Annotated in this window: 40 protein-coding genes; 13 read left to right on the top strand and 27 right to left on the bottom strand. The window is 73.2% G+C overall.

Translation table 11 applies throughout. The annotated features are described in order from the left end of the window. Positions 1 to 203: 203 nt before the first annotated feature. The 3 genes from AC6H2I_RS27030 to AC6H2I_RS27020 form a co-directional block, all read right to left on the bottom strand. On the bottom strand, positions 204 to 599 hold the full coding sequence (locus AC6H2I_RS27030; RefSeq protein WP_497503882.1) for a hypothetical protein: 396 nt from the start codon (positions 597 to 599) through the stop codon (positions 204 to 206). Between the two features lie 510 nt (positions 600 to 1,109). Next, on the bottom strand, positions 1,110 to 2,429 hold the full coding sequence (locus tag AC6H2I_RS27025) for a DEAD/DEAH box helicase (RefSeq protein ID WP_497503881.1): 1,320 nt from the start codon (positions 2,427 to 2,429) through the stop codon (positions 1,110 to 1,112). Between the two features lie 273 nt (positions 2,430 to 2,702). Further along, positions 2,703 to 3,329, bottom strand: coding sequence for a DsbA family protein (locus tag AC6H2I_RS27020; RefSeq protein ID WP_497503880.1), 627 nt, complete (start codon positions 3,327 to 3,329; stop codon positions 2,703 to 2,705). Between the two features lie 200 nt (positions 3,330 to 3,529). Here AC6H2I_RS27020 and AC6H2I_RS27015 point away from each other — a divergent pair, with 200 nt between their 5' ends. The 3 genes from AC6H2I_RS27015 to AC6H2I_RS27005 all read left to right on the top strand — a co-directional run bounded on the left by AC6H2I_RS27015 (position 3,530) and on the right by AC6H2I_RS27005 (position 5,480). Continuing rightward, positions 3,530 to 3,736, top strand: coding sequence for a hypothetical protein (locus tag AC6H2I_RS27015; protein WP_497503879.1), 207 nt, complete (start codon positions 3,530 to 3,532; stop codon positions 3,734 to 3,736). Between the two features lie 154 nt (positions 3,737 to 3,890). After that, a complete protein-coding gene (locus AC6H2I_RS27010) occupies positions 3,891 to 4,562 on the top strand; it encodes a MarR family winged helix-turn-helix transcriptional regulator (protein WP_497503878.1) in 672 nt (223 codons plus the stop codon). Positions 4,563 to 4,637: 75 nt separating this feature from the next. Next, the gene (locus tag AC6H2I_RS27005) at positions 4,638 to 5,480 is read left to right on the top strand and encodes a DUF2189 domain-containing protein (protein ID WP_497503877.1); all 843 of its coding nucleotides are present in this window, start codon (positions 4,638 to 4,640) and stop codon (positions 5,478 to 5,480) included. 43 nt (positions 5,481 to 5,523) lie between these two features. On the opposite strand, the gene AC6H2I_RS27000 is transcribed toward AC6H2I_RS27005, so the two are convergent. The 5 genes from AC6H2I_RS27000 to AC6H2I_RS26980 all read right to left on the bottom strand — a co-directional run bounded on the left by AC6H2I_RS27000 (position 5,524) and on the right by AC6H2I_RS26980 (position 12,524). Then, a complete protein-coding gene (locus AC6H2I_RS27000; protein WP_497503876.1) occupies positions 5,524 to 7,200 on the bottom strand; it encodes a methyl-accepting chemotaxis protein in 1,677 nt (558 codons plus the stop codon). A 52-nt stretch (positions 7,201 to 7,252) separates the two neighbouring features. Further along, on the bottom strand, positions 7,253 to 7,831 hold the full coding sequence (locus AC6H2I_RS26995; RefSeq protein ID WP_497503875.1) for a histidine phosphatase family protein: 579 nt from the start codon (positions 7,829 to 7,831) through the stop codon (positions 7,253 to 7,255). A 5-nt stretch (positions 7,832 to 7,836) separates the two neighbouring features. Then, positions 7,837 to 8,997, bottom strand: coding sequence for an alpha/beta fold hydrolase (locus AC6H2I_RS26990; protein WP_497503874.1), 1,161 nt, complete (start codon positions 8,995 to 8,997; stop codon positions 7,837 to 7,839). A gap of 68 nt (positions 8,998 to 9,065) precedes the next feature. Further along, positions 9,066 to 10,775: an MFS transporter gene (locus tag AC6H2I_RS26985; protein ID WP_497503873.1), complete on the bottom strand. Its 1,710-nt coding sequence runs from the start codon at positions 10,773 to 10,775 to the stop codon at positions 9,066 to 9,068. Between the two features lie 360 nt (positions 10,776 to 11,135). Further along, entirely contained in the window at positions 11,136 to 12,524 is a 1,389-nt protein-coding gene (locus AC6H2I_RS26980; RefSeq protein ID WP_497503872.1) for a DUF6880 family protein, read from the bottom strand. A gap of 223 nt (positions 12,525 to 12,747) precedes the next feature. Between AC6H2I_RS26980 and AC6H2I_RS26975 the strand changes: the two genes are divergently transcribed. Further along, positions 12,748 to 13,710, top strand: a complete 963-nt coding sequence (locus tag AC6H2I_RS26975; RefSeq protein WP_497503871.1) for a calcium/sodium antiporter — start codon at positions 12,748 to 12,750, stop codon at positions 13,708 to 13,710. Between the two features lie 16 nt (positions 13,711 to 13,726). Here AC6H2I_RS26975 and AC6H2I_RS26970 read toward each other — a convergent pair whose 3' ends face one another. From AC6H2I_RS26970 to AC6H2I_RS26950, 5 genes are all read right to left on the bottom strand, one after another. Further along, complete coding sequence (locus tag AC6H2I_RS26970) at positions 13,727 to 14,806, bottom strand: NAD(P)/FAD-dependent oxidoreductase (protein ID WP_497503870.1); 1,080 nt, start codon at positions 14,804 to 14,806, stop codon at positions 13,727 to 13,729. After that, entirely contained in the window at positions 14,803 to 15,516 is a 714-nt protein-coding gene (locus AC6H2I_RS26965) for a methyltransferase domain-containing protein (protein ID WP_497503869.1), read from the bottom strand. The genes AC6H2I_RS26970 and AC6H2I_RS26965 overlap by 4 nt, the downstream gene beginning before the upstream one ends. Positions 15,517 to 15,529: 13 nt before the next feature. Beyond that, positions 15,530 to 16,606, bottom strand: coding sequence for a type III polyketide synthase (locus AC6H2I_RS26960; protein WP_497503868.1), 1,077 nt, complete (start codon positions 16,604 to 16,606; stop codon positions 15,530 to 15,532). A 58-nt stretch (positions 16,607 to 16,664) separates the two neighbouring features. Further along, complete coding sequence (locus AC6H2I_RS26955) at positions 16,665 to 17,060, bottom strand: DUF1622 domain-containing protein (protein WP_497503867.1); 396 nt, start codon at positions 17,058 to 17,060, stop codon at positions 16,665 to 16,667. Between the two features lie 77 nt (positions 17,061 to 17,137). Next, positions 17,138 to 18,412 carry an Hsp70 family protein gene (locus AC6H2I_RS26950; protein WP_497503866.1) on the bottom strand — a complete coding sequence of 425 codons (1,275 nt, stop codon included), beginning with the start codon at positions 18,410 to 18,412 and terminating at the stop codon, positions 17,138 to 17,140. 195 nt (positions 18,413 to 18,607) lie between these two features. Here AC6H2I_RS26950 and AC6H2I_RS26945 point away from each other — a divergent pair, with 195 nt between their 5' ends. Continuing rightward, positions 18,608 to 19,762 (top strand): efflux RND transporter periplasmic adaptor subunit, encoded by a 1,155-nt coding sequence (locus AC6H2I_RS26945; protein ID WP_497503865.1) that lies wholly within the window; start codon positions 18,608 to 18,610, stop codon positions 19,760 to 19,762. After that, complete coding sequence (locus tag AC6H2I_RS26940; protein ID WP_497503864.1) at positions 19,759 to 22,854, top strand: efflux RND transporter permease subunit; 3,096 nt, start codon at positions 19,759 to 19,761, stop codon at positions 22,852 to 22,854. Before AC6H2I_RS26945 ends, AC6H2I_RS26940 begins: the two co-directional genes overlap by 4 nt. 52 nt (positions 22,855 to 22,906) lie before the next feature. Here AC6H2I_RS26940 and AC6H2I_RS26935 read toward each other — a convergent pair whose 3' ends face one another. From AC6H2I_RS26935 to AC6H2I_RS26915, 5 genes are all read right to left on the bottom strand, one after another. Then, on the bottom strand, positions 22,907 to 23,284 hold the full coding sequence (locus AC6H2I_RS26935) for an RcnB family protein (RefSeq protein ID WP_497503863.1): 378 nt from the start codon (positions 23,282 to 23,284) through the stop codon (positions 22,907 to 22,909). Positions 23,285 to 23,411: 127 nt separating this feature from the next. Further along, positions 23,412 to 24,530 (bottom strand): ABC transporter permease, encoded by a 1,119-nt coding sequence (locus tag AC6H2I_RS26930; RefSeq protein ID WP_497503862.1) that lies wholly within the window; start codon positions 24,528 to 24,530, stop codon positions 23,412 to 23,414. Between the two features lie 7 nt (positions 24,531 to 24,537). Further along, complete coding sequence (locus AC6H2I_RS26925) at positions 24,538 to 25,686, bottom strand: ABC transporter permease (protein WP_497503861.1); 1,149 nt, start codon at positions 25,684 to 25,686, stop codon at positions 24,538 to 24,540. After that, positions 25,683 to 27,479, bottom strand: coding sequence for an ATP-binding cassette domain-containing protein (locus AC6H2I_RS26920; RefSeq protein WP_497503860.1), 1,797 nt, complete (start codon positions 27,477 to 27,479; stop codon positions 25,683 to 25,685). Before AC6H2I_RS26920 ends, AC6H2I_RS26925 begins: the two co-directional genes overlap by 4 nt. Beyond that, complete coding sequence (locus AC6H2I_RS26915) at positions 27,476 to 28,501, bottom strand: HlyD family secretion protein (RefSeq protein ID WP_497503859.1); 1,026 nt, start codon at positions 28,499 to 28,501, stop codon at positions 27,476 to 27,478. The genes AC6H2I_RS26920 and AC6H2I_RS26915 overlap by 4 nt, the downstream gene beginning before the upstream one ends. A gap of 131 nt (positions 28,502 to 28,632) precedes the next feature. Between AC6H2I_RS26915 and AC6H2I_RS26910 the strand changes: the two genes are divergently transcribed. Then, positions 28,633 to 29,355, top strand: a complete 723-nt coding sequence (locus tag AC6H2I_RS26910; RefSeq protein ID WP_497503858.1) for a TetR/AcrR family transcriptional regulator — start codon at positions 28,633 to 28,635, stop codon at positions 29,353 to 29,355. Between the two features lie 32 nt (positions 29,356 to 29,387). Here AC6H2I_RS26910 and AC6H2I_RS26905 read toward each other — a convergent pair whose 3' ends face one another. Together AC6H2I_RS26905 and AC6H2I_RS26900 are read right to left on the bottom strand one after the other, a co-directional pair. Beyond that, positions 29,388 to 30,035 (bottom strand): ChrR family anti-sigma-E factor, encoded by a 648-nt coding sequence (locus AC6H2I_RS26905; protein WP_497503857.1) that lies wholly within the window; start codon positions 30,033 to 30,035, stop codon positions 29,388 to 29,390. Beyond that, a complete protein-coding gene (locus AC6H2I_RS26900; RefSeq protein ID WP_497503856.1) occupies positions 30,032 to 30,595 on the bottom strand; it encodes a sigma-70 family RNA polymerase sigma factor in 564 nt (187 codons plus the stop codon). The genes AC6H2I_RS26905 and AC6H2I_RS26900 overlap by 4 nt, the downstream gene beginning before the upstream one ends. Before the next feature lie 231 nt (positions 30,596 to 30,826). Between AC6H2I_RS26900 and AC6H2I_RS26895 the strand changes: the two genes are divergently transcribed. After that, positions 30,827 to 31,744 (top strand): alpha/beta hydrolase, encoded by a 918-nt coding sequence (locus AC6H2I_RS26895; protein ID WP_497503855.1) that lies wholly within the window; start codon positions 30,827 to 30,829, stop codon positions 31,742 to 31,744. Positions 31,745 to 31,750: 6 nt separating this feature from the next. Here AC6H2I_RS26895 and AC6H2I_RS26890 read toward each other — a convergent pair whose 3' ends face one another. After that, entirely contained in the window at positions 31,751 to 32,911 is a 1,161-nt protein-coding gene (locus tag AC6H2I_RS26890; protein WP_497503854.1) for a thiolase family protein, read from the bottom strand. Positions 32,912 to 33,074: 163 nt separating this feature from the next. On the opposite strand from AC6H2I_RS26890, the gene AC6H2I_RS26885 reads away from it, so the two are divergent. Continuing rightward, positions 33,075 to 34,571, top strand: a complete 1,497-nt coding sequence (locus AC6H2I_RS26885; protein ID WP_497503852.1) for a CoA-acylating methylmalonate-semialdehyde dehydrogenase — start codon at positions 33,075 to 33,077, stop codon at positions 34,569 to 34,571. 10 nt (positions 34,572 to 34,581) lie between these two features. Here AC6H2I_RS26885 and AC6H2I_RS26880 read toward each other — a convergent pair whose 3' ends face one another. From AC6H2I_RS26880 to AC6H2I_RS26860, 5 genes are all read right to left on the bottom strand, one after another. Next, positions 34,582 to 35,259: an MlaA family lipoprotein gene (locus AC6H2I_RS26880; protein ID WP_497503851.1), complete on the bottom strand. Its 678-nt coding sequence runs from the start codon at positions 35,257 to 35,259 to the stop codon at positions 34,582 to 34,584. A 33-nt stretch (positions 35,260 to 35,292) separates the two neighbouring features. Beyond that, entirely contained in the window at positions 35,293 to 36,183 is an 891-nt protein-coding gene (sigJ, locus tag AC6H2I_RS26875; RefSeq protein ID WP_497503850.1) for an RNA polymerase sigma factor SigJ, read from the bottom strand. After that, a complete protein-coding gene (locus tag AC6H2I_RS26870; protein WP_497503849.1) occupies positions 36,180 to 36,626 on the bottom strand; it encodes a carboxymuconolactone decarboxylase family protein in 447 nt (148 codons plus the stop codon). The genes sigJ and AC6H2I_RS26870 overlap by 4 nt, the downstream gene beginning before the upstream one ends. Positions 36,627 to 36,712: 86 nt before the next feature. Next, positions 36,713 to 37,579 carry an LOG family protein gene (locus AC6H2I_RS26865; RefSeq protein WP_497503848.1) on the bottom strand — a complete coding sequence of 289 codons (867 nt, stop codon included), beginning with the start codon at positions 37,577 to 37,579 and terminating at the stop codon, positions 36,713 to 36,715. A gap of 110 nt (positions 37,580 to 37,689) precedes the next feature. After that, positions 37,690 to 39,273 carry a gamma-glutamyltransferase family protein gene (locus tag AC6H2I_RS26860; RefSeq protein WP_497503847.1) on the bottom strand — a complete coding sequence of 528 codons (1,584 nt, stop codon included), beginning with the start codon at positions 39,271 to 39,273 and terminating at the stop codon, positions 37,690 to 37,692. A gap of 305 nt (positions 39,274 to 39,578) precedes the next feature. Here AC6H2I_RS26860 and AC6H2I_RS26855 point away from each other — a divergent pair, with 305 nt between their 5' ends. After that, positions 39,579 to 41,753 carry a malate synthase G gene (locus tag AC6H2I_RS26855; protein ID WP_497503846.1) on the top strand — a complete coding sequence of 725 codons (2,175 nt, stop codon included), beginning with the start codon at positions 39,579 to 39,581 and terminating at the stop codon, positions 41,751 to 41,753. A 180-nt stretch (positions 41,754 to 41,933) separates the two neighbouring features. Then, positions 41,934 to 44,654, top strand: coding sequence for an EAL domain-containing protein (locus tag AC6H2I_RS26850; RefSeq protein ID WP_497503845.1), 2,721 nt, complete (start codon positions 41,934 to 41,936; stop codon positions 44,652 to 44,654). A gap of 31 nt (positions 44,655 to 44,685) precedes the next feature. Here the strand turns inward: AC6H2I_RS26850 and dusA are convergent, their stop codons facing one another. Then, positions 44,686 to 45,672, bottom strand: coding sequence for a tRNA dihydrouridine(20/20a) synthase DusA (dusA, locus tag AC6H2I_RS26845; protein WP_497503844.1), 987 nt, complete (start codon positions 45,670 to 45,672; stop codon positions 44,686 to 44,688). A gap of 116 nt (positions 45,673 to 45,788) precedes the next feature. Between dusA and AC6H2I_RS26840 the strand changes: the two genes are divergently transcribed. Beyond that, on the top strand, positions 45,789 to 46,313 hold the full coding sequence (locus tag AC6H2I_RS26840; RefSeq protein ID WP_497503843.1) for a hypothetical protein: 525 nt from the start codon (positions 45,789 to 45,791) through the stop codon (positions 46,311 to 46,313). Between the two features lie 193 nt (positions 46,314 to 46,506). Further along, on the top strand, positions 46,507 to 51,306 hold the full coding sequence (locus AC6H2I_RS26835; protein WP_497503842.1) for a chemotaxis protein CheB: 4,800 nt from the start codon (positions 46,507 to 46,509) through the stop codon (positions 51,304 to 51,306). Positions 51,307 to 51,611: the final 305 nt, after the last annotated feature.

Below are 51,611 nucleotides of genomic sequence, written 5' to 3'. Positions count from 1 at the left end.
AAGAAACCTGGAACCCCGTGCCGGCGGAGGCGCCGGCAGGGGAGGCGCGCTTATAGGAGATCCGCGCCGCCCCTGTCCAGCCCTTTTCCGCCCGCCGCGCGACCGGCGCTCCGTGTACGTGGCCGCCGAGACCGGAGGCCGGGGCCGGGGCCAGACGCGCCAGGGGGAGCGGGGTCATGGGGCCGGACGATGTTCGGCCCGGGTCATGCGGTGCGGCGGAACAGCGCCTCGGCGGCCGCGAAGGGGTCGGTCTCGGGGCGCGCCAGGGGCGGCGGGGCCCCGGTCACGCGCGCCATCTCCTCGGCCAGGCGGCCGAGCGTCGCGGCGCGGTCGGAGGCCACGCCGTGGCGCAGGCCCAGCAGGTAGTTGCGCACGGCCTGGCGGAGCGCCTCGGCTCCGGCCAGGCCCTTCACCTTGCCGGCGGCCGCGGCGAAATACTTGCGCTCCTCGATGTCGGCGCTGACGCAGGTCTCCACCGCCCGGGTCACGGCCTCGCCGTGGCGGGGGTGGGCGAGCAGGTCGAGCGCCTGGGCGATCGGGTCCGTGGCGCCGCGAGGCTGCCGGCGGCGTCCGGACCGGTCGTCGGTGCGGAGATCCATGATGTCTCTGTCGTGGTTGTGTCGCGATAGGCGCCCAGGAAGAGGTCTCCCAGGGCCCGTCTGAGCAATATGGTAATGCGCGAACGCTGACGATGTTCCCTACGCAGGCGAATCATACGGCAGCGTTGGCAGAGCGCCAGCAGGTGGCCGGGGGTCAGGCCGGCGGCGGCCGCGTCCGCGTCCGCCATCCCGCGGTGGCAGGCGGCCAGCACGACACGGGTCGTGCGCACCGCCGCGTAGTCGACGATGTCGGGCCAGGCCGCTGGGCCGCCGCCACCATCGCGCCAGGTGTCGGTCCCCGCGTCGTACCAGCGGCCGTCCGGCAGGCAGCGCACGTGCTGCCCGTGCGGACGGCCGCAGGCCTCGCACCGCCCCCCCGCCCGCACGAAGCGGACGAACCGGCTCAGATCGGGCCAGTCGGAGGAAGCGCACCGGATGTAGCCGTCGTGGATCGCCATGAACCGAGATATAGCGCAAATCCCGGTTCAGGTGAATCCATCAAATCGGCCGTCAGCGGTCGCGCGCGTACGCCGCCGTGCGGGCCGGCCGGGCGCCGCCGTCGCGGCCCTTGCCGGGGCCGGCGAAGGGACGGTTGCCCCGGGCCGGGGCGCCACCGGGCCGCCGGACGGGACCGGCCGCGGGCCGCGGGCCGCGGGGTGCGGCGTCGACCCGGGTGGTCGGCTCCAGCCCCGGCACCCGGTGCACCGGAACGCGGTCGCCGATCAGGCGCTCGATGCCGCGCAGCACGCCGTGGTCGCCCCGGGTCGCGAAGGAGATGGCGATGCCCTCGGCGCCGGCCCGGCCGGTGCGGCCGATGCGGTGGACGTAGTCCTCCGGGTTGCGCGGCAGGTCGAAGTTGATGACGTGGGTGATGTCGCGCACGTCGATGCCGCGGGCGGCCACGTCGGTGGCGACCAGCAGGCGGACGCGGCCGTCGCGCAGGCGGCCCAGGGTGCGGGTGCGGGCCTCCTGGCGCATGTCGCCGTGCAGGGCGGCGGCGGCGTGGCCGTCGGCCGCCAGGGACTCGGCCAGCTCGTCGGCGTCGCGCTTGGTGGCGGCGAAGACGATGGCCTTGCCCACCTCGTCGAGGCCGGCGATGTGGGCGAGCAGGCGCCGCTTGTGCTGGAGGTCGTCGGCGAACAGCAGGCGCTGCTCGATCTTCGGCGCGCTGGCCGGGGTGCTCTCCACCGCGATGCGGGCGGGATCCTGCAGCAGGCCGCGGGCGATGCCCTCCATCCGGCGGTCCAGCGTGGCCGTGAACAGCAGGGTCTGGCGCGCCGCCGGGCAGGCGGCGGCGATCGCCTGGATGTCATCGGCGAAGCCGAGGTCGAGCATGCGGTCCGCCTCGTCGAGGATCAGCGTCTGGACGTCGCCCAGGCGCGCCGTGCCGCGGCGCACGTGGTCGAGCAGCCGGCCCGGGGTGGCGACGATGACGTCGTTGCGCCGCGACAGGTCGCGCAGCTGCTGGCGGTAGGGGACGCCGCCCAGGATGTCGGCGACGAACAGGCGGCGGAACTTGACGTAGGTGCGGGCCGCCTGGGTCACCTGGCGGGCCAGCTCCCGGGTCGGGGCCAGCACCAGGACGCGCGGGCCGAAGGGCCGCGGCAGGGCGGCGGCCACGGAGTCGTCGTCGGCCGCCATCAGGCGGTGCAGCGACGGCAGCAGGAAGGCGCCGGTCTTGCCGGTGCCGGTGTCGGCGGTGGCCAGCACGTCGCGGCCGGTGAGCGCCACGGGAATGGCGGCGGCCTGGACGGGCGTCGGCACGGTGTGGCCGGCGAGGTCGAGGGCACGCAGGAGGTCGGAATGAATCGCGAGATCGGAAAAGGACAAGTGGGGTATCCCAAGGCAAAGTCGACGGACCGCGGCCCGTCGTGAAGCCGCGGATCGGTCAGTGAAACCCTTGCCGGAGGAGAGGAGGCGCGTGGGCGCCGGAACCCGAAGTTCCGGCTGTCGGATACCCGGAGGCCTGGGTGGCCGCCGGCCGAGCTGTCGAACCTCGCTCGGACGACGACACGCCTCCGACGAAAGCGTGTCTCATATAGGCTGGTGCGTCGCACAACGCCAGCTTTCTTTGCGAGGCGGCGCGGTTTGTGGTCCGGCCGCTCAGCCCAGCCAGCGTTCCAGCACCGGCAGGATGCGCTCGGCCGGCTGGTACCCGCGGGTCACCGCGCTGTACGCGGCGCTGCCGCCGTCCCCCGCCAGAAGCGTCGGAAAGCCGGTGATGCCCGAGCGCTGGGCGATGCCGTAGTCGCGCCAGGTCTCCTCCTTCGCCTCCGCGCTGGCGAACGCCGCAAGGAAGGCGTCGCGCGCGGCCGGCTCCGGGGCCACCAGGTCGGCGAGCACGCCGGCGTCGGTGACGTCGCGGTTGCCGGCGTAGAACGCGTGCTGGATGCGGGTCAGGGCGTCGAGCGCGGCGTCGGCGCCGGCGCGGCGCGCCACCACCACGGCGCGCGCCGCCGGATCGGTGTCGTAGACGAACCCCTCGCGGTCGAAAAAGGCGAGGTCGAACGGCTGGCCCGAGGCCTCGTGGACGTGCTCCCAATGGCCGCGGGTGGTGGCCTTGGCGGCGCCGTCCATCGGGCGGTCGGTGCCGGGCCGCAGCCCGCCCATCAGCGGGCGCACCGGCAGCGCCGCGCCGAAGCGGGCGCGGATCGCCGCGACCACCGGCGCGAACCCCCAGCACCACGAGCACATGGGGTCGGCGACGTAGACCAGATGCGGTTGGTGCATGGCGGACCCTCCGGGCGGTGCCCCCCACCCTACCCCGGCGCCGTTCCGCCGCCAACGGTCCGTTCGGCCATCTGTTGGCCCGTCACCCAATTGTATTTGGTATACCAGGTACCGTATATCCGCGTTTGAGTCCGGGCCGGGCCGCCTCTACATTGGCATCACGACACAGCAACAACGCACCTCACCGAAGGAGAGACGCCATGACCTTCGCCGCCGCCCTCGAGCTCATGATCCCGCTCGCCGCCGTCGCCAGCCTCGCCGCCGTGGTTGCGGAGATCCTGGTGAAGGACCCCAAGGCCCTGCGCGAGATCGCCACCGACGTGCGCGCGATGGCCCAGCCGACCCCGGCGGCCGATGCGACCGGCCCGGCCAACACCAACGCCGGCCGTCCGGCCCGCGCCGCCTGAGCACGCCTGCGAACGCCGTCCCGCGGGCGCCGCGGCGCCCGACCCGCCGCACCGCCTTGGCCAGTGCCTTGGCCGGCCGGCCGCCGGCGAACCTGTTTCCGTCGCCGCGATTCCGCTAAGCTCCCACGGTCGAGAGGGCGAAGCGGGGACGGACATGGAGCGGCGGTCGGCGGACGTGTTGGACGGGACGACGTCCTTCCACCTCAAACGGTACTGGCCCTTCCGCCTGCACGAGCTGGCGACCACCGTCAGCCACACCGTGGCGAAGGTCTACGCCGACCGGTTCGAGCTGACCATTCCCGAATGGCGCATCGTCGCCGTTCTCGGCGGGCTTGACGCCGCCCAGACGCTGAGCGCCACCGCCATCGCCACCTTGACGGCGATGGACCGGGTGCAGGTCAGCCGCGCGATGGCGCGCATGCTCGACACCGGCCTGATCGTCCGCGCCACGGGGCGCGAGGACCGCCGCACCGCCCAGGTCAGCCTGACCGACAAGGGGCGCGGCATCTACCGGCGCATCGTGCCCCTCGCCCGCACCTTCGAACACCACCTGCTGGCGGTGCTGGAGCCCGGCGAGAGCGCCGAGCTCGACCGTCTGCTGACCAAGCTGGAATCCCGCGCGCTCGACCTGGCCGCCCGCCCCCGGGCCCGCGACGGCACCCTGTTCGACGCCGATGGCGCCGCCCACGATGGCGCCGACGGCGCCGCCCACGATGGCGCCGATGGCGCCGCCCACGATGGCGCCGACGGCGCCGCCCACGATGGCGCCGCCCACGATGGCGGCGCGCCCGCCGACGGCCGCGACCCGCCGACCACCACGACGTAAGGCGGGGCTTTCAGACCGCCACCCGGACTGTCATACTCGCCAACAGCTGGCGGGACGGATGGACGGAGGTCGATGATGGCGCGCGTGGAGCCCATGGACGTGGAGTCGATGGACGGAGCGGCGGCGGGTGCGGACGCCACCGCCGCCGGCACGGGGTTTCCCTACACCGACCGGGTGCGCACGGTGACGCCGGCGCAGGTGGTGGGATGGCTGGTGGCGGGCGGGCGCGACATGCGCGCGGCCGGTCCCCTGAGCCTGGCCTATGGCGCCTTCTTCGTCCTCGCGGGGTTCGCCCTCACCGGCGGCCTGGCGCTGCTCGGCATGGGGTATCTCATCGCCCCGCTGATCGGCGGGTTCCTTCTGGTGGCGCCGCTGCTGGCGCTCGGCCTCTACCGCATTTCCAAGGACGTCGAGGAGGGACGGCGGCCCAGCCTGGCGGCCGCGGTGCTCGCGTGGCGGGCCAACCCCTACCACATCCTGACGGCCGGCCTGGTGCTGATGCTGTACGTGATGATCTGGACCCGGCTCAACGTCGTCGCCTTCGCGCTGTTCTTCCCCCACGAGGCGATCAACGTGGAGCGCGTGCTGGCGGCGCTGCTGACGGTGGACGGGCTGGTGTTCGTGGGCTTCGTGACGGCCCTGGGCTTCGCCTTCGCGGCCTTCGCCTTCGTCACCAACGTCATCGCCCTGCCGATGATGCTCGACCGCCCGGTCGACATCTTCGCCGCGGCCCTGGCGTCGGCGGTCGCGGTGGCGCGCAACCCGCGGGCGATCGCCCTGTGGGGCGGGCTGATCGTGCTGGTGATCGGGGTCGGCTTCGCCACCGCCTTCCTCGGCCTGATCGTCGCCCTGCCCCTGGTCGGCCACGCGAGCTGGCACGCCTACCGCGCCCTCCTGGCCCCCGACGACGCGGCGTAAGGCGCCCCGGCCCCCCAACGCGGGGAGCCGGGGCGCCCGGCCGTCAGGCGGCGCTCACCTCGGCGACGAAGCGGCGAACCTCCTCGCGCAGGCGCTCGGACTGCCGGGAGACGCTTTCCGCCCCGTCGGTCACGTCGCGCATGCGGTTGCCGGTGGTGCTGACCGTGGACGACAGGGATTCCACGCTGCTGGTGACCTGGCGGGAGTTGTCGGCCGCGGTGCGGGCGTTGGCGAAGATGTCGTGGGACGCCGCCTCCTGCTGCTGCACGGCCGCGGCCACCGCCCCGTTGAGGCCGCTGAGGTCCTTGATCAGGGTGGCGATGCCCTCGATCGCACCGATCGCGTTGCCGGTGGCGACACGGATCGCGCCGACCTGGTTCTGGATGTCCTCGGTCGCCTTGGCGGTCTGGTTGGCCAGGCTCTTGACCTCCGCCGCCACCACCGCGAAGCCCTTGCCGGCCTCGCCGGCGCGCGCCGCCTCGATGGTGGCGTTGAGCGCCAGCAGGTTGGTCTGACCGGCGATGGAGTTGATCAGCTCGACCACCGCGCCGATCTGCTCGGCCGCGGACGCCAGCCCGGTGACGATGCCGGCCGTGTTGGAGGTCTCGGTCACCGCCCGGCTGGCGGTCTGGGCCGCGCCCTCGACCTGGCGGCTGATGGAGGCGATGGAGCTGCGCAGCTCCTCCGACGCGCGGGCCGCCGATTCCACGCTCTCCGACGCGCTCGACGCGGCGCCGGCGGCGGCCTCGGCCTGGCCGGTGGCGCTGGCCGATTCGGTGGCCAGGGCGGCGGAGCGTTCGTGCAGGCTGGTGGCGGCGCTGGAGAGGCTGGCCACCACCTCGTCCATGGCGCGGGCGAAGTGTTCGGCGCGCTCCGAGAGCTGCTCGCGGTGCTGGTCGCGCGACGCGCGCTCGTCGTCCAGGCGCTGCGCGGTGGCGCGGGCCGAGGTCAGGGTGTCGACGAGGCCGGCGACGGTGCGGGCGATCTCGCCGATCTCGTCGCTGCGCCCGACATGGGTCACCTGGACCGCGAGGTCGCCGTCGTCGATCCGGCCCAGCACGTCGCGGATCTCCTGGAGGGGCCGCGACAGGCTGCGGGCGACCCACAGGCCGACGCCGACGCTGACGCCCAGCAGGAGCAGCATCAGCGCGACCTCGCGCACCGCGCGCTCGGCGAAGGCGGCGTCGATGTCGTCGGTGTAGACGCCGGTGCCGATCATCCACTGCCAGGGCTGGTATCCCATGGCGTAGGCGATCTTGGGCGACGGTGCGGCGTCGTCGGCGCGCTTGTGGCGGTAGGCGACGAAGCCGCCGTCCTTCATGGCGGCCTCGATCATCAGCACGTTGAAGGCCACCCCGTCGGGGTCCTTCAGGTTCAAGAGGTCCTTGCCCTCGACCTGCGGGCGCAGGCCGTGCACCAGGCTGATGCCCTTGTAGTCGTAGACGAAGAAATACTCGCTGCCGCTGTAGCGCATGGCGCGCACGGCGCTGCGGGCGGCGGTCTGCGCCTCCTCGCGGGTCATGGTGCCCTGGCGCTCCTGCTCGCCGTACTGGGCGATCACCGAATAGGCCGCCTCCACCATGTCCTTGACCTTCGCCTTGCGCTGCTCCGTCAGGTTGCCGTGCAGGCCCGACAGGTTGATGGCGGTCACGGACACGGCGCTCACCAGCGCCACGCCGAACACCAGCAGCAGCAGCCGCATTCCGATCTTGAGCTTCATCGCTCCTACGCTCCTCGTCGTATCGCGCGCCCAACGGCGCGGTGTTGCTGATTCAAGATTCGCGCTCGCAGCGCCACCGGGCTTCGCCGCTGGCGGTCACGGCCCGTTCGAAGCCGACCACCTCGCAGTTCTCCAGCTCGACGCCGGGCCGTCCGGCCAGCCGGTGCAGCAGCACCCGGCCGACGCCCTTGCTGGCGACCAGCAGGGGCCAGCGCCCCAGCAGGTCCTCCAGGTCCGCCAGCCCGGCGAGCACCCGGCTGGCGAAATCCTCCTCGCTCTCGCCGCCGGGCGGCGTGCGTCCCTCGGCGATCCAGCCCCGGGTCTCGGCCACGGGCAGGCCGTTCCACGCCCCCAGCCGCCGCTCGCGCAGCCACTCCCGTCCCAGGAGCGGCACGTCCAGCGCCTCGGCGAACAGCGCCCCGGTCACCGCCGTGCGCTCCAGCGGCCCGGCGACCACCACGCCGCAGCGTGGGAGCGCCGCGGCGAAGCGCGCCGCCGCGGCCCGGGCGTCGGCGAGACCGCGCCCGGTCAGCGGCACGTCGCGGTCGCCGCCGCAGCGCACGCCCAGCAGGTTGTCGCGGGTCTGGCCATGGCGCACGAGGTGGAAGCCGTGGCCGGCGGTGGCGGTCATGGTCGTCATCGCGGGCGGAACAGCACGCGCTCGGGCGCCGGCGTCCAGCCCACCGTGCTGTCGCGCGGGAAGGCGTCGGGGGCTTGCAGCCAGCGGTGCAGCGCGGCGATGTGCAGGGGGTCGCTGAGCGTCGGCGTGTGGCCGACCTGGGGCACCTGCATCAGCGACACGCCGGCGCGGGCGAGCATGCGCTCCACCGTGGACTCCAGCAGCGCGTCGGTCAGCAGGCCGCGCACCACCAGCACCGGGCACTCGATGCGCTGCCAGTCGTCCCACTGGTCGTGGTCCCGGGCGGCGGCGTCGCGGTAGTTCTGCAGGGCCCGGATGTCGTGGCGGTAGACGCGGCCGCCGTTCTCCTCCGACCAGCGGGTCTGGTGGAAGCTGTTGTGCAGCAGCACGGTGTCGTCGACCGGCCCGTCGTTCTTCTGCGCCGCGCCCATGCGGTGGCAGAGCTGGGCGGGGCGGCGGAAGACGTAGTGGCGGGCCACCGATTCGGCGCGCCGCCGCCGCCGCTCCTCGGGGATGAAGGGGCCGACGTCGTTGAGGATCAGGCGGTCGATCAGCTCCGGCGCCTGGGCGGCGACGCTCATGGCGACGCAGCCGCCGAGCGACGACCCGACCAGGGTGACCCGGCTCAGCCGCTTGTGGCGGATCAGGGCCAGCACCTGGGCGACGTTGCCGTCCATGTTGTAGTCGGACTGCTCGGCCAGCCAGCCGCTGCGCCCGCGGCCGGCCCAGTCCAGGCAGAGCACGTGGTAGTCCCGGGCCAGCGCGCGGGCGAGGTAGTCGAAGCGGCGCGCCGCGTTGGCGATGCCGCCCAGGCACAGCAGGGTCGGTCGCAGCGGGTTGCCCCACTCCGTGTAGGCGAGGCGGATGGTGTAGTCGGCGCGCAGCCGCTCGACCGTGCCGGCCTGCAGCGCGGCGGGGTGGGTGTATTCGAAATGGCGCAGCACGTGGCCGGCGCCGATCAGCGGTTCGATCACCCGCATGATCTTGTCGTAGTCCTTCCACGTCATGGCGTCGGCCGACCCGATCCCCAGGGCGTGCAGCATGGCGGCCAACGCGCGCTGCGGATCGGTGGCGGTCGCGTCGAACGGGCGCTGGGCCGAGACCATCAGCGCTTCCCGGGCGGCGGGCTCGACGAACGGCTGGTCGAACATCGGCATCCTCGCTTCCTTGGTGGACGGGCGGCGGATCGCGGCTGGGGTGGCGGCGCGGGCCGTCCGGGCGGCGGTCACGGCGCGGCCTCGCCATGGGAGCGGAGCACGGCCCCGGCGGGGCCGTTGGCTGACGGGGTGGCTGACGGGGCGGCTGCCGGACCGGTTGATGGGGCAAGGGCGGGCGCGCCGTCCGGGGGCGGCGCGGCGGTGGTGAGGAAGACGGCGCAGAACGCCAGCCCGGCGGCGACCGCGATGCCCCCCAGCCCGGCCGACGCCGCGCCGTGGCCGTAGCGGTCGGCCAGCGCCGCGGCGAGCACCGGGCCGAGCACGGCGCCGCCGCGCTCGAGGAGGCGGTAGACGGCGAACACCGTGGTGGTGCCGAGCGCCCGGGTTTCGGCGCGGCAGACCTCGGGCACCAGGGCGAGCTGGGTGGCGTTGTTGAGGGCGTGGCCGACGCCGAGCGCCAGCACGCCGAGCGCGACCGCCGGCACCCCCGGCGCCACCAGCGTCGCCAGCGCCCCGGCCCCGGCCACCAGCCCGCCGGCCCCGGCGAACAGGGCGTGGCGGCCGCTGCGGTCGGCGGCCCGCGACAGCAGCGGACCGAGGACCACGATGGCCAGCCCGTACCCCATCATGATGCGGCCGATGCCGGCCGGCGATTCGCCCAGGGCGTGCAAGGCCACCGGCACGAGATAGAAGAGATAGCCGGTCAGCATCAGCTTGGTGGGAATCGAGGAGAACAGCAGCAACGCCGCGAATCGCGGGTTGGCCAGCACCGTCGTCCACGCCCGCCAGCGCGCCGGGCGTGGCGCGACCGCCGCGGGCGCGTCGTGCGGCAGCAGCCGGGCGGCGGCGCCGGCGGCGGCCAGCGCCAGCAGCGCCGAAAGGCCGAAGGTCGCGCGGAACCCGATGTGGTCGGCCAGCACCCCGCCGATGGCGGTGCCGCACAGCCCGGCGACGATCACCGCGGCCACGAACTGGGCCATGCCGCGGGCCCGCTCGCCGGGCCCGGTGTGGCGGGCGACGAAGCCCTGGGCGCCGATGAACATGACGGCGTAGCCGATGGCGCAGGCGCCGCGCCACAGCAGCACGTCGCCCAGCGTCTGGGCGAGCGCCGTGCCGACGAAGCCGGCGACCGCCGGCAGCGTGCCCAGCAGCAGCGTGCGGCGGCTGCCGAACCGGTCGGCCCAGGCCCCGGCGAAGGGGGTGAAGACGGCGACCAGCAGCATGAACAGGGCGATCGGCAGGCCCATCGCCAGGGTGGCGGAGACGCCCGGGATCGGCGTGTAGAGGTCCTGCACGTAGAGCGGCAGGAAGGAGCGCGACAGCTCCTCCGCCAGCATGAAGAGGAAGAGCACGAAGCGGATGCCGCCGAGATCCGGCGCGCTCCGGAGACCGCTGGCCGGCGGTCTCCGGGCGGCACGGGGCGAGCCCGACAGGCGCAGCGCCTCGTGCACCGCCAGCATCGACACGACGAGAACGACGCCCGCGTCGGGCAGCATGGCGTGGACCGGCGCCGCGCCGGGAACGGCGGCGAACACCGCCAGCGCCGCGGCCGACATGGGCGCCGCCACCAGGGTCGCCAGCGCCGCGCCGCGCAACGGGGTGCGCGCGGCGGCGGCGACGGCACCGGGCGCCGCCCACGCCACCAGCAGCAGCCCGCCCGCCAGCGCGGCGGCAACCAGGGCGAGGTGCGCCCGAACCGCCGCGAGCGTCCCGTCGTCGGCGCCGGTGTATTGATTAAAAGTTGTAACAAACTTCGCGTAGTCGAGGTATGCGACCAAGGCAATCCCCGAGATGGCCAGAATCAACAGAGTCGAACTTGCGATTGTTTTTCGGATAATGAGCAAAAATCGACTCCGCGTCGGCATATCTAATCACACCGTGCGATCAAACCTAGTTCGCAATTCCGAAGATTCGGTAAATGCGAAGGTAATGATCATATCACGGGGAAATACGGCCCTGCATACGGCAGTATGTGAATTTTTGAGTGCAGTTTTATTTGATCGACGGAAAAAGCATTGGTGCACAAAGCAACAAATTGGCGCGGCGCGCCCGGCGTGCGCAATGAATCGCATGCGTCAGCGTTCGGCGTCGCGCAGCCGCAAAACCACAAGGAAACGTTGTTGTTGGCGTGCGGCGGCTCAGCGCCAGTCGAGCCCGGCGCTCCGCATGCGCTCCCAGAAGGCGCGCTTCTGGCGGTGGTGCGCGGCGATCTCCCGGCGGTACGCCGCCGCCGTGGGATGGCCCTCCCAGTCCGCGACGGCCTCCGCCAGGGTGTCGGCGGCGGCGAGGTCCCGCACCGCGAAGGGGTGGTCCGCCGGCTGGTCGGTGTCCAGCACGTGCTCGGCCAGGCGGCGGTGGATCAGCACGGCGGCCAGCGGGTGGTGCGCGGCCAGCCGCTCGGCGATCGGGCGCACCACGCGGTAGAGCTGGGGGTTGATCTCGGCGAGGCGCTGGCGGACCAGGGTGGCGGCGGCACCGGGGTCGAGGGCGCACAGCCGCTCCAGGGCGCGGTGGACGTCGCCGTGGCGCTGGGCGACGGCCACCGCGTCGGCACGGGCGGCCGGCCGCTCGGCCTCGGGCAGGGCCTCCAGGAGGTCGTCGAGGATGGTCGGCGACAGGGTCCGGGCGAAATGCTCCCGCCGCAGCGCCTGGGCGGCGTCGCGCCGGCCGAGGCGGTCGAGGATGTCGATGCGCAGGCGGTCCAGCTCGTCGCGGCGCCATTGCGGGGCGGCGACCCCCTGGGCGCGCTCCAGCGCCTCCTCCAGGCGGCCGGCGGCGATCAGGCGTTCGCAGATCTCCTTGACCGCGCCGTCCTCGGTTCCGGCCATCTCGTGCAGGGCGATGTAGCCGTCGAGGTCGCCGCGGGCGTCGGCGATCTCGGTCAGGGCGCGCAGCAGCTCCGCGTCCCGGGCGCTGGCGGAATCGCTGGAGGGCGCCGCCAGCCGGTTGCGGATCATGCCTTCCAGCGCGTCCAGCCCGGCCGGGCCCAGCGCCTCGCCGACGGCGGGGACGATGTCGTCGCGCACGCCGTGGTCGTTCCCGGCGAACAGGTCGAAGGCGGTCTCCGCCAGGCGCCGCGGGTCGCGCCGCGGCAGCGCCAGCCACGCCCGCCCGCAATCGGCGATGGCCGCGCGGAAGACGTCGGCGATGGCGCCGTCGCCGTCGTCGCAGCGCGCGAACACTCCGGAATCGAGGCGCAGGAGGCGTTCCAGCAGCGCCGCCGCCGCCTCCGGCGCGCGCGGCAGCAGGTCGCGGGCGATGGCGAGGCGCAGCCGCTCCAGATCGCGCGCAAGCACCGCCGTCGCGTCATCGCCGAGGGGGGCGTCGCCGGCGGCCACCGCGTCGAGGGCGTCGCCGAGCGCCGCCGCCAGGCGCTCGGCCGGGCCGGTGGCCAGCAGCGCCAGGCGCAGGTCCTCGCGCAGCGACGGGTCGCGCGCGGCCTGCGCGGCGATCATCTCGGCCAGCCTGGGCGCGCCCAGGGCGATGAGGGCGTCGACCGGCAGGTCGGCGTCGGGACGGTCGGTCATGGCGCTCATCGTGCAACCTAAGCTTCACATGTCCGCCGCAGCGGCGGGCCGGGGGATGACGTGCGGTTTTACCGCGGCCGGGGGGGAATTGCCACCCTGGCAATTCCGGCTCCGCCGCTCAACCCGGGACCGTTTTGCGCCGGGCGCCGGGCGGTTTGCCTCTTGTCCGGCGGCCGGCCGTTCACACCTGAGGAAACGGTCCAACGATCATGAGGGGGAACCGGTGACCGTCGTTGAGCTCGTGGCCGGCCTGGTGCTGCTTCTGGTGGGCGGCGAGGCCCTGGTGCGGGGGAGCGTGGGCGTCGCGACGCGCCTGGGGGTGTCGCCACTGCTGATCGGCCTCACCCTGGTGGGGTTCGGCACCTCGATGCCGGAGCTGGTGACCAGCGTCCGGGCGGCCCAGATGGGCGCGCCGGGCATCGCCATCGGCAATGTGGTGGGCTCCAACATCGCCAACGTGCTGCTGATCCTCGGGCTGTCGGCCGTGGTGCTGCCGGTGGCGACCTGCCGGCGCGCCTTCCGGCGGGACGGCACGGTGCTGCTCGGCGCCTCGGTGCTGCTGCTGCCGGTGGTGCTGCTGGGGGTGGTCGACCGCTGGGTCGGCGTCGTCTTCCTGGCCATGCTGATGGGCTACGCCGTGCTCGCCTACCGCAGCGAGGCGGCCGCTCCGGCCGCCGCCGCCGACCCCGACCCGGCCGCCGGGCCGGAGGCGCCGCTGTGGCGCGGCGCGGCGATCGCCCTGGCCGGCATCGCCGCCGTGGTGTTCGGCGCCGGGCTGCTGGTGGATTCGGCCGTCGTGCTGGCCCGCGCCGCCGGCGTGTCGGAGGCGGTCATCGGCCTGACCCTGGTGGCGCTGGGCACCTCCCTGCCGGAGCTGGTGACCGCGGTGATGGCCGCCCTGCGCGGGCGCGGCGACGTCGCCTTCGGCAACGTGGTCGGGTCCAACATCTTCAACATCCTGGGCATCCTCGGCGTCACCGCGGCCCTGAGCCCGATCCCGGTGCCGGCCGAGATCGCCGGTTTCGACATCTGGGCGATGCTGGCGGCGGCGGCGCTGCTGGTCGCCTTCGCGGTGACCGGGTGGCGGATCACCCGGTGGGAGGGCGCGGCCTTCCTGGCTGCCTACGTCGCGTACATGGCGGTCCAGGTGTCGCCCGGCGCCCGGGCCAGCCTGGGCATCGCCTGACGCCGGCCCCGGCCGCTCAGGCACCGGGATCGGCCACCCGGGTGCGGCGGGCCAGCCAGCGCACCAGGCCCGGTGCGGCCGCCGCGGCGGCGACCGCCAGGCCCGGTGCGCCGGGCAGGCGCAGCAGCCGCGCCGCGCCGTCGGCCAGGGCCACCGCCCCGGCGTAGGCGGCGCCGTCCCGGGGCGGCCCGCCGGCCACCAGCGTCGCCGCCGCCCGCCGCCCGGACTCCAGGGCGATCGCCAGGCCGTCGCCGCAGAAGCTGGGGATCACGGCGAGCTGGTCGCCCACCCGGTGCGGCCCCGCCGCGCCGCCACCGCGGTGCACCCAGCCATAGGGCACGCCGGCCACCGCGAGCGGCCGCGGCCAGCACGGCGTCCCGCCGTCCAGCCGGCGCGCCAGCAGGGCCGAGTGGCGGCCGGCGTGGGCCAGCAGCCGCCACCAGTCGCGACCGACCCGCGCGAAGGCCGCGGCGTCCACCGCCAGGCACAGGTTCGCGGTCCCCGCGGCGGCCGGCTGCAGCCCGGCGTAGCCGCCGGGGAACAGGTGGACCTCGACGTGGCCGTCCAGCGCGTCGCGCTGGGCCGGGGCCAGCACCCAGTGCTGCTTGAAGCCGATGCCGGGCGACGGCGGGCGGCGGTGGCCGTGCAGGTCGTGCTTGCCGGTCGCCAGCACCGCCGCGTCGGCGCCGATGGTGTCGCTGCCCAGCGCGGCCCGCACCCCCGCCCCGTCGCATGTCAGGTGGCGCACCGCGGCGCCCCGGCGCACCGTGGCGCCGTGCTCGCGGGCGGCCTCCAGCAGCGCCGCGTCCATGACGTCCCGGCCCAGGGCGAAGGCGGGGAACGGCAGGGTCGCCACGGCCTCGCGGCGCCCGTGGGCGAGGCGCACCCGCTCCACCGGCCGCGCCCCCAGCGCCACGGGGTCGACGCCGAGGGCGCGCATCGCCGCCGCCGCCTCGCCGCTGAGGAACTCGCCGCAGACCTTGTGGTGGGGCCCGGCGGTGCGCTCGGCCAGCACCACCCGCCGCCCCGCCCCGGCCAGCGCCGCCGCCGCCGCCGCCCCGGCCGGGCCGCCGCCCACCACCAGCACCTCGATCACCGCAGGCGCTCCACGCACAGGCGGAACGGCACCATCCAGCGCACCCGGGCGGCCCCGGCGAGGTCCGCCTCCTCCAGACGCTGTGCCCAGTCGGCGCGGGTGAAGGCCCGCGCCACCGAGACCGGCGCGTCGTGGACCACCAGCCGGCTCACCGGCAGCACCGCCACCGCCGCGCGCACCGCCGCCCAGGGCACGGCGTGGCGGTGCAGGTCGTTGACGAACCAGCCGAGCCGCGCGCGACCCTCCATCCAGCGCAGGAACGCCACGAGCCGGCGGTCGTCCAGGTGATGGGCGAACAGGGAGCTGATGACCACGTCCGGCCGTTCCCCGTCGGGCAGGGCGAAGAGATCGCCGGTGAGATGGCGGATCGACGGCGCGCCGGGCGCGGCCTCGCGCGCCGCCCGCGCCGACCAGGGGTTGAGGTCGATGCCGGCCAGCGCCACCGCCACCCCGCGCCGGTCGGCCCAGGCGGCGATCCGGCGCAGCATGTCGCCGTGCCCGGACCCGGCGTCGAGCACCCGCAGCGGCCGTGCCGTGCCGTGGCGCGCCGCCACCCGGTCGAGCCAGCGCAGGGTGGGCCGGTAGGCGCCGGTGGCCCGGTTGATCGCCTCCAGATGGCGCAGGCAGGTGCGGAACTCCTCGTAGGAGACGGTCTCGGTGTCCATCAGCTCCGGCACCAGGCGGCGGTGCGGCAGGTCGAGCAGAGCCATGGCGCGGCCTCCCTCAGGCGGCCAGGCGGAAGGCCATGGTCTCGGCCGTCAGCCCCGGGCCGAAGGCCATGGCGCAGCCGGTCGCGGTGCCGCCGTTGCCGCGGGCGCGGGCGCGGTCCAGCATGCGCTTCAGAACGAACAGCACGGTGGCCGAGGACATGTTGCCGTAGCCGTCCAGCACGGCGCGCGAGTCCGCCAGGCGGTCACCGTCCAGCCCCGCGGCCTGTTCCACCGCGTCGAGGATGGTGCGGCCACCGGGATGGACCGCCCACAGCTCCACCGCGTCCGCCGGCCGGCCGCCGAGGATGGCCGGCAGGGCGGCCGGCAGGCCGGTTGCCAGCGTGCTCGGCACGGCGCCGGAGAGGTGCATGTCGAAGCCGCGGTCGCCGATGCGCCAGGTGATCTGGTCGGCGGTGCCGGGGATCAGCACGGCGCGAAACCCGTCCAGCGCGATGCCGTCGGGCACCGCGGTGACCAGCGCCGCCGCGCAGCCATCGCCGAAGATCAGGAAGCTCAGCACCGTTTCCAGGTCCGGGGTGTCCTGGAGGTGAAGGGTGCACAGCTCCAGCGTCACCACCAGCACCCGCGCGGCCGGCTCGGAGCGGACGATGTGGCGGGCCAGCTTCAGCGCGTTGACGGCGGCGTAGCAGCCCATGAAGCCGATCACCGTGCGTTCCACCCCCGGATCGAGGCCGAGCCGCTGGGCGAGCTGCAGATCGAGGCCCGGCGCGTAGAAGCCGGTGCAGGAGACCACGATCAGGTGGGTGACGCCGGCCCGCTCCGCCGCCGTCAGCGCCAGCGCCGCCACCGCCTGCATGGCCAGCCCCGGCGCGTGCTCCTCGTAGAGGCGCATGCGCGCGGCGGTGCCGGGAAAGGCGCCGCGCCGGTAAAAGCCGCCGCGGTCGAATCCGCCCTCCGCCGCCGCCTCGAACACCGACCAGCGCCGGGCGATGCCGCAGCGGTCCGCCATCCGCTGGAACAGACGGCGCGCCCGCGGCTCCTCCAGCAGGGTCTGTCCGCTCGCGACGAACGCGGCGTGGATGTCGTGGGGCGGCACGGCCGTCCCGATGCGGTTGACATAGGCGGCCATGGGGGCTCCGGGTGTGACTCACGGCACAGGCAACGCGCGGGCCGGCGCGAGGGTCCCTTCAGCGCGGCTTCGATGCCGCCTTGCGCCAGGGCCAGCGCCCCTCGATCTCGACCTCCAGGGAGACGCTGAGGAAGGTCCGGATCACCACGATCAGTCCCAGCACCGCAAGATTGTCCAGGGTCGGCTCCACCGCCACCGTGCCGATGATGTCGGCGGCGACCAGGAACTCTAGGCCCAACAGGATGCCGCGCGCCAGGCTGGTGCGCAGCAGATGGTAGGCCTCGTCCCACGCGGTGCCGCGGCCGAGTTGCACCGCGAACACCACCAGGGCGGTCAGCGCACCCAGCACGATGACCGCGACGCCCGCCCCTTCGATGACGGTGGCGATGGCGTGCAGGGCGCGATCGAACCGGTCAGCCGTGATGACGCTCTCGAGCGGGCCGCCGTTGTCCATGGGTGCCTCCGCGTGCCGTGCTTGCGGGCCAACGCCGCAGCGGCCGGGCGGTTCCACGCGCGCCGGGCGGCGCGGCGTCAGCCGTAGCGGCGCGCCGCCTCGAGGGCGAGGCCCTGGCCGACCGAGCCGAAGATGTCGCCGGCGACCACCCGGGCCCCCGGTAGGGGGCCGCAGATGGCGGCGCGCACATGGGGCAGCAGGGTGGAGCCGCCGGTCAGGAAGACGGCATCGATCCGCTCCGCCGGCAGACCGGCGGCGGCAAGGCAGCCGGTGATCCGCTCGCCGATGCGACCGGCCAGCGACTGGGTCGCCTCGACCAGGTCGCGGGCCGTCAGCGTCGCGGCGTCATGGAGATCGGCGGCGTCCAGCGGCAGGACGGCCCGGCCTTCGCCGGCCAGGGCGATCTTGGCGCGCTCGACGTCCATCGCCAGGGCGTGGCCGCGGCGCTGCTCCACCACGTCGATCAGCCGGGCGACCAGCTCGGGCCGGGCGCTGTCGCGCTGCAGGCGCTTGAGCTCGGCCAGCGCCTTGGCGGAATAGAGGAAGTTGATCTTGGCCCAGGTCGCGAGGTCGAGATACGGCCCCTTGGGCGCCACCAGCCCGGCCCGCTTCATCGCGCTGCCGTAGCCCAGATGGGGCATCACCGCGGCGATGGAGAGATCGCGGTCGAAATCGGTGCCGCCGACGCGGATGCCGTCGTTGGCCAGGATGTCCCCGCCCCGCTCGGCGCGCCCGCGCCGCTCCGGACCGAGCCGGACGATGGAGAAGTCGGAGGTGCCGCCGCCGATGTCGGCGATCAGCGCCACCTCCTCGCGGGTGACCTGGCGCTCGTAGTCGAGGGCGGCGGCGATCGGCTCGTACTGGAAGGACACGGTCGAAAAGCCGACCGCCCGGGCGATCGCCTCCAGGGCCGCCTCCGCCGCGGCGTCGGCCGCGGCGTCGCCGTCGACGAAATGCACGGGGCGCCCATGCACCACCGCGTCCAGCGGCGCGCCGGCCGCCGCCTCGCCGCGCCGCCGCACCTCCGCCAGGAACGTGGCGATGACCGTGCGGAACGGGATCCGCCGGCCGTTCAGCGGCGTATCGGTGTCGATCAGGTCGGTGCCCAGCGTCGATTTGATGGAGCGCATCAGCCGTCCCTCGTCGCCGGCCACGTAGGCGGCGACGGCGGCGCGGCCGAACAGGGTGGCGCCGGTGTCGAAATCGAAGAACAGCGCGCTGGGAAGCGTGGCGTGGTCGTCTTCCAGGGTCAGCAGCCGGGCGGCGCCGGTCGGCCCGCCCTCCCGGCTGGCGTCCCGGCTGGCGCCCAAAGTGGTGTTGGAGGTGCCGAAATCGAGGCCGCAGGCCGCCATGGTGTCCTCCCTGTCGTGCCGCCCGGGCGGCACGTCGCCGTGGTCCCGCCCCTGCAAAAGGGGCGAGCGTATAGCCCGTGGCGCCGCCGCGATCAACGCCGTCGTCGCACCGCGGGCGGCCGGCCGCGCCCTGCGCCCCCCTGAAACCGCCCGTTGGCGGTACTAGATATGTGCGAACCCTCCTGGAGGAGCCCCATGCGGCGATGGACGACCCTGGCCATGGTCCTGGCCCTCGCCGCCGCCGGCGGCTATCTCGGCCGCGACCATCTGTGGCCGGCCGGCGACGCTCCGGGCCGGCCGCCGCCGGGCCGGAGCGCCGGCGCCGAGGTGGTGACCGTGGCCCCGGTTTCCCGCGGCCCGGTGACCGAGCGCATCGAGGCCGTCGGCACGGCGCGGGCGCGGGAGTCCGTGACGATCACCGCCCAGGCCCAGGGGGAGGTGCGCGAGGTCGCCTTCGAGGACGGCGCCCGGGTGGAGCGCGGCGCGGTTCTGGCCCGCCTCGACGCCGAGATCCAGGAGGCCGAGGTGGACGAGGCCCGTGCCGAGCTTGTGCAGGCGCAGCGCGCCTTGGACCGGGCCCAGGCGTTGCGGGTGCGCGGCGCCACCTCAGCCGCCCTGCTGGACGAGGCGCAGGCGGCGCAGAGCACCGCGCAAGCCCGCCTGGCGCTGGCCGAGGCGCGGCTGGAACGGCGCACCGTCGCCGCTCCGTTCGCCGGGGTGCTGAGCTTCCGCCGGGTCAGCCGCGGCGCCTTCGTCAGTCCCGGTGACGCCATCGCCACCCTGGTCGACCTGACGGAGGTCGACGTCGACTTCCGCGTCCCGGAGGACCACTTCGGCCGGATCGAGCGGGGCCAGACCGTTCGCGCCGCCAGCCGGGCCTACGCCGAGCGGGTCTTCACCGGCCGCGTCAAGGACGTCGACACCCAGATCGACCCGCTGACCCGCCAGGCGGTGGTGCGCGCCACCATTCCCAACGCCGACGCGGCCCTGCGCCCGGGCATGCTGATCGAGGTCGTCCTGCTGCTGGGCACCCGCGACTCCGTGGTCGTGCCGGACACCGCCATCGTCCCGGTCGGCCCCTCCACCTACGTCTTCGTCGCCGGCGCCGATGGGCGGGCGGAACGCCGCGCGGTGGTGACCGGGCGGCGCGAGAACGGCCGCGTCGAGATCGTGTCCGGCCTGGAGACCGGCGAGCGGCTGGTGATCGAGGGGGCGGCCAAGCTGTCGGACGGCGACCGCCTCGACGCCCGGCCGCTGGCGGAATCGCCGGTGGCCACCCTGCTCGGCGCGGGCGAGGGCATCGTGGACGGCGGCGGCGGCGGCGGCGCGGCGCGGCGCGTGCAGCCATGACCCTGTCGGAACTGGCGGTCCGCCGCCCCCTGGGCGCGCTGGTCCTCAACCTGCTGCTGGTGGTGGCCGGGCTGGTCGCCCTGGACCGGTTGTCGGTGCGCGAGGCGCCGGACATCAACCCGCCGGTGGTCACCGTGCGCACCACCTACACCGGCGCCTCGGCGGAGGTGGTGGAGGCGCGGGTCTCGCGCGTCATCGAGGACCATCTCGCCGGCATCGAGGCGGTCAAGAGCATCGCGTCGGGCAGTTCCGACGGGCGCTCCGACGTGCGGGTGGAGTTCGACCTGGGCCGTGACATCGACGCCGCCGCCAACGACATCCGCGACCGGGTCAGCCGGGCGCTGCGCGAGCTGCCCGAGGGCATCGACCCGCCCGAGGTCGCCAAGGTCGACGAGAACGCCGACGAGGCGATGTGGCTGTCGCTGCGCAGCGACACCCTCGACCCGCTGGCCCTGACCGACCTGGTGGAGCGGCTGGTGGTGGACCGGCTGACCTCCATCGACGGGGTCGGCCGCGTCAACCTGGGCGGCGAGAAGCGGCCGGCGCTCCGGGTGTGGCTGGACCGCGGCGCCATGGCGGCGCGCGGGGTCACCGCCAGCGACGTGGAGGACGCGCTGCGGCGGGAGAACCTGGAGCTGCCGGCCGGGCGCCTGGAATCCGCCACGCGCAACCTGACCATGCGCATGCAGCGCCCCTACGTCGACCCGGACCTGTTCGCCCGCCTGCCCGTCGCCGAACGCGACGGCGCGACGGTGCGGCTGGGCGAGGTGGCGCGGCTGGAGGTCGGCCCCGAGAACCAGGACATGCTGTACCGGGCCAACGGGCGCACCACGGTCGGGCTCGGCATCATCGTGCAGAGCCGGGCCAATGTGCTGGAGGTGGCCGGCGCGGTGCGGTCCGAGCTGGACCGCATCGTCGACGAGCTGCCCGGCGGGCTCAGCATCGGCGTCAGCTACGACAGCTCCGTCTTCGTGGAGAGCGCGCTGGAGGAGGTGCTGTCGACCCTGGTGATCGCCGTGGTGCTGGTGGTGGCGGTGATCCTGCTGTTCCTGGGCAGCGCGCGTGCGACCCTGATCCCGGCGCTGACCATCCCGGTGTCGCTGATCGGCGGGCTGGCCGTCGTCCACCTCTTCGGCTTCTCCATCAACATCCTGACCCTGCTGGCCTTCGTCCTGGCGACCGGGCTGGTGGTCGACGACGCCATCGTCGTCCTGGAGAACATCTGGCGGCGCATCGAATCCGGGGAACCGCCGCGCCAGGCGGCCGAGCGCGGCGGCCGCCAGGTGTTCTTCGCGGTGGTGGCGACCACCGCGGTGCTGGTCGCCGTGTTCGCCCCGATCGGCCTGCAGCGCGGCGACACCGGGCGCCTGTTCGTCGAGTTCGCGCTGACCATCGCCGGCACGGTGGCGGTGTCCAGCGTCGCCGCCCTGACCCTGGTGCCGGCCCTGTCGGCGTGGCTGCTGCGCCACCACGAGCGGCCCGGCCGCTTCCAGTCCGGCGTCGACCGCGCCTTCTCGGCGCTGGAGCGGCGCTACCGCCGCATCGTCACGGGCGTGGTCGACCGCCGCGCCGTCGCGCTCGTTGGCTTCGCCGCCACCGCGGCGCTGGCGGTGGTGCTGTTCCGCGCCCTGCCCCAGGAGCTGGTGCCGCCGGAGGACCGCGGCGGCCTGTTCGTCATGCTCGACCCCGGGTTGGGCGCGGGGTTCGAGTATTCCGCCGGCTATCTCGACGTGCTCGAGGACCGGCTGCTGGAGTACGTGGAGGAGGGCAGCGTCGACAACGTGCTGGCGGTGCTGGGGGGCTGGCGGGCCCAGCCGCGCGCCATCATCGGCCTGAGCGACTGGGACCGCCGGGACAAGAGCCAGCAGGAGCTGGAGGCGGAGCTGTCGGCCTTCGTCAAGTCGCTGCCCGGCACCTCCGGCTTCGCCCGCGGCCGTCCGGCGCTGGGCCGCCAGGGCGGCAGCCGGCCGGTGCAGTTCGTCATCGGCGGCCCGACCTACCAGGATCTGGCGGTGTGGCGCGACCGCATCCTGGAGCGCGCCGAGGCCAACCCCGGGCTGATCGGCCTCGACGCCGACTACGAGGAGCGGCGGCCGCAGATCGCCGTGGCCATCGACCGCGAGCGCGCGGCCGAGCTGGGGGTGCCGGTGCAGGCGGTGGGCGGCACCCTGCAGACCCTGTTCGGGTCGCGCAACGTCACCACCTTCCTGGACCGCGGCGAGGAGTACAACGTGGTCCTGCAACTGCGCGGCGAGGACCGCGCCACGCCCCAGGACCTGGCCAACGTCTATGTCCGCTCGACCACCACCGGCGCCACCATCCCGCTGTCCAACCTGGTGTCGCTGAGGGAGGAGGCCGGCGCCGACTCCCTCAACCGCTACAACCGCATGCGCGCGGTGACCATCTCCGCCGGCCTGGCGCCGGGCTACAGCCTGGGCGAGGCGCTGGCCTTCCTGCAGGGCGTGGCCCGGGCCGAGCTGCCCGAGGGCGCGGCGCGGCTCGACACCCGCGGCGAGGCGCGGGAGTTCATGGAGGCCCGCGACGAGGGGTTCCTCACCTTCGGGCTGGCGCTGCTGATCGTCTTCCTGGTGCTGACGGCCCAGTTCGAGAGCCTGCGCCTGCCCGCCGGCATCATGCTGACGGTGCCGCTGGCGGTGACGGGGGCGCTGGCCGGGCTGTTGGCGGCGGGCATGAGCCTCAACCTCTACAGCCAGATCGGCCTGATTATGCTGGTCGGCATCGCCGCCAAGAACGGCATCCTCATGCTGGAGTTCGCCTCCCAGCTCGAGGACGAGGGGATGGCGCCGCGCGCCGCCGCCATCGAGGCGGCGGCGGTGCGCCTGCGCCCGGTTCTGATGACGGCGCTGTCGACCGCCGCCGGGGCGGTGCCGCTGGTGCTCTCCAGCGGCGCCGGATCGGAGGCGCGGGCGGTGATCGGCGTGGTCATCCTCGCCGGAATCGGCGTGGCGACCCTGCTGACCCTGCTGCTGCTGCCGGCGGTCTACCCCCTGCTGCGGCCGCATCCGGCGGGGCGGGACGCGGTCTCGGCCGGGGGGCCGGCCGGGGGGTCGGTGGCGGGCCCGGCGGAGTAGCGGCGGTCCCGCCGTGCGGGCGCTTCCCGTCGCCGGCCACCGTCCCGCCCGCTCACCGGAAGGCGCCGAACACCATGTCGACGATGATCCCGGTCCGGGTCACCACGAGCACCGCGTCCCCGCCGACCCGCGACCAGTGGTGGGCGGGGGGTGCCGGATGACGGTGCAGGAATCCCCGGGACTTGACCGCGTGGTCGGGGCCCCGGTAGGGCGCCGGCAGGTGATGGCCGGTGCGCCAGGACGGCGCCGCGGCATGGGACGGGGGCCGGTCGTGGCGGTCCGGCGCGCGGTGGCCGCTGGGCGGCCCGTGCTCCGCGTGCGCGGCCGGGGGCGGCGGCCGGACCGGCTCGGGCCCGTGGGCCGAGGCGGCGGCCGGCAGCAGGCTGAGCCCGGCGGCGAGGAGGGTGATGGCGGCGGTGATCGTTCGCATCGGCCATGCTCCGGTTGCGGCGCTGACGTGATGGGGGCAGCCTGCGCCCGGGGCGTTGCAGGACGATGTCCGGCACCCGGCGATCGGGTAACCGACGGTAACGACGCCCGGCGCCGGGGCGGCCGGATCACGCCAGCCGGTGGCGGAACAGCCAGGCCGCGGCTGGCAGGGTCACCGCGGCGATGGCGACCAGGGCCAGCATGTCGGGCAGCAGCTCGCGCAGCCCGGCGCCTTCCAGATAGACCCGGCGGGTGATGGTGATGGCGTAGTGGAGCGGGTTGACCGCCACCAGGTGCTGCAGCGCCACCGGCATGTTGTCCACCGGCGCCATCAGCCCCGACAGGAGCATGAACGGCATCAGCACCACGAAGGTCAGGATCATCGCCTGCTGCATGGAGCCGGCGACCGACGACAGCAGCAGGCCGATGCCGATGGCCGCCGCCAGGAACAGCACCAGGCCGAGGTAGAGGACGGCGTAGGACCCGGCGAAGGGGATGCGGAACCAGAACTGCGCCACCAGGAAGATCAGGCTGGACTGCACGAGCCCGACCAGCATCGACGGGATCGCCTTGCCGACCATGATCTCGGTGGGCCGGAACGGGGCGACCAGGAGCTGGTCGAACGTCCCCTCCTCCCGCTCCCTGGCCACCGACATGGCCGTCAGCATCATCGTCATCAGCATGGTGATGGTGCCGATCAGCGAGGGGATCATGTTCCAGCGCGTCTCCAGCGACGGGTTGTACCAGGCCCGCGTCGTCACCCGCACCGGCTCCCCCGCCAGGCCGTGGGACTCGCGCCAGTCCCGGCCGAAGGCGGCGGCGACCGCGCCGACATAGCCCTGGGCGACGCCGGCGGTGTTGGAGTTCCGGCCGTCGGCGATCACCTGCACCGTGGCGGTGCGGCCGGCGTTGAGGTCCCTGGCGAAGTCGCGGGCGATGACCACCACGAGCACCACCCGCCGGGCATCGAGCAGGGCGGCCGCCCGTTCGGTCTGCTCCAGCGTCGCCACCCGCGAGAAGACCGCCGATCCGTCGAGGCGGGCGATCAGCGCGCCCGAGGCGGCGCTGCGGTCCTGGTCGACGACGGCGTAGGGCACGTCGTTGAGGTCGAAGGTGGCGGCGTAGCCGAACACGAGGCACTGCATGATCGGCGGCAGCACCAGGGAGATCCGGCTCCGCCGGTCCTTGAGGATCACCAGCAGCTCCTTGCGGATCAGCGTCAGGATGCGCAGCAGGGATCCGGTCATGGCGGCGTCATCCGATCCTCTTGCGGGTCATCCGGACGGCCAGCGTCAGCAGCAGGGCGGCCATCGCCGCCAGCACCGCGGCGTTGGGCAGGATCACGCTCCAGATGGTGCCCGCCAGGAACAGGGTCTGGAGCAGGCTGACGAAGTAGCGGGCGGGGAACAGATAGGTGATGAGCTGAACCGCCCAGGGCATGCTGCGCAGGTCGAACAGGAATCCGGACAGCATCATGGCGGGCAGGAAGGTGGCGACCATGGCGATCTGGCTCGCCAGGAACTGGCTCTTCGTCGCCGACGAGATGACGAGGCCGATGCCGAGCGCCACCAGGAGGTAGAGGGCCGACACCGCGGCCAGGACGATCACCGAGCCGCGCAGCGGCACGCCGAACAGGAGCAGGCTGCCGGCGACCGACAGGGCGAGGCCGACCATGCCGAGGACGAAGTACGGCACGGTCTTGCCCAGCAGCAGCTCGACGCTGCGCACCGGCGTGACGAAGAGCGCTTCGAAGGTCCCCCGCTCCCACTCGCGGGCGACCACCAGGGCGGTCAGGAGCGCGCCGATCAGGGTCATGACCAGCACCACCAGCCCCGGGACCAGAAAATAGGTGCTCTCGTTGGCCTCGTTGAACCACAGCCGGCTCTCGATGGCGATGGCCGGCGGCACCAGCGTCCGGCCCCGCGCCGCCTCGCGGGCCAGCCACCGCCCGACCGCCCCCTCGGCATAGGCCAGGGAGATGCGCGCGGTGTTGGCGTCGCCGCCGTGGACGACGACCTGCACCTCGGCCGCGCCGTGCGCGATCTGGCGGGCGAAGCCGGCGGGCACGCGGACGATGGCGTCGACCCGGCGCGCGAGCAGCAGCCGCTCCGCCTCGGCCATGGTCTTGACGGTCACCGCGGCGAAGGATCCGGAGAGCGCGAAGCCCGACGCCACGCCGCGCGCGTCGGCGGAGGACTCCTCCATCACCACCGCCACCGGCACGGTCTTGACGTCGAGGTCCAGGCCGTAGCCGAACAGCACGAGCATCAGCAGCGGCATCACGACGCCGATGGCGATGGCGCTGGGATCGCGCAGGAGCTGACGGGTCTCCTTGCGGATCAGCGCGGCGGTCCGGCGGAGCGCCGCGCCGCGGCCATCGTCCGGCGGGGCGGCCCCAGTCATGCCGGCCCCCCCGGGGCGGCGGCGGCGCGGCCGCGCCGGGCGTCGGCCACGATGGCGATGAAGGCGTCCTCCATGGTCGGCGGCCGACCGTCCCCGGTGGCGGCGCGGGCGCGGACCTCGGCCGGCGTCCCCTCCGCCAGGTTGCGCCCGGCGTCGAGGATGATGACGCGGTCGCAGTATTCCGCCTCCTCCATGAAATGGGTGGTGACGATGACCGTCACCCCCTGCTCGGACAGGGCGGTGATCCGTCCCCAGAACTCGCGGCGCGCCAGGGGATCGGCGCCGCTCGTCGCCTCGTCGAGGAAGAGGATCTCGGGGTCGTGGAGCAGGGCCGCGGCCATGGCGAGACGCTGCCTGAAGCCGCCCGGCAACTGCCCGCTGGGCAGCGACGAGAAGCGGCCGAGATCGAACTGCCGCTTGGCCCAGGCGATCCGCGCGCGTTTGCGGGCGCCCCGCAGGCCGTAGGCGCTGGCGAAGAAGTCGAGGTTCTCGTCGACGCTGAGCTGCCCGTAGAGCGAGAACTTCTGCGCGACGTAGCCCAGCCGCTCCCGGGCCTCGGCCCGCGAGGTCCGCAGATCGGCCCCGGCCACCCGCAAGGTGCCGCCACTGGCCGGGAGAAGGCCGCACAGCATCCGGAAGGTGGTGCTCTTGCCGGCCCCGTTCGGGCCGAGCAGGCCGTAGATCTCGCCGCGGCGCACCTGGAAGCTCAGGCGGTCGACGGCGGTGAACGCGCCGAAGCTGCGCACGAGCTCGTGCACCTCGACGGCGACGGACGCCGGGTCGCGGCGCCGCGGCCCGGCGACATCCATCCCGATCCCGCTCCCGCTCCCCGTGCCGGGGCTGCCGGCGCCGCCGGCGGCGGCGTGGAACAGCTGCATGAACCGGTCCTCGAAGCGCGGGGGAACCGCGCTCAGACGGATCTCCGCCCCGTCGACGGTGAGCGGGGCGCTGTCCGAGGCGGAGGTCCGGACGACCCGGACCTGTCCGGCTTCGGGAACCGCGTCGACCACGCCGGGCAGGGCGAACAGGCGCGCCTGGAGTGCGCGCGCCGGCATGCCCGGCGGGGTGGCCGCCGTGAACGTGCACCCCGCCGCCGCGGCCGCCACGCTGGCGGGGGCCCCCTGGGCCAGCACCCGTCCGGCATGCATGACCACGGCGTGGTCGCAGCGCTCGGCCTCGTCCAGGTAGGAGGTGCTGACCACCACCGTCAGCCCGTCGTCCCGGACCAGGCCGAGGATGATCGCCCACAGCTCGCGCCGGGACAGCGGATCGACCCCGACCGTCGGCTCGTCCAGCAGCAGAAGGCGCGGGGCCCGCACCAGGGTGCAGGCCAGCCCCAGCTTCTGCTTCATGCCTCCGGACAGCTTGCCCGCGGCACGGTCGCGGAACGGGGCGAGCTGGGTCATGGCCATCAGGCGGGGGTAGACCGTCCGGCGCTGCGCCGCGCCCACGCCGTGCAGATCGGCGTAGAGGTCGAGGTTCTCCTGGACGCTGAGGTCCTCGTAGAGGCCGAACCTCTGCGGCATGTAGCTGATGAGGTCCTGGACGGCCTGCGGCCTGGCGGCGACCGCGATCCCGAGAACCACGAGATCGCCGGCGTCCGGTCGCATGAGGGCGCACATCAGGCGCAGCAGCGTCGTCTTGCCGGCACCGTCGGGGCCGACGAGCGCGGTCAGCGAGCCCTGGTCCACCGTCAGCGACACCCCGTCCAGCGCCGTGACGGCCTCGCCGGACTCGCGGCGGAACGCCTTGCGGAGGCCGCGCCCGATGACCGGGGCCGGGGGAACCGTCATCGCCGCGGCCCGGTCGCCGCCGTCGCGTCCGCCGGGGCCGCGTCGCCGTCGGGGAAGCGCACGGTCGCCGGCATGCCCAGCCGCAGCAGGTTGTCGGGATCCGTCACGTGGACCCGGACCTCGTAGACCAGGCTGGTGCGAAGCTCCTCGGTCTGCACGGTCTTCGGGGTGAACTCGGCGACCGGCGAGATGAACCCGATCCACCCCTCCAGCACCCGGTCGGGGAAGCTGTCGGTGGTCACCGCGGCGGGCAGTCCGGCGCGGACGCGGCCGAGGCGGGATTCCGAAACGAAGGCCCGCACCCATTTCGGGTCCTCGGTCGCCAGGGAGAGGACCGGGCGGGTCGGCGAGGCCATCTCCCCCGGCTCCATCAGCCGCGAGCGGACGATGGCGTCGGTGGGCGCCGCCAGCTCGGCGTCCGCGAGCTCCCGGCGCAGGAGGTCGAGCTGGCCCTGGCTCATCCGGAGCTGCGCCTCCGCCTCGGCGATGTCCTCCGCCCGCGCCCCGGCGAGCACCAGGTCGAGCGCGGTGCGGGCCACATCGACCCGGGCGACGGCGACATCGGTGGCCGCCTTCGCCTGGTCCACCGCCTGGGCGCTGGCGACCGCCCGCGTCGCCAGGGCGCTCTGCCGCTCGTACTGCCGGCGGGCGTTCAGGGCCTCCGCCCGGGCCGCCTCCAGGGTGGCGCGGGCCTGGGCGATCTCCTGCGGGCGGTTGCCGTTGCGCAGGCGATCGAGGACGGCCTGCCGGCTGGCGACCTCCGCCTCGGCCTGCCTCACCTGGGGGGCGAGGCGGCCGGTCTCCAGCCGCGCCACGACCTGTCCCCTGGTCACCCGCTCCCCCTCCTCGACGAGCACCGCCTCGATCCGCTGACTGGCGTTGAACGCCAGCGCGACCTGGCGCAGTTCGACGTTGCCGTAGAGGACCAGGGCGTCCGAGGCGGGCCGCCGGCTCAACGACCACCACCCGCCGCCGCCGAGGGCCGCCAGGAGCAGGAGCGCGAGGGCGATGCGTCTTTTCATGGTCGTCTGGTCCCGGGCCGCCGGTCGGGGGCGGCCCCGCAGAGGCCGTCCCCGTCAACGGTATCAAATTTGAATTTGAAATTGAAATATGAATTTGACATCGGTCGCGCCTGTTTGGCACGCTGGCCTGCATGACGCGATCACCCCCGACCCGGAGACGGCGGCCCGGCGCGCGCGGCGGGCGCGAGGACGGGGCCAGCACGAAGGCGCAGCTTCTCGATGCGGCCGGGGTGCTGTTCGCCGAGAAGGGGTTCGAGCGCACGACGGCCAAGGAGATCGCCCAGCGGGCCGGCACCAACGCGGCGTCGGTGAACTACCATTTCGGCGGGATCGAGGCGCTCTACGAGGAGGTTCTCGTCGCCGCCCATGATCGCTTCGTGACCTACCAGGCGATGGCGGCCACCGTGGCCGGCGACGGCGATCCCAGGGGCAAGCTGCGCGGGGTGATCGCGCTCCTCGTCCGGGCTCTGACGGGCCCCGCCTCCTCGTCCTGGGCGGTCCGGGTGCTCAGCCGGGAGGTGCTGTCGCCCTCGCCGTACAGCGACGCCCTGCGCCGCAAGGCGCTGGAGCCCAAGAAATCCCTCGTTCTCACCCTGGTCGCGGAGATTCTCGGCCTGCCGCAGGACGATCCGGCGGTCACCCGCGCGTGCTTCAGCATCGCGGCGCCCTGCATCATGCTGCTGGTCGCCGACCGGAACATGATCGGCCAGGTCTTCCCGTCCCTGGGCACCGCCGAGACCGATGCCGAGGCGCTGACCGATCACATGGCGCGGTTCGTCCTCGGCGGCCTGGCGGCGCTGGCCCGGCCCGAGGGGGCGGCGGAGCCCGCTGGCGGCGACGGCGGCACCGCCTGAACCGCGGCGACCGGCACCGGCCGACGGCCGCTTCAGCCCCGAAGGAACTCGATCGGCCCGTCCAGCAGGAACAGGCACAGACAGGTGGCGCCGGGGTCGGCGACCGCGTGGTGGTCGGTGCCGGGCTCGTAGACGGCCACGTCGCCCACCCGGAAACGGCCGTACTCGTCGGTGAAGGCCCCCTCCAGCACCAGCAGCATCTCCTCGGCGGTGTGGTGGTGCGGCGGCACCGGGCGGCCGGCGGCCATGCGCAGCAGGCACACGCTGGTGCCGTCGCGGGCGATGGACCACTGCGACAGGTCGACGCCGTCGGACACGGCGGTCCATGCGATGTCCGCCACCGGGCCGGCGAAGCGGCTGCGCAGCGGCTCGGGCACCGCCATGCCGTGCGGCGTGGCGGGCCGCGCCGGGGGCGGTGCCGCGGCGGATGGCGCGGCCGGTGCTGTGGCCGGTGCGTCGAGGCGGGCCAGAAGACGGGCCACCTCCTGGTCGGCCATCGGCGCGGCGGGCAGCCCCTCCAGCCATCCCCCGCAGGCGGCCTCGAACCCCGCGGCGCGGCGCCGGCATGCGGGGCAGAAGGCCAGGTGGGTGGCGACCAGGACCGCCTTCACCTCGCCCATCGCCCCGGAGGCGTAGGCCAGCAGATGCTCGTCCGTTGGGTGGTGCGAAGGACCGGTCACACCTGCTCCTCTATGGTGCGCCTGAGCTGAGCGAGCGCCGCGCGCACGCGGGTCTTGACGGTGCCGAGGGGAATGTTGCGCTCGGCAGCGATGACGGAATGCGACTTGTCCTCGAAAAACGCAAGCCGCAACACCTCCGATTGCAGCGGCGCGAGCGTCTTGATCGCGCGCAGCAGGCGGTCGGCCTGCTGCGCGGCCGCCAGGGCGGTGTCGGCGGGTGGGTCGGGCTCGGGCACCAGGGCCGGGTCGGCGGGGTCGATCTCCGGCCGGCTCTCGCGGCGCAGCCGGTCGATCCGCCGGTTGCGGGCGATGGCGAAGATCCAGGTGGACGGCGCGGCCAGGGCCGGCCGGTACTGGGCCGCCCGTTCCCACACCGTCAGCATGGTTTCCTGGGCCAGCTCCTCCGCCGCGGCGGCGTCCATGCCGGCGCGCATCGCGTAGGTCTTCAGGCGCGGCGCGAAGTGGCGGTAGAGCGCGGCGAAGGCCTCGCGGTCGCGATCCTGCGCCACGGCGCGCAGCCATGCCTCGGGGGTGGCCTGGGGCGCTTCCGTGAGATCCATGGTGTGCATGTCGATCCGACGCTCAACCGCTCGCGATGAGGGTAGTGGCCCGGCCGCCGGCTTGGCAAGTCACGAGGGCGTGCCGGCGCCGGACATCGGCGGGATGGCGCAGGCACCCCGCACCATCCCCGGATCATACCATGGCGGCGACCGACTTCTGCATATTACTGTATGCAGCCGAGTCCGGCGGCGGCCCTGGACGCGGCGGTTGGCCGGTGTAGGTCATGGGGCATGCGAGCGCAGCGAAGCCTGACGGCCACCATGGTGATGACTTTGGGCGTGATGACCGCGGGGGCGGCCCTCCCGCTGGCCGGCTGTTCCGGCAGCGCCATCGTCGACGCCCTGACCCCCCGCGACGGCTACCGGGTGGAGCGCGACCTCCCCTACGGCCCGGACCCGCGCCAACGCCTGGACCTCTACCGCCCGGCGGCGCCGCGCCCCGGCGCGCCGGCCATCGTCTTCTTCTACGGCGGGCGGTGGGACTCGGGGGACAAGGCGACCTACCGCTTCGTCGCCCAGGCCCTGGCGTCGCGCGGCTACACCACCGCCATCCCCGACTACCGGCTCTTTCCGCAGGTGCGCTGGCGGGGCTTCCTGGCCGACGGCGCGGCGGCGGTGGCGGCGGTGGAACGCGCCGCAGGGGGCGCCGCGGGGGGCGCCGCAGGGGGCGCCGCAGGGGGCGCCGGCGTGGTGCTGGCCGGCCACTCCGCCGGCGCCTACATCGCCGCCATGCTGGCGTTGGACGCGCACCGCCTGGCCGACGCCGGCCTGCCGCCGTGCCGGGTGCGCGGCATGGTCGGCCTGGCCGGGCCCTACAACTTCCTGCCGCTGGAGGACGACGACCTGCGCGCCATCTTCGGGCCGGGACCGGCCGGGCCGGAGACGCAGCCGATCACCCACGTGGAGTCCACCGCCCCGCCGGCGTTGCTGATCACCGGGGCCGACGACGAGACCGTGGTCCCGGCCAACAGCGAGACCCTGGCGGCCCGGCTGGGCGAGGCCGGCGTGCCGGTCACCCTGCGGCGCTACGCCGGCATCGGCCACGTCAGTCTGGTCGGCTCCCTGGCCGCACCCCTGCGCTTCCTCGCCCCGACGTTGGACGATGTCGACGCCCATCTCCGGGCCTTGCCGCCGGCCTGCGCGGGGTGAGCCCGTTCACGCCCGCTCCACCAGCGTCGCCAGGCCGAGTCCGCCGCCGATCCCCAGGGTCGCCAGGCCGCACCGCGCGGCCCCGGGGGCGGCGGCCAACGCGCTGTACAGGCGGGTCACCAGGATCGCGCCGGACGCTCCGAAGGGATGGCCCAGCGCCAGCGCCCCGCCGTCCGGGCACACCCGTTCCGGCGCGATCCCCAGGGCGTCGAGACAGGCCAGCACCTGGGCGGCGAACGCCTCGTTGAACTCGACCACGTCGACGTCGGCGAGGCGCCGGCCGGGGTTGCGGGCCAGCAGCCGGCGCACCGCGGGAATGGGTCCGGTGCCCAGCAGGTTCGGGTCGACGCCGGCGGCGGCGCTGTCCACCACCACCAGCCCGGCGCCGCGCCCGCGGGCGGCGAACCAGCGTTCCGACACCACGGCGACCACCGCCGCCCCGTCGTTGACCGGGCAGGCGTTGCCGGCGGTCACCGTGCCGCCGCGGACGAAGGCCGGCGGCAGCCGCGCCAGCGCCGCGGCCGAGGTGTCGGGGCGCGGGCACTCGTCGGCGCCGACCACCGTGCCGTCGCCAGCGGCCAGCGGCACGATCTCGCGGGCGAAGCGCCCGGCCGCCCGCGCCGCCACCGCCTTGGCGTGGCTGGCCAGGGCGTAGGCGTCCTGGCGTTCGCGGCCGATGCCGAAGGCGGTGGCGACGTTTTCCGCCGCCACCCCCATGTCCGGGTCGCCGATGGCGTCGGGGGCGAAGCGGGCGCGGTCGTAGAAGGCGGGGGTGGCGGTCGGCGTGGCCGGGCGGGCGACCCGCCAGGGCGCGGTGCTGGTGCTCTCCACGCCGCCGGCCAGATAGACCTCCCCGGCCCCGGCCTCCACCAGCCGGGCCGCCAGGTTGATCGCCTCCAGGCCGGAGCCGCACTGGCGGTCGACGGTGACCCCGGGCACCGACACCGGCAGCCCCGCCGCCAGCGCCGCCAGCCGCGCCACGTTGCCGCCCGGCCCGACGGCGTTGCCCAGCAGGACGTCGTCGACCTCCCCCGGATCGATGCCGGCGTCGGCCAGCACGGCCATGATCACGGGCGCCGCCAGCGCCTCCACCGGCAGGGTGCGCAGGGCGCCGCCGCGCCGGCCGATGGCGGTGCGGCGGGCGGCGACGACGATGGCGCGGGGCATGGGCGGTCTCGGCAGCGGCGCGGGGCGGGAGTCCGCCCCACCCTAGGCCGGTCCCCCGGCCGGCGTCCACCGCTGGCCGCGGCGGCGGTGTGGTCGTAGAGTGTCGTCCCCGGGCCGGACGACGGCGCCCGGGCAAGAGCCAGGACGCGCAAGGGAGGCGCCCATGACCCGCATCGTGCCGCACCACATCGCCGGACGCGCCCATGAGGGCGCCGGCGACCGCTTCGGCGACGTCTTCAACCCGGCGACCGGCGAGCGCACGGCGCGCGTGCCCTTTGCCGATGCCGCCGCGGTCGGCCGCGCGGTGGCGGCGGCGGCGGCGGCCTTCCCCGCCTGGGCGGCCACCCCGCCGCCCCGGCGGGCGCGGGTCCTGTTCCGGTTCCGCGAGCTGGTCGACGCCCACATGGGCGAGCTGGCCGCCCTGGTGACCGCCGAGCACGGCAAGGTGCTGAGCGACGCCCGCGGCTCCGTCACCCGCGGCCTGGAGGTGGTGGAGTTCGCCTGCGGCATCCCCCAGCTCCTGAAAGGGGAGTTCAGCGAGAACGTCGGCACCGGCATCGACAGCGTCGGCGTGCGCCAGCCGCTCGGCGTCTGCGTCGGCATCAGCCCCTTCAACTTCCCGGCCATGGTGCCGATGTGGATGTTCCCGGTGGCGCTCGCCTGTGGCAACAGCTTCATCCTCAAGCCCTCGGAGAAGGACCCGTCCACCGCCGTTCGCCTGGCCGAGCTGCTGAGCGAGGCCGGGCTGCCCGATGGCGTCTTCAACGTGGTGCACGGCGACCGCGCGACGGTGGAGGCGCTGCTGGCCCATCCCGACGTGCAGGCGGTCAGCTTCGTCGGCTCCACCCCCATCGCCCGCGCCGTCCACACCGCCGGCACGGCGGCCGGCAAGCGGGTGCAGGCGCTGGGCGGCGCCAAGAACCACCTGGTGGTGATGCCGGACGCCGACCTCGACCAAACCGTCGACGCGCTGATGGGTGCGGCCTACGGCTCGGCCGGGGAGCGCTGCATGGCCGTCTCCGTCGCGGTCGCGGTGGGTGACAGCGGCGACCGCCTGGTGGCCGCGCTCAAGCCCAGGGTGGAGAACCTGAAGGTGCTGCCCGGCACCGACCCCGACGCCGAGATGGGGCCGCTGGTCACCGCCGACCACCTCGCCCGCGTGCGCGGCTACGTCGACGCCGGGGTGGCCGAGGGCGCCGCCCTGGTGGTGGACGGCCGGAGCTTGCGCATCCAGGGCTACGAGGGCGGATTCTACCTGGGCGGCTGCCTGTTCGACCACGTCACGCCGGAGATGCGCGTCTACCGCGAGGAGATCTTCGGCCCGGTGCTGTCGGTGGTGCGCGCGCCCACCTACGAGGACGCGGTGCGCCTGGTCAACGACCACGCCTTCGGCAACGGCACCGCGATCTTCACCCGCGACGGCGACACCGCCCGCGACTTCGTCCACCGGGTGCAGATCGGCATGGTCGGCGTCAACGTCGCCATCCCCGTTCCCATGGCCTTCCACAGTTTCGGCGGCTGGAAGCAGTCCCTGTTCGGTGACCACCACGTGCACGGGCCGGAGGGGGTGCGCTTCTACACCCGCCTGAAGACGGTCACCACGCGCTGGCCGACCGGGGTGCGGGCCGGCGCCGACTTCGTCATGCCGGTGATGACGTGACGGGTGCGGGTCAGCCGGCCTCGGCCGGGCATTCGGCGGCCAGCGCGTCCCAGTAGCCGCGGCGCTGGAGCTGGTAGGGGTCGCCGCCGTCGGGGGCGGCCTCGCCGGCGTGGCGCAGGCTGGCGGCCGAGGCGCTGACATCCACCACCAGGTCGGCGGTGGCCAGTTCGGCGGAGATCAGCGACAGCCCGTACCAGCCGCCGACGATGAAGCCGGTGATCGCGGTCGCCATGGCGACGTTGGTCGGGCCGACCAGCGGCAGCACCAGATAGTCGCCGGCCGGCAGTCCGGCCCGGCACAGCGCCCCGCCGAAGGCCACGGGCGTGCGCACCACCCCCGCGGCGGTCGCCACGTCGAACGCCCCGGCCAGCCCCACCGTGGAGTTGATGGCCAGGCGCTTCAGGGAGTCCGTGGCCGCCCGGTGGTCGCCGTCCAGCAGATGGGCGACGATGAACTCCGGCTCCGTCAGGTTCTCGTACATGTTGTGGCCGGCCTGGCGGACCGGTTCCGGCACCCAGGCGCGCAGCGCCGCCGTGGCCGGCGCGATGACCCCGTCCACCGCGGCGGTGTTGAAGTCGAACATGGCGCGGTTGACGGACTCCAGGGGGTCGGCCAGGGCGGCCGGCGCGGTGGCCAGCAGCGTCAGGGCGGCGAGCGCGGCGGCGGCGTGCGGGAGGCGGGGCGTCATGGTATCGACGGTAGCATCGCCGGCCGGTCTCCGTCAGCCGGTTTGGGCCAGGGCGTCGCGGAACGGGCCGGCGTTCGCCAGCTTGTGCGGGTTGACCACCAGGTAGAGGCCACCGATGCGCCCGCCGGTGCAGTCGAAGCCCAGCACGCCATAGGCGGTGCCGCGCACCCGCACCGTGAACCCGGGCTGGCCGTTGACCCGCAGCGGCGTGGGGTCGATCGCGAAGCCGCTCTTGCGGCCGAGGCCCAGCAGGAAGCGGGCGATGCGGTCCGCGCCGCGGATGGGGTTGAGGGCGGAGCGCGCGACGCCGCCGCCGTCGGCCAGCAGGACCGCGTTCTCGGCCAGCAGGGCGACGATGGCGGCGTGGTCGCCGGCGGCGCTGGCGGCGCGGAACGCCTCGGCCACCCGCCGCGCCGCCGCGGCGTCGGCGGCGTAGCGGGGCGGGCCGGCCAGCGCCTCGCGGGCGCGGCGCATGATCTGCCGGCAGGCGGCGGCGCTGTGGTCGAGCGCGGCCGCCACATCCGTGTAGCTCAGCTCCATCGCCTCGCGCAGGACGTAGACGGCGCGCTGCACCGGGGTCAGACGCTCGAGCAGCAGGAGCAGCGCCATCGGCACGGTGCCGGCGGGCTCCTCCGCGGTGTCGGCCGGGGCGACCACCGGCTCCGGCAGCCAGGTTCCCACATAGGCGTCGCGGGCGGCGCGGGCCGCCCGCAAGCGGTCCAGCGCCAGCCGGGCGGTCACCGTGGTGAGGAAGCCGCCCGGCGCGGCGACGGTGGCGGGGTCGACGGCGGTCCAGCGCAGCCAGGCGTCCTGCACGACGTCGTCGGCGTCGCTCAGCGAGCCCAGCATGCGGTAGGCGAGCGCCCGCAGGCGGGGGCGCTCGGCCACGAAGAGGGCCAGCCGCGAGTCCGCCGTTCCGGTCATGCCGCCGCCGCCTCGGCGTGGCGATGGCGGGCCAGGCCGACGCGGTTCCAGGCGTTGATGGCGGCGACCGCCATCGTCACCGCGGCGGCCCCGGCCGCGTCGAAGCGCCGTGCCAACTCGGCGTGGAGCGCGTCCAGGTTGTCCGTCTCGCCGCCGGTGAGCGCCTCGGCCCAGGCCAAGGCGGCGCGGTCGGCGGCGTCGAACAGCGGCGACTCCCGCCAGCCGGCCAGCGCCTCCAGCCGCTCCGGCCGCTCGCCGCCCTTGAGCGCCCAGTCCGTGTGCAGGCCGATGCAGTACGCGCAGCCGTTGATCTGCGACACCCGCAGGTCGATCAGGTGTTTCAGGGCGTGGGGCAGCGCCGTTTTGCCGATCGCCACGGTGACGCCGATCAGGGCCTGGTAGAGCGCGGGAGCGTCGGCTTCGACGTCGATGCGCAGGCTCATGGTGTGGGTCCTTTCCCGTTGTGGTGCCCCCAGGACGGAGGCGCCGCGCCGGGTGTGACGCATGGCAGCCATGAGCCCGGCGCCGGTCAGCCGGCGTTCGCGCCGGAGTGGATGCCGGTCCCCGCGGCGCCCAGCGGCGGCGCGCCGCGCTTCAGGCCGCGGTGGTTCATGACCTCCCAGGCCTCCTCGGCGGTGTCGACCATATCGAACAGCTCGACGTCCTCCGGGCTGACCATGCCGTGACGGACCAGGGCCTCGAAGTTCACGATCTCGCTCCAGTAGGCGCGGCCGACCAGGACGATGGGCAGGCGGGTCGCCTTGTTGGTGTTCTGCAGGTTCAGGATCTCGAATCCCTCGTCGAGCGTGCCGAAGCCGCCGGGGAACACCGCCAGGCCGTTGGCCCGCATCGCCAGGTGCATCTTGCGGATGGCGAAGTAGTGGAAGCGGAAGGTCAGGTCGGGCGTGCTGTAGGGGTTGGGGCGCTCCTCGCGCGGCAGGGTGATGTTGAAGCCGACGCTGGGCGCACCGGCCTCGGCGGCGCCACGGTTGGCGGCCTCCATCAGACCCGGGCCGCCGCCGGTGGCGATCACGTTGTCGCGCTGGCCGTCGCTGTCGGGGGCGAGCGCCCCGCCGCGCTCCGACACGATGCGGCCGAAGCGCCGCGCCTCCTCGTACCACGGCACCCGCGCGGCGCGCTGCTCCGCCCGCTCCCGCTCCTCGGGCGTGCGGGCGGCGGACAACTCGGCCTCGGACTGCTCGGGCGAGGGGACGCGGGCGCTGCCGAAGGCGACGATGGTGGTGCGCACCCCCCATGCCTGCAGGCGCTCCTCCGGCTTGGCGTATTCCAGCATGAACCGCAGGCCCCGCATGGAGGGGCTGGTCAGGAACTCGCGGTCCTCGAAGGCCAGGCGGAAGGCCGCGGACGTGTGGTTCGGGGGGGTCGGGTCGGCCATGCCGGTCTCCGGTCGGGTTGCGGGGGTGACGGACGGTGTGATGGGCCGCCGGGGTGTCGCCGCGCCGCCTTCAACAGGCGGCGGCGGCGTTTGGTCGCGGGGATCGGCCGTCAGTAGGACGCGACGGCACCGTCGCTGCGCGGGTCGGTGGCCCCTTCCAGCACCCCGTCGGGGCGCCGCACGATGGCGCCCGCATGGCCCATGGTGGCGGTGAAGGCGGGCAACACCTCGACGTCGTGGCCGGCGTCGCGCAGGGCCTGGAGCAGGGCGGGGTCGAAGCGGGATTCCAGCTTCAGGCTGACGCTCGGCTCGCCCCAGGTCCGGCCCAGCAGCCAGCGCGGCGCCGTCACCGCCCGCTGCAGCGGCTGGCCGAACATCCCGTAGCGGGAGAACACCGCGGCCTGGGTCTGCGGCTGGCCCTCGCCGCCCATGGTGCCGTAGACCATGGTCCGCCCGTCGTCGAAGCGCGCCGCCGCCGGGTTCAGGGTGTGGAACGGCTTGCGGCGCGGGCACAGGCGGTTCACCGCCCCCGCCTCTAGGGCGAAGCTGGAGCCGCGGTTCTGCCAGACGATGCCGGTCTCGGGCAGGACGACGCCCGAGCCGTACTCGAAGAAGATGCTCTGGATCATGCTGACCGAGCGGCCCTGGCCGTCGACCACCCCGAGCCACACCGTGTCGCCGCCGCTGGGCGGCGCCGGCCATGGCAGGGCACGGGTCGGCGCGATGCGGGCCGCCAGCCGGGCCAGCGACTCCTCGGTCAGCGCGGCGCGCGGGTCCTCGGTGCAGAACGCCGGGTCGATGGCCACGCGGTCGCGCACCAGGAAGGCCTGCTTGGTCGCCTCCACCATGCCGTGGAGATGGGCGAAGCCCTCGGCCTCGGTCACCCCGAGCCGGTCGAACAGCGCGAGGATGAGCAGCGAGGCGATGCCCTGGGTCGGCGGCGGGAAGTTGAAGAGGCGGGCCCCGCGCACCGCCACCGACAGCGGCTCGCGGATCTGCGCCGCGTGGGCGGCGAGGTCGGCGGCGGTCACCGGGGAGCCGGCCCGGGCGAGGTCGGCGGCGACCGACCGCCCGGTCGCGCCGGTGTAGAAGTCGTCGAGCCCGCGCTCCGCCAGCCGGCGCAAGGTGGCGCCCAGCGCCGGCAGGCGCATCGTGGCACCCGCCTCCGGTGCCCGGCCGTCCACCAGGAACTGGTCGGCGAAGCCGCTGACACCGGCCAGCTCCGCCAGCTTGGCAGCGGTCAGCTCGGCCTGGCTCTCGGTGACGGCGAAGCCGCCCTCGGCGTGCTGGATGGCGTCGTCGAGGACGCGGCCCAGCGGCAGCGCCGGGCCCCAGGCGGCGGCGACCTCCAGGGCGGCGCGCCAGCCGGAGACGGTGCCGGCCACGGTCATGGCGGCCAGCGGCCCGCGCGTCGGCAGGGAGGTCTGGCCGGGGTAGAGCGAGGGGTCCACCGCGGCGCCGGTGGCGCCGCAGGCGTCGACCGCCACCGGATCCCGGCCGGGCTCGGCGATCAGCCAGAACCCGTCGCCGCCGATCGAGGTCATGTGGGGGTAGACCACCGCCAGGGTCGCCGCCACGGCCACCGCGGCCTCCACCGCGTTGCCGCCGTCGCGCAGCACCCGCAGGCCGGCCTCGCTCGCCAGGTGGTGGGGCGAGGTGACCATTCCGCGCAGGGCGCGTGGCGTCTGGAGCATGTCTCGGGACCTCGGGGTGTGGACGCGAAGGGGTGGGCGGCGCTGGGCCGTTAAGGTTACGATAGGCTGGCCCGGGCGGGGACCGCAACCGCGAAGGCGAGCCGCCGTGCCGGCGCACCAACGGCGCTCCGGCGGCCGGACCGGCATGCGCCGGCTGCGCAACATTCCGTCGATTTCGGGGTGCTGAAGAAAATCATTGACCTTTGGTGCGCAGCAGCATTGCTATCGGGGCGCGGAAAAGGGGTGGCGGAGCCGTGGCCGGCCGGATCGCCCCGCAGAAAGCAAAAAGAAGGGACGACGCAGACATGAACGACTGGATCCAGATCGGCGGCCTCCAGGTCGCGGCCGAGCTGAAGCGCTTCGTCGAGGACGAGGCGCTGCCCGGCACCGGCGTTTCGGCGGACCGCCTGTGGGCTGAACTCGACGCCATCCTCCACGACCTGGCGCCCCGCAACCGCGCCCTGCTGGACCGGCGCGACGACCTGCAGGCGCGCATCGACGTGTGGCACCGGGAGCGCCGCGGCCGCGACCTCGACCGCGCCGCCTACAAGGGGTTCCTGCAGGAGATCGGCTATCTCCAGCCCGAAGGCGCGCCCTTCCAGGTGGGCACCGCCAACGTGGACCCGGAAATCTCCACCGTCGCCGGGCCGCAGCTCGTGGTGCCGGTGATGAACGCGCGCTACGCCCTGAACGCCGCCAACGCACGCTGGGGCAGCCTCTACGACGCGCTCTACGGCACCGACGCGATCCCCGCTTCGGCCGAGCCGGTGACCGGCGGCTACGACCCGGCGCGCGGCGCCAAGGTCATCGCCTTCGCCCGCCAGTTCCTCGACGAGACGGCGCCGCTGGCCGGGGCCTCCCACGCCGACGCCACGGGCTACGCGGTGGCCGGCGGCGCGCTCGCGGTGACGCTGGCCGATGGCCGCACCGTCGGGCTGACGAATCCGGCGCAATTCGCCGGCCACCAGGGCGACGCGTCGGCGCCGTCGGTGGTGCTGCTGGCCAACCACGGCCTGCACGTGGAGATCGTCGTCGACCGCGGCCATCCCATCGGCAAGGACGACCCCGCCGGCGTTGCCGACCTGGTGATGGAGGCGGCGCTGACCACCATCATGGACTGCGAGGATTCGGTGGCCGCGGTCGACGCCGCCGACAAGGTGCTGGCCTACCGCAACTGGCTGGGGCTGATGACGGGCACCCTGACCGCCAGCCTGGAGAAGGGCGGGCGCACGGTGGAGCGCCGCCTCAACCCCGACCGCACCTACACCGCCCCCGACGGCGGCACGCTCTCCCTGCACGGCCGCAGCCTGATGCTGGTGCGCAACGTCGGCCATCTGATGACCGTGGACGCGGTGACGCTGACGGACGGCAGCGCGGCGCCGGAGGGCATCCTCGACGCGGTCTTCACGTCGCTGATCGCCATGCACGACCTCAAGGCCACGGGGGGCCTGCGCAACAGCCGGGCGGGGTCGGTCTACATCGTCAAGCCGAAGATGCACGGGCCGGAGGAATCGGCCTTCACCGACGCGCTGTTCGCCCGCGTCGAGGACGCCCTGGGCCTGGCCCGCAACACCCTGAAGATCGGCATCATGGACGAGGAGCGCCGCACCACGGTGAACCTCATGGAGTGCATCCGCGCCGCCAAGGACCGGGTGGTGTTCATCAACACCGGATTCCTCGACCGCACCGGCGACGAGATCCACACGGCCATGGAGGCCGGGCCGATGATCCGCAAGGGCGACATGAAGGCCTCGGCCTGGATCAAGGCCTACGAGGACTGGAACGTCGACGTCGGCCTGGCCTGCGGCCTCAAGGGCCGGGCCCAGATCGGCAAGGGCATGTGGGCCATGCCCGACCGCATGGCGGAGATGCTGGCGACCAAGATCGGCCACCCCATGGCCGGCGCCAACACCGCCTGGGTGCCCTCCCCCACCGCCGCGACCCTGCACGCCCTGCACTACCACAAGGTCGACGTGGCGGCCCGCCAGGAGGAGCTGAAGGACCGGCCGCGGGCCAGCCTCGACGCCATCCTGACGATCCCGCTGGCCGACCGCCCGAACTGGTCGGCCGAGGAGATCCAGCAGGAGCTGGACAACAACGCCCAGGGCATCCTCGGCTACGTGGTGCGCTGGATCGACCAGGGGGTCGGCTGCTCCAAGGTGCCCGACATCAACAACGTCGGTTTGATGGAGGACCGCGCCACCCTGCGCATCTCCAGCCAGCACATCGCCAACTGGCTGCTGCACGGGGTGTGCAGCGAGGCGCAGGTGATGGAGACCATGAAACGCATGGCCGCGGTGGTCGACCGCCAGAACGCCGGTGACCCGGCCTACCGGCCGATGGCCCCGGGCTTCGACGACAGCGTCGCCTTCCAGGCCGCCTGCGACCTGGTGTTCAAGGGCCGCGAGCAGCCCAACGGCTACACCGAGCCGGTGCTGCACCGCCGCCGCATCGAGCGCAAGGCCCGCGACGCGGCGTGACGCGGTGATCCCCGCGGGCTCCGTCCCACCGGGCGGAGCCCGCCCCCGGCGCCCCCGGACGCGACGGCGAACGAAACCTGTTCGCGCCCAGGTTATCCCCGTATACTCGCCCCGGATGATCTGCGCGTGATCAGGGGGCGCCGCCGGCCGGGGGGCCCGCCGACGCGAACGGGGGACGGGGTGAGCGACATCGCCGAAAGGGACGCGGTGGCTCCCGGCGCGGCGCGTCAGGACGCGCGGCTCGAGACGCGTCAGGACGCGCGGTCCGAGGCGCGCCAGGACGCGCGGTCCGAGGCGCGCCAGGACGCGCGGCCCGCCGCGCGCCGGCCGCCGCTGACCATCGCGCGCTCCGCCATGCTGCTCGCCGCGGCGCTGGTGGTCTGCCTCGCCGTCATGTCGGTGGTCGGGCTGGAGCTGGCACGCGGCATGGGGGCGGTGGCTGAGGGCTGGCGCGACTACGACCTGCAGGCCGCCACCAAGTCGGACGCCCTGTCGGACCTGCGCGGCCATCTCGGCCTGGGCGGCGTCATCGACCGCTACCAGGAGCAGCGGGCGTCGGGCGATGGCGTCCACCGCGCGGCGCTGGACCGCGCGCTGATGCTGGCCCGGGCCAACCTCGCCATCTACCGCGACATCATCCCGCCCAGCGACGACGAGGCGCGCGCCATCGCCGCCATCGCCGCCTTCCTCGACGCCGTGCAGATGCAGGTGGAGGACCCGGCCGCGGCGATTTCCGATGAGGCGTTCGACGCCTGCCGGCGCGACGCGGTGGCCGGCCTGGCGGCGCTGAACACCCAGCTCACCATGCGGCGCGCCCGGCTGACCGCCGCCACCCTCACCGACATCGAGACCCTGCGCCGCCTGATGGCGGTCGGCGGCGCCGCCATCGGCGTCCTGGTCCTGGGCCTGGCCGGTGCCGCGGTGTGGTTCACCCGCGCCCGCATCGTCGGCCCGCTGGGACGGCTGGTGGCCGACGCCCAGCGCCTGGCCCGGCGCGACCTCGACCGGCCCTTCCGCTGGCGCGGCGGCGACGAGCTGGGCCTGCTCGGCCGCACCCTGGAGGACAGCCGCGCCGCGCTGCGCACCCTGTTCACCGCCATCGAGGAGAAGACGCAACGGCTGGGCGACAGCGAGCGGCGCTACGCCATGGCCGCGGCGGCGGCCAACGACGGGCTGTGGGACTGGGACCGCGCCGGCGGCGGGCTCTACCTGTCGCCCCGGCTGCGCCAGATGCTGGACCTTCCGGACGGCGGCGAGGAGGGCGCCGGGGCGCCGGCGCCGGCGCTGACCACGCTGCTGTCACGGGTCCACGCGGCCGACCGCGCCACCCTGGCCTCGGCCATCCGGGGCGGCGCCCGGGGCGCCGACGGCACGGCGTTCGAGGCGGAGTTCCGCGTCGCCGCCGACTGCCCGGAGGGTGGCCCGGAGGCAGGGGCCGACGGCGGCCTCGACGGGGGGGGCGTCGGCGACGGCGGCACCGCGTGGCTGCACCTGCGGGGCATCGTCGCCCGCGCGCCCGACGGGCGGGTCACCCGGCTGGCCGGCTCGGTCGCCGACGTCAGCGACCGCAAATCCTACGAGGCGCGCCTGGTCCACCAGGCCACCCACGATTTTCTCACCGGACTGCCCAACCGCGCCTTCCTGGTGGACTGGCTGCACGACCGCCCGACCGGTCGGGCCCCGGGCCGGACCGCCCGCCGCCCGACCGCCGCCGCCACGGACGGTCTGGCCCTGCTGTTCATCGACCTCGACGGCTTCAAGGTCATCAACGACAGCCTCGGCCATGCCGTGGGCGACCAGTTGCTGGTGGCGACGGCCCGGCGGATCGCCGGGCTGCTGGACGAGGGCGAGCTCGTGGCGCGCCTGGGCGGCGACGAGTTCGTGGTGGTGGTGCCGGCCGGCCAGGACGCGGCGGTGGCCCGCGCCGGCGCCGTGGAGCGGGCGTTCCAGAAGCCGCTCAAGGCCGGCGGGATGGACCTGCGGGTCGGGCTCAGCATCGGCCTGGCGGTCGACGACGGCACCGCCGGCGATCCCGACCGGCTGCTGCGCGACGCCGACATCGCCCTCTACCGTGCCAAGGAGAAGGGCAAGGGGCGCACCGTCCTGTTCGACGCCTCGCTGCGCGAGGCGATCCTCATCCGCAGCCGCCTCGAGCGCGACCTGGCCCCCTCCATCGCCGCCGGCGACGTGTTCCTGGTGTACCAGCCCATCGTCGCCCTGAGCGACGGCCGGGTCGCCGGCTTCGAGGCCCTGGTGCGCTGGCGCCACCCCGAGCTGGGGCTGGTCAGCCCCGGCCAGTTCATCCCCATCGCCGAGGAGACCGGCCAGATCCTGCCGCTGGGCCGCCATGTCCTGGAGCAGGCGGTGGCCCAGCTCGCCCGCTGGCGCGCGCTGCCGGACGCCGCCGGCGTCACCGTCAACGTCAACCTCTCGGCCCGGCAGATGTGGGACGAGCGCCACGTCGACGAACTGCTGGCCTTCCTCTCCGCCAGCGATCCGGCCGGGCTGAAGATCGAGGTGACGGAGAGCATGACGGTGGGCGACCACGACCAGGCGCGGCTCATCCTGGAGCGCTTCCGCGCGCTCGGCCTGCCCCTGTGCATGGACGATTTCGGCACCGGCTACTCGTCGCTCTCGCACCTCAGCCGGCTGCCCTTCGACGTGCTAAAGATCGACCGCAGCTTCGTCAGCGCGCTGGGCGCCGACCCGCGGCAGGAGGCGCTGCTGCGCGGCGTCGTCGACCTGGCCCACCGCATCGGCCTGGAGGTGGTGGCCGAGGGGGTGGAGACGGAGGCGGAGCGTGCCATCGTCACCGCCATCGGCTGCGATTACGGCCAGGGCTATCTGTTCGCCCGGCCCCTGCCCGCCGCCGACGCCGAGGCGCTGCTGCGGGCGGCGTGAGGCGGCGGCGCCCGTTCAGGCCACCGCCGAGTCAGGCCGCCGCCGCCTCGGTCCGGGGCACCCGGGCGGCCGCCTCGCGCAGCAGCTCCGGCCCGGCGCCCGGCCGGTGGGCGTTCTCGCTGAGATGGCGGCGCCAGGCGCGGGCGCCGGGCAGGCCCTGGAACAGGCCCAGCATGTGCCGGGTGATGCAGGCCAGCGGCACGCCGCGGCCGCGCTGCGCCTCCACGTAGGGCAGCATGGCCTCCACCACCGCGTGGCGCTCCGGCCCGGGGCCGCCGGCGAAGACGCGGCGGTCGGCGTCGGCCAGGAGGTACGGCGTCTCGTAGGCGGCGCGGCCGATCATCACGCCGTCCACCGCCTCGAGCTGCCCGGCCGCCTCGTCGAGGGTGCGGATGCCGCCGTTGATGGCGATGTTGAGGTGCGGGTGCTCGCGCTTGAGCCGGTGCACGAGGTCGTAGCGCAACGGCGGCACGTCCCGGTTCTCCTTCGGGCTCAGGCCCTTCAGCCAGGCCTTGCGGGCGTGCACCACGAAGTGGCCGCAGCCGGCGCCGGCCACGGTCCGCACGAAGCCGTCCAGGGTCGGCCACTCGTCCATCGCGTCGATGGCGATGCGCGACTTGACGGTGACCGGGATCGCCACGGCGTCCAGCATGGCGCCGACGCAGCGCGCGACCAGGTCGGGGTCCGCCATCAGGCAGGCGCCGAAGCGGCCGGACTGCACGCGGTCGCTGGGGCAGCCGACGTTGAGGTTGACCGCGTCGTAGCCCCAGTCCTCGGCGACCCGGGCGGCGGCGGCCAGCTCCGCCGGGTCCGACCCGCCGAGCTGCAGCACCACCGGGTGCTCGGCCGGGCCGAATCCCAGCAGCCGTTCGCGGTCGCCGTGCAGCACGGCGCCGGCGGTCACCATCTCGGTGTAGAGCAGCGTGCCCCGGCTGAGCTGGCGGTGGAAGTGCCGGCAGTGCCGGTCCGTCCACTCCATCATCGGCGCCACGGAGAGGCGAGGCCATTGATAGGTCATGTTCGTCCCTGCGGTGTCCGGTGGTTGGATGGCGCGGTGTGCCTGCGAACGTGCGGTGTGATACGACGTTTCTCGTCCTGTTTCGATGGCTGAGTGCACGGGGAGTGCGCACGAAAATGGCCACCTTCACGAAGCTTCCTTCCGCGTTCTGGCGTGTCCAGATCCGACGCAAAGGGCGCTACGTGAGCGATACCTACCGCGGCGAAGCTCCCACGGGATCGCGCATCGTGCGTCTGAAAACGTTCGGCGAACGGATTGATCTTCACATCAAGGACACGTGCGCGGTCGGCAAGACACCCCTTCGCTCCAAAACGGCGACGCTTGACATGCTGAAGAAACAACTCGGCAATTGTACCATAGCCTCTCTCGACCGCGAGCGACTGATCGGGTTCGCACGCGATCGGGCGGTGCAAGGAGCCGGCCATGTAACGGTTGGCATCGACATCGACATGGTCAAGCTCGTCCTGGCCCCTGCTGCGGCTGTTCAAGGATTACCTGTCAGAGTGGAACCGGTCGATCTCGCCTGCATCGCGCTGAAGCGACTTGGTCTTGTCGGCAAGGGTGAAGCAATCCAAAAGAAAAATGGGGCAACGTGGACCCGTCCTGCCCAAAGTCGCCATCGGCGGATACCACCACGGTAAAAATTCAGCGAGCCGTGACTTTTCGGCCCGAATGATCATATATTTCTTGGCGCGCTCCGACAAAAAGCTGATAGCCGCCGGCTCGACGGACTTTACGCGGATTGCAAATCTAACTATCGTATTTATCCCTTCGGACAGCATCGTGATTGCGTGCCCGCGCGCCTCCGGGCGCGAGTGGGATTGAGCAACGACTTTGGGCAACGCGTTCGCCGCCGCTGACGCGCGCTCGGCGATTGAACCGCATCGCCGGGGTACTGACGTTACGCCCATCGCTCGCATGTCGCTGCCGGCGAGCCATTGTATCGTGCAGGCGGTTTTCCGGAATGCAGCCCGCACGAAGGGGTGGTTCGCCGGGTTTGGCCAGGCTGCGCGCGTTTTGAAAGGACTGGTCATGATCCATCCCTCGGCCGGTGGCGCCTCCGAGACCGCTTCTTGTTTGTCCTCTGCCACAGCGCCGCGGGACGGGAGTTCCGCCGAGCCGCCCGTTGCGGTGATCGGAATTGGAGCGTCGGCCGGCGGATTGAAGGCGATCACCGCCTTTCTGGCCGCTTTGCCCCATGCGAGCGGACTGGCCATCGTCATCATCCAGCACCGTACGCCGAACAATGAGGGTTTGATGGTCGAACTGCTGGCAAGAGCGGCGACGGTACCCGTCCTCACCGCCACGAACGGCGGCGTGATCGCGGCAAACCACGCCTATGTCGTTCCGGCGGGAAGCACGCCCGGTGTCACGGACGGGCATTTTACCATCGTCGATCCCGACGTCGGCGGCACGGCGCTACCCATCGACATATTTTTCCGCTCGCTCGCCGCGGACCGGCAGCAGGGGGCCATCTGCATCGTATTGTCCGGTTCCGGTGCCGACGGAACGATCGGACTGAAAGCGGTCAAGGAAAGCGGGGGACTGGTGGTCGTCCAGGATCCGACCACCGCGGCGTATGACGGCATGCCACGCAGTGCCATCGCAACCGGCCTTGTCGACTATGTCCTGGCCCCCGAGCAGATGCCGGCCGCAATCATCCGGTTCGTACACCAACCGTATGTGCACAACGCGGCGGCGGAGGACAACCCGCTTGCCGACGACGAGGACCTGGAACGCATCCTGACGCTGATGCAGGCGCGCACGCGTCATGACTATCGCGCCTACAAGACGCGGGCGCTGACGCGTCGCGTCGAGCGCCGGATGGGCGTTCACCAGATCGCCGACCTGCGTGCCTACCTCGAATTCCTGGGAACCCACCCCGGCGAGGTGGAGCAACTGGCCCGGGACATCCTGATCAGCGTGACACGCTTCTTTCGCGACCCCGAAGCGTTCGGGGCGTTGGCCGAGCGGGCCATCGCGCCGATGGTTCGGGACCGCCCGGCCGAACGGCCGATCCGCGTCTGGGTGGCCGGCTGTGCAACGGGCGAGGAGGTCTATTCCATCGCCATGCTGCTGAGGGAGGCCTGCGAACAATCGGGCAAGACTCTCGAGATCAAAGTGTTCGGCACGGATCTCGACGCTCATGCGTTGGATGTCGCCCGCACCGGCATCTATCCGGACACCATCGCCGTCGACGTGTCGCCCGTGCGTCTAGCCCGGTTCTTCGCCAAGGTCGACTCCGGCTACAAGGTGACGCGGCAATTAAGGGAATCGGTGTCCTTCGCCGTCCAGAACGTGATCAGCGACCCGCCATTCTCGAACCTGGACCTGATCAGCTGCCGGAACATGCTGATCTATATCGAACCGACGTTTCAGCGATCGATCCTCGACCTTTTCCATTTCGGTCTCGGCGATGCCGGCTGCCTGCTGTTGGGCTCCGCCGAGACCATCGGCTCGCAGACGGATCTGTTCGAACCGCTGTCCAAGAAGTGGCGCCTCTATCGCAAGCTCGGAACGGGAAGACGGAAAGGCGTCGCGCTGCCCGCATCCGGGCCCGGCCCACACGGTGCGTCACCGGTGCCGCCGGTCTACAGCCGCATCGGCCCGGCCGAGATCACCCGGCAAGCGCTTCTTTTCGCCTACGCCCCAGCGGCGGTGCTGATCGATCATCGGCTCCGTATCCTGTATCTGCATGGCCCCACCGGCGACTTCCTGGACTTGCCCACGGGGGAGCTTCCGCAGGAGCTGCTGGCGATGATGCGCGGCGACCTCCGCCTGAAGGTCCGCGGCGCGGTGGAGCAGGCCATAGCCTCGGATCAGCCCGTCACCGTCGGAGCGGTCCGTCTTTCCCGTCCCGGCGGCAGGGCGACGGTTTCAATATCGATCATGCCGGTGCGCACGCCGAGGTCGGCGGGCGAACTCCTTCTGGTGACGTTCATCACCGAGGCCGCGCAGGCGCAAGCCCGGCTCCCGGAGACCGGCGCGGAATCCACCGGGATCGCTGATAAAACCGATACGGCCGTCCTTGAGCAACTGGAGAACGAGCTTCGCATCACCCGCGAGGACCTGAACGCAACGATCCAGGAATTGGAAGGATCCAACGAAGCCCTTCGCGCCGCCAACGAGGAAATTTTGTCGGTCAACGAAGAACTTCAGTCATCAAACGAAGAACTAGAGACTTCGAAGGAGGAATTGCAGTCCCTAAACGAGGAGCTTGGAACCGTAAATGCGCAGCTTCATGAAAAAGTCGACGAACTGGAATCGGCGACCGACGATCTGACAAACCTGTTGTCGAGCACGGACATTTCGACCTTGTTTCTGTCGCCGGACCTGCACATCAAGGGATTCACGCCGGCGGCGACCCGTCTCTTTTCCCTTATTCCAACGGACATCGGTCGCCCCCTCGCCGACATTTCACGAAAGTTCACCGACCCCGATCTGGTCGCCGACATCCGGCAGGTCAATGCCAATCTGGCGCCGCTGGAGCGGGAGGTCCAAACGGACCAGGGTTTGACCTTGCTGCGCCGCGTCCAACCCTACCGGACCCAGGATCAGCGAATCGAAGGCACGGTGATCACGTTCAACGATGTCACCGCACTCAAAAGGACAGCGGCGATTCTCGCCGCCAGGGCGCGCCAGCAAAGGCTGGTGGCCGATCTCGGCCGCAAGGCCCTTGCGGCCGAGGCTCCCGGCATCCTGTTTGAAACAGCCTGCCGCCTGACCGGGGAGATGCTGGATGCGGAGAGCGTCGGCATCTTTGTTCCCTCATTTTCCGGTGGAGGACTGGTGCTGCTGGACGGCTTCGGCTGCCACCACGCCGAGGACAGGAACACCGTTGCGGCGGTCGATCCTTCGACGCTCGTTGGTCGCGTTTTTCGTTCGCGGCAGCCGGTGCTCGTCGCCGACTTCGCCGCAGAAGGGCTGCGGCCGGGCGGCCCGCCGATCGCACCGCCGGGGACGGTGAGCGGCATCGCTGTCGCTTTCGGCGACACGGCCAAGCCGCCGTCGATCCTCGCGCTGTTCAGTTGCCGGTCACGCTCTTTCGACCGCGATGATCTTGAGTTCGTTCAGGCCGTCGGCAACGTTCTCGGCCTTGCCAGGGAACGGGCCGCCACCCTGGAGGCCATGGAGACCGCCCGCAACTTCGCCGAGGCGATCGTCGACACCGTGAGAGAACCGCTGCTGGTCCTGGACCAGACCATGCACGTGGTCGGTGCGAGCCGGGCCTATCACCGGATGTTCGGCAGTACGTCGGAGGAAACCCTCGGAAAGCCGCTGTGGGTGCTGGCCGAAGGGATCTTCCGGCATGGCGGGGTCCTGGACATGGTCAGGACGGTTGTCGATACCGGCACCCCGATGGAGGAATGGGAAATCCTCTTCGGCGAGGACAGCCTCGGCCCGCGCACCCTCCGGCTGAACGCCCGGCGGTTGAACCACTCCGACCAGCAGGTGCTCCTCGGCATTGAGGACGTCACAGTCGAAAAACGGGCAAGCGAAACCTTGGCCATAGCAAAGGTCGCAGCCGAGCAGGCGAGTGCTGGCAAGACGCGGTTCCTCGCCGCAGCCAGCCACGACCTTCGCCAGCCGGTCCAGGCGGCAATTCTGTTCCACCATCTCCTGAGCGAGGAGGACCCTGGAGGAAAGGTGGCGCCGCTCCTGCAAAGCATGGGGAGCACCCTGGAATCGCTGCGTTCCATGCTGGACGAAATCCTCCATGTGTCCCGTCTCGACGCCGGTGTGGTCGAGGTGAAACCGCAGGCGTTCGCGCTGCAACCGATGCTCGACCACCTGGCGAACGATTTCACCCCCATCGCCCGGTCAGTGGGCGTCGACCTGCGATCGGCGCGAACCGCTCTCGCGGTCCAAAGCGACCCGGCGCTGCTGAGCCGCATTCTGCAAAATTTCGTCGCCAATGCGATCAAGTACACCGACCATGGCCGCGTCCTGATCGGATGCCGCCGACGCGGCGACACGGTCCACATTCAGGTCTGGGACACCGGACGCGGCATACCCGCAAGCCAGATCTCGGCGATCTTCGAAGAGTTCCATCAGGTCGACAACCCCGGTCGGGACCGCAGCCGCGGACTGGGGCTCGGGCTGGCCATCGTGGAACGCCTGGCCAAATTGCTCGGGCACTCCATCGCCGTCCGGTCGGCCGTTGGCAAGGGGTCCGTGTTCGAGATCGTCGTCCCCGCCAGCGCCAATGCCGAGGCGCCGGAGCCGTCCTCCGCCGAACCACAGGCGGATGGTACCGGCCACCACGTCCTGGTGATCGAGGACGACCCCATTCTCCTCAACGCCATCCAGCTGTTCATTGCCGGGCGGGGCTTTACGGTGTCCGCGGCGGCGGATTTCGCCTCGGCCGTCGCTCAGGTCTCCAATCAGCGGGTTCCGGACCTCATCGTCGCTGACTACAGGCTTCAGGGGGACGATACCGGAGCCGCGGTTATCAGGCGTCTGTCCGCCTCGCTGGGAACCGCGCTGCCTGGAATCATCCTGACCGGCGACACCTCGCCGGAGCGCATCCGCGAGGTCCGGACCAGCGGCTTCACTCTGCTGCACAAGCCGGTCGCGCCCGATGAACTTCTTGCGGCCATCGCCTCCGTGCTGGGGCATGGACGCGACGGATGAGCCGTCCCTGCGCCGTTGCCGGTGCCGCTGCCCGTAGTGAAGCAAAGGACTGGAGAGTGGAACGCGACATGCACCCGTCCGCACAGCACGCAATCCCGGCCGCGTGCCGGCAGCCCAGCCTGTGGCGCAGTTCATGGCAGGTCACCGACTCGTTTGCGCCGTTCCTTGCGCTGTGCGGTGCCATGTACGCCAGCCTAGAGCATTTTCTTCTCAATCGCAGTCATATCCGGCGGCGGCGAAGAAGTTGACGCACTCCGCCGACGTGATTGCGTCGATGCCCTGTCGAATGGCCTCCCAGAGAGCGT

The organism is Azospirillum sp. NS33 (assembly GCF_059703765.1).
Note: the sequence above shows the minus strand (reverse complement) of the source record. Positions and strands in the feature narration are given on the sequence as shown.

Coding starts and splice junctions, on each gene's coding strand:
- AC6H2I_RS27030 (WP_497503882.1), bottom strand. CDS start 599: ATGGATCTCCGCACCGACGACCGGTCCGGACGCCGCCGGCAGCCTCGC.
- AC6H2I_RS27020 (WP_497503880.1), bottom strand. CDS start 3,329: ATGCACCAACCGCATCTGGTCTACGTCGCCGACCCCATGTGCTCGTGG.
- AC6H2I_RS27015 (WP_497503879.1), top strand. CDS start 3,530: ATGACCTTCGCCGCCGCCCTCGAGCTCATGATCCCGCTCGCCGCCGTC.
- AC6H2I_RS27010 (WP_497503878.1), top strand. CDS start 3,891: ATGGAGCGGCGGTCGGCGGACGTGTTGGACGGGACGACGTCCTTCCAC.
- AC6H2I_RS27005 (WP_497503877.1), top strand. CDS start 4,638: ATGGCGCGCGTGGAGCCCATGGACGTGGAGTCGATGGACGGAGCGGCG.
- AC6H2I_RS27000 (WP_497503876.1), bottom strand. CDS start 7,200: ATGAAGCTCAAGATCGGAATGCGGCTGCTGCTGCTGGTGTTCGGCGTG.
- AC6H2I_RS26995 (WP_497503875.1), bottom strand. CDS start 7,831: ATGACCGCCACCGCCGGCCACGGCTTCCACCTCGTGCGCCATGGCCAG.
- AC6H2I_RS26990 (WP_497503874.1), bottom strand. CDS start 8,997: ATGCCGATGTTCGACCAGCCGTTCGTCGAGCCCGCCGCCCGGGAAGCG.
- AC6H2I_RS26980 (WP_497503872.1), bottom strand. CDS start 12,524: ATGACCGACCGTCCCGACGCCGACCTGCCGGTCGACGCCCTCATCGCC.
- AC6H2I_RS26965 (WP_497503869.1), bottom strand. CDS start 15,516: ATGGCTCTGCTCGACCTGCCGCACCGCCGCCTGGTGCCGGAGCTGATG.
- AC6H2I_RS26960 (WP_497503868.1), bottom strand. CDS start 16,606: ATGGCCGCCTATGTCAACCGCATCGGGACGGCCGTGCCGCCCCACGAC.
- AC6H2I_RS26955 (WP_497503867.1), bottom strand. CDS start 17,060: ATGGACAACGGCGGCCCGCTCGAGAGCGTCATCACGGCTGACCGGTTC.
- AC6H2I_RS26950 (WP_497503866.1), bottom strand. CDS start 18,412: ATGGCGGCCTGCGGCCTCGATTTCGGCACCTCCAACACCACTTTGGGC.
- AC6H2I_RS26945 (WP_497503865.1), top strand. CDS start 18,608: ATGCGGCGATGGACGACCCTGGCCATGGTCCTGGCCCTCGCCGCCGCC.
- AC6H2I_RS26940 (WP_497503864.1), top strand. CDS start 19,759: ATGACCCTGTCGGAACTGGCGGTCCGCCGCCCCCTGGGCGCGCTGGTC.
- AC6H2I_RS26935 (WP_497503863.1), bottom strand. CDS start 23,284: ATGCGAACGATCACCGCCGCCATCACCCTCCTCGCCGCCGGGCTCAGC.
- AC6H2I_RS26930 (WP_497503862.1), bottom strand. CDS start 24,530: ATGACCGGATCCCTGCTGCGCATCCTGACGCTGATCCGCAAGGAGCTG.
- AC6H2I_RS26925 (WP_497503861.1), bottom strand. CDS start 25,686: ATGACTGGGGCCGCCCCGCCGGACGATGGCCGCGGCGCGGCGCTCCGC.
- AC6H2I_RS26920 (WP_497503860.1), bottom strand. CDS start 27,479: ATGACGGTTCCCCCGGCCCCGGTCATCGGGCGCGGCCTCCGCAAGGCG.
- AC6H2I_RS26915 (WP_497503859.1), bottom strand. CDS start 28,501: ATGAAAAGACGCATCGCCCTCGCGCTCCTGCTCCTGGCGGCCCTCGGC.
- AC6H2I_RS26910 (WP_497503858.1), top strand. CDS start 28,633: ATGACGCGATCACCCCCGACCCGGAGACGGCGGCCCGGCGCGCGCGGC.
- AC6H2I_RS26900 (WP_497503856.1), bottom strand. CDS start 30,595: ATGGATCTCACGGAAGCGCCCCAGGCCACCCCCGAGGCATGGCTGCGC.
- AC6H2I_RS26895 (WP_497503855.1), top strand. CDS start 30,827: ATGCGAGCGCAGCGAAGCCTGACGGCCACCATGGTGATGACTTTGGGC.
- AC6H2I_RS26890 (WP_497503854.1), bottom strand. CDS start 32,911: ATGCCCCGCGCCATCGTCGTCGCCGCCCGCCGCACCGCCATCGGCCGG.
- AC6H2I_RS26885 (WP_497503852.1), top strand. CDS start 33,075: ATGACCCGCATCGTGCCGCACCACATCGCCGGACGCGCCCATGAGGGC.
- AC6H2I_RS26880 (WP_497503851.1), bottom strand. CDS start 35,259: ATGACGCCCCGCCTCCCGCACGCCGCCGCCGCGCTCGCCGCCCTGACG.
- sigJ (WP_497503850.1), bottom strand. CDS start 36,183: ATGACCGGAACGGCGGACTCGCGGCTGGCCCTCTTCGTGGCCGAGCGC.
- AC6H2I_RS26870 (WP_497503849.1), bottom strand. CDS start 36,626: ATGAGCCTGCGCATCGACGTCGAAGCCGACGCTCCCGCGCTCTACCAG.
- AC6H2I_RS26865 (WP_497503848.1), bottom strand. CDS start 37,579: ATGGCCGACCCGACCCCCCCGAACCACACGTCCGCGGCCTTCCGCCTG.
- AC6H2I_RS26860 (WP_497503847.1), bottom strand. CDS start 39,273: ATGCTCCAGACGCCACGCGCCCTGCGCGGAATGGTCACCTCGCCCCAC.
- AC6H2I_RS26855 (WP_497503846.1), top strand. CDS start 39,579: ATGAACGACTGGATCCAGATCGGCGGCCTCCAGGTCGCGGCCGAGCTG.
- dusA (WP_497503844.1), bottom strand. CDS start 45,672: ATGACCTATCAATGGCCTCGCCTCTCCGTGGCGCCGATGATGGAGTGG.
- AC6H2I_RS26840 (WP_497503843.1), top strand. CDS start 45,789: ATGGCCACCTTCACGAAGCTTCCTTCCGCGTTCTGGCGTGTCCAGATC.